The sequence below is a fragment of the Streptacidiphilus alkalitolerans genome (assembly GCF_042511045.1).
Lineage (GTDB): Bacteria > Actinomycetota > Actinomycetes > Streptomycetales > Streptomycetaceae > Streptacidiphilus > Streptacidiphilus alkalitolerans.
The window spans coordinates 1-55779 of sequence record NZ_JBHEZX010000021.1 but is presented as its reverse complement, the minus strand read 5'-3'; the positions used below and the strand labels follow the sequence as shown (position 1 = coordinate 55779).

Genomic DNA, 55779 nt, shown 5'->3' with positions numbered 1-55779 from the left:
CCTGCCGAGGGACCTACTGGCAGCCGCCCGGATCGACGGCTGCACCGAATGGCAGATCTTCACCCGCATCGCCCTGCCACTGGCCCGGCCCGTCATCGGGCTCGTCGGCTTCTTCAGCTTCGTCGGCAACTGGAACAACTACTTCCTGCCCCTGGTCATGCTGGCCAAGAGCCAGTCCTACCCGCTCCAGCTGGGCCTGCAGGAACTGCTGTCCTCCACCCCCGCTTTCAACCCGGCCCAGGGCGGCGCCGCACTGAACATCCAGCGCCCCGAACTCGCCCTGGCCATCGTCATCTCCATCCTCCCGGTCCTGCTGATCTTCCTGTTCTCCCAGCGCACCCTCGTGTCCGGCCTGCTGGCCGGCTCGACCAAGGAATGACCACGGAATGACCACGGACAACGGGCCCAGCCACCGCGGCCGCGGAGAGGTGTGACGTGATCAGCCGGGGGCGGTGACGGGCTGGCCGGTGATGGCGGTGAGCCGGAGCCTGGTCTCGTCGTCGCCGCCGGGTGCGGCGGTCATGATCACGATCTTGAGGTCGAAGTCGCCGTCGGTCAGGACGTCGCAGTCCACCGTGACGGGCCCCACCGCGGGATGGTCGATCGTCTTCTGGTTCTCGCGGTGTGCGGCTACGGCTCCGGTCGCCCACAGTTCGGCGAACCTCGTGTTGGCGCTCAGTTCACGGATCAGCGTGGCAAGGCGCTTGTCCCGGGGGTAGCGGCCGGTGGCGCGGCGCAGGTCGGAGACCACGGCGGCGTCGGTGGCCTCCCGGTCCGCTTCGGTCACGGGCCACAGGGCGAGACGGGCGGGCCCGTCGTCCAGGGGGAACCTGTCGCGGGCGAAGTTGCGCAGCCGCGCCGGTGCGGCGGAGGGGTCGCCGACGAGGCCGGCCCAGCCGCGGTTCCACCACACCAGCTGCCAGTCCGCCGCGAAGACGGCGACCGCGACGTCCCCGAGCCGGGCGAGTACCCGTTGCACGCCGGGCGTGAGGTGGTCGGAGATCGCACCGTCCGCCGGAGGGGCGAGGCTCGCCAGCCGGTACAGGTGCTCGCGTTCGGCTGCGGACAACTGCAGGGCGCGTGCCAGGGATGCCACCACCGGCGCCGAGGGGGTGGTCGCCCTCCCCTGCTCCAGGCGTACGACGTAGTCGACCGACATCCCGGCGAGGTCGGCCAGTTCCTCGCGCCGCAGCCCGGTGGCGCGGCGTCCATGGGCCGCCGGCAGCCCGGCGGCCGACGGAGGAAGCCGGTCGCGCCAGGTGCGGATCATCGCGCCCAGGCCTGTATCGGATTCCGTCGTCATGACTGCCATTCTTCCAGCATTCCCGCCCGCCCGTTCGGTACCAGGGTGGTACAGCTCTTCCTACCGTCGGAGCTTCCCTGGTTCGCATATCCCCGGCCGTGCCACCATCGGGGACGGACATGACCGGATCCGGCCTTTATCGGATTTCCCGGCCGGAGCAGCAATTCACCTACAGGGAGAACTCAATGACCAATTCCGAGATCGCACTGTCGCGGCTGCTGGACGAAGCATCAGTACGGGACACCGTCGCTCGCTTCGCCGACGCCGCCACCCGGGGCGACACCGACCGCTTCCGCGCGACCTGGGCCGAGGACGCGGAGTGGACGATCGGTGATCACGTGCACGCCGTCGGCGTGGACGACATCGTTTCCACGTTCCGGAAGCTGCGGGACGAACGGGACTTCTTCGTGCAGTTCGCGGTGCAGGGCCCGATCGAGATCTCCGGGGACGAGGCGACCACCGGCATCATCTGCAACGAGGCCGCGCGCGGACCGGGCGAGACGTACTACCGGAACCACGCCGTCACCGCCGATCGCCTGAGGCGCTCGGAGAACGGCTGGGTATTCACCAGCCGCTCGTTCCAGTACCTCTGGCTCGACACGTCCCCATTCACCGGAAACGCCTTCAAGCTGCCCGCCGGTTTCTGATTCCGGTCGGCCGTCCGCCGTTCGAAGGGCGGAACTCGCGGTGTCTGCGAAATGTGCGGGGCACCGCGCGGGCGGGGGTGAGCGCGTGGGCGGGTCAGTGGCCGCCGGCGTAGAACAGGAGCATGACGAAGGCGGCGAAGACGTGGAATCCGATGACGTAAATTGCCGCCCGGATCCAGACGCCCTTGTTGGCGCGGCCTCCGCCGCCCTCGCTGCCGTCGTCGCCCTGCTGGGCCGCAGCCGCGGTGTCGGCGGCAGCGATCATCGCCAGGACCGCGGCGGCATCCGCTGACGCCAAGTCACGTCGGGTACTGCCGGGCGGGCCGGTGACGGCCGGCTCGTGGGCCGCTCCGGTCGTGCCGGTGGGTTCGGTCATGGTCGCGGGTCTCCTTGCAACGCCGGCTCGGCTGCCCGCGGCACGGGCTCGGTCAGGACTCCGGCGCCCTCCAGGTGGGCGCGGGCGTAGGCGATGGCCTCGGGGGTGGAGCGGAAGATCCGTTCCTGGGCGTGCAGCGGATCCAGGACTCCCAGTGCGTCCAGGCGGTTCTGGTGGTCCTCCCTTATCCCGGAGACCAGGACCAGTGTGCCCCGGTGGGTGAGCCGTTCGATCGCGTCGCCCAGCACCCTCGCCCCCGAGGCATCCAGCGCCGAGACCCGGGACATCCGGATGATCACGACCTTGACCTCGGCGATCTGGGTGAGTTCGAGCAGGAAGCGGTGGGCTGCGGCGAACAGCAGCGGGCCGTCGATGCGGTAGGCGACGATGTGCTCCGCCAGCAGCTTCCGCTCTTCCTCGTGGTGGTCGGCGGCCGGCAGGTCCTGGTGCAGCGGGACCTGGTCCAGCCGGGCGGCCCGGGCCACCTGCCCGAGGGCCAGGACGCCGGCGACCAGGAGTCCGACGATGACCGCGTTGACCAGGGTGGAGACCAGGGTCACCACCGCGGTCAGCCCCATCACCAGGGCCTCGCCGCGCCCGGAGCGGGCCAGCGCGGTCAGGGAACCGACCTCGACCATCCTGACGGCGGTGGCGATCAGGACCCCGGCCAGCGCCGCCAGCGGGATGCGGGCGACCAACGGGGCCGCGGCGAAGACGATGACGGCCAGCACCGCGGCGTGGACCAGCGCTGACAGCCGGGAGGCGGCGCCGGAACGGACGTTGACCGCGGTCCGGGCGATCGCGCCGGTCGCGGCGACACCGCCGAACAGCGGGGCGGCCAGGTTCGCCAGCCCCTGCCCGAACAGCTCCCGGTCCGAGTCGTGCCGCTCCGCCACGCTCATCGCGTCCGCGGCCGAGGCCGACATCAGCGACTCCAGCGCCGCCAGCGCCGCGACCGCCAACACCGAGGGCAGCAGCGCCGCCACATGCCCGGTCTCGAAGAACCCGAGGGAGGGGGCGGGGATGCCCGCGGGCAGACCGCCGATCGTGCCCACGTGCAGGTGGAGCGTCCAGGCGGCGACGGTGGCCAGGGCCACCGCGAGCAGGGAGAACGGGATGCCCGGCCGCAGCCTCGCGCCGACCGGCATCACCGCGACGACCAGGGCTGCCAGGGCGACAGCGGTCCAGTCGGGATGGGAGGCGAAGTCGGCGACCGCCTTCGCCGCGACCACCGCCGGGTTCGCGCCGGACGGGGCTTGGACCCCCAGGGCGGCGGGGACCTGCTGCAGGCCGATGACGGCAGCGATGCCCAGGGTGAAGCCCTCCACCACCGGCACCGGCACATAGGCCATCCACCGCCCGGCCCGCAGCAGCGCCAGCACGACCAGGAGGACGCCGGCCAGCAGACCCACCGTCAGGACGCCGTGCAGGCCGTACCGGTGCACGATCGGCACCAGCACCACGGTCATCGCCCCGGTGGGGCCGGTGACCTGGAGGTCGGAGCCGCCGCACACCGCCGCGACCGCGCCGGCGATCACGGCGGTGACCAGTCCCGCCTGCGCACCCGCGCCGGAGGAGATCCCGAAGCCCAGCGCCAGCGGCAGGGCGACGACGGCCACCGTCAGCCCGGCCAGCAGGTCCCTGCGCGGGAAGCGGCCCATGCTGCCCACGGTGTGCCGGGTGGGCAGCACTCCCAGCAGGCGGTCGCGCGCCGCCGCGGCGACCGTCCTGACCGTCCTTCCGGTCACGCGACGACCTTGTCCTCGGCGGCGTCGGCCTCCCGCAGCTCGACCAGCAGGTCCTGCTGGTCGGCCAGCAGTTCGGTCAGGATCCGCCGCGCGGCCCGCATCAGGTCCGCGACATCGGTCCCCGCCAGCGCGTAGACCACGGTGTCCGCCTCACGGGTCGCGGTCACGATGCCCGACCGCCGCAGCACGGCCAGCTGCTGGGACAGGTTGGAGCGCTCGACCTCGATGCTCGCCAGCAGGTCACGCACCGGCATCGGACCGTCCTGCAGCAGCTCCAGCACCCGGATCCGCACCGGGTGACCCAGCATCCGGAAGAACTCCGCCTTGGCCTGGTACAACGGCACCGGCACAACCCTCAACCCCTCATCGCTTCATCGCTTCGTCGTCTCCCCCGACCGGAGGCACCTCGACACCACCGTCGCGAGCACAGCGCAACGCGTCCTCCAACTCGTCCAGGGTCTCCTGGACCGCGAAGGAGTCCGGCGACCCCGCGGCCTCCCCCAGAGCACGACGGGCCGCCCGGATACGGGCGATGACCTGCTCGGCGAACTCGTCCACCACACTCCCCTGCCTGATCAGGATCGGGGCACAGGCCGGAACCGGGCACCCGCAGCAGGAGCCCTCGGGCCGAAGGGCCTGCGTGCAGGAACACCATGACACCAATTGAAGAAATCTTCAATTCAGCAATCCGCCGAAGAGTCGGCGATGGCCGCGCGGGTCGCCTACCGGTGCGCTCGAAGTCCGTCGAGGATGAGCGCGAGCATGCGGGGCGCCCGGTCCTCAGGAGTGGATGGGGCACGCCACAGTGCGCCGCTGAGTTGGAGGAAGTCGCCCGGGTCCGCGTCCTCGCGGATGCTTGCGTCCTTCTTGCCGGCGTCGAGGAGTTGTGTGATCGCGGCGACGACCGGCCCGTAGCTCTGTTCGTTGATCGCCTGGTGCGCCCCCGGGCCGAGGGCGTCGCCGAGACCGTGCTTCCTCCGCATGGCCTCGACCAGGTCGGTGGTCCAGTGGCGGAGCGCTTCCAGCGGCGGCATCCGGCCCAGCAGGTCGGGGACGGTACCGATGATGCGCGCCACCTCGTCCTGGTAGACGGCCAGGAGCAGCGCTTCGCGGGTGGGGAAGTTGCGGTACAGGGTGCCCGGGCCGACTCCGGCGCGCTGCGCGATCTGGTTCATCGAGGTGCTGCCGTCCGCAGCGAGGGCTTCGCGTGCGGCGTCGAGGATGCGCGCCCTGTTCTCGCGGGCGTCCGAACGGACCACGGTTGACCTCACCTTGCTAAGTGGAGAACTCTCCACTACCTTAAACGGAGAGCTCTCCGCCTACTCTAAGGAACGTCATGCATTACATCAAGCTCGGCACGACCGGCCTCGACGTGTCCCCGATCGCGATCGGCGCGATGACCTACGGCGAACCCGACCGCGGGCACCCCGTCTGGTCCAAGGGCGAACAGGACGCCCGTCCGCTCATCAAGCACGCGGTGGAGGCGGGGATCAACTTCTTCGACACCGCGAACATGTACTCCAACGGCTCCAGCGAGGAGATCCTGGGCCGGGCGCTCAAGGACTTCGCCGACCGCGACGCCGTGGTGATCGCCACCAAGCTGCGCCACCCGATGCGGCTGGGCCCCAACGGACGGGGACTGTCCCGCAAGGCGATCATGGCCGAGGTCGACCACTCGCTGCGCCGCCTGGGAACCGACTACATCGACCTCTACCAGATCCACCGCAACGACCACGCGACCCCCTGGGAGGAGACCCTGGAGGCGCTGAACGATCTCGTGAAGGCCGGCAAGGTCCGCTACCTCGGCGCCTCGTCCATGCACGCGTGGGAGTTCGCCAAGGCGCTGCACCTGCAGAAGCAGCACGGCTGGGCGCGGTTCGCCTCGATGCAGGACCACTACAACCTGCTCGCCCGCGAGGAGGAGCGCGAGATGATCCCGCTGTGCCTGGACGAGGGCGTCGGCACGGTCATCTGGTCGCCGCTGGCCCGCGGCCGGCTCACCCGCGCCTGGGACGACGCCCGCTCGACGGAGCGCTCCCGGACCGACGGCGCGTACGCGGACCTGCTCTACGCACCCGAGCAGGAGGCGTCCAACCGCGCGATCATCGACGCGGTCGGGCAGGCGGCACAGGCCCACGGCGTCAGCCGCGCGCAGATCGCGCTCGCCTGGCTGCGGCGCCAGCCGGTCGTCACCGCGCCGCTGGTCGGCGCGGGCTCGATCAGCCAGATCGACGAGGCGGTGGCCTCCCTCGATGTCGAGCTGACCGACGATCAGGTGCGCGACCTCCAAGCCCCGTACACGCCGCGGCACGACTGGCAGGGTGTGTCGGACGAGGCCGAGATGGAGGCCATCCGCAGGCGCGTCCCCGGCATGTCTCTCGCATGAACCCCCTCGTACCCGGGCCGCCGCAGACCGCGTGGGTCACCGGGCGTTGACGAGGTCGAACTCATTGCCCTCCGGGTCGGCGAAGGTGGTCCAACGGATGCGGCCGTCCTCGGTGGTGTCGCTGAGCCGTGTCGCCCCGAGGGCGAGCAGCCGCTGGGTCTCGGCATCCAGGTCAGCGGTGCTCAGGTCGAGGTGGAGCCGGTTCTTGACGGTTTTGCCCTCGGGGACCCTGTGGAACATCAGGAACGGCCCGGAGGTGGCGGGGTCGGTGGCGGCGATGGCCGCGAAGTCGGCCGATGCCCCGTCGCTGAGCTTCCGCCCCAGGGCCTGGGCCCAGAACTCGGCGACGGTCGCGGGCTGTGCGGCGTCGTAGCTGACACCGATGACGGAGATGCTCATGTCTGACTTCCTCAGGCGGGTGGAGGTGGGTGGAGGCGGGTGGAGGTGCGGATGTTGCGGCGGGTACGTGGGCCAGGTCCCGGCGCGGGGGCGGGACCTGGCCCGGACGGGGGGTCACACCGCGGTCCGGCCGCCGTCGACGGCGATGACTGCCCCGGTGATGTAGGCGGCCTTCGGCGAGGCCAGGAACGCGATGGTGTCGCCGATCTCCTCGGCCCTGGCCCCGCGGTTCATCAGGGTGGTCGTGGCGAGCTGCTCGATGCGGTCCGAGTCGGCGCCGTCGCTGAACGTCGGCCCGGGGGCGACCGCGTTGACCCGGACCCCGGCGGGGCTGAACTCCGCCGCCCAGGCCCGCGTCATCGCCTCCAGGGCGACCTTGGAGGCACTGTAGGCCGCGCCTCCGCCCAGGCCGACCCTGCCCGCCATGCTGCTCAGGCTGATAATGCTGCCGCCGCCCCGCTTGGCCATGGCCGGGGCGAGCGCGGCGACCAGGTAGTAGGCGGCGCGGACGTTCGTGGCGAACATGGCGTCGAACGTCGTCGGATCCAGGTCGGGCGTCGCCCCGAACCACGAAATCCCGCCGTTGTTCACCAGCACGTCCACCTCGCCGACCTGCGCCGCGAGCTGCTGTACCCCCTGAACGTCGGTCAGGTCCGCGGCAACGAACCGGCCGTGGCCGCCGGCGCGTTCGATCGCCTCGACGGTGGCCGCTCCACGGCCCGCGTCACGGCCGTGCACGAACACGTAGAAGCCGTCCGCGGCCAGCGCCAGCGCCGCCGCCCGTCCGATGCCGGACGTGGCACCCGTCACGAGAGCGGTCTGCCGCGCGTTGCTGTCTGCCTCAACCATGATCCGTCTCCATGCCTTGTTGCTGGACCCGATGTCCAGCCCTGGTAGAAAACTAGACTGCACAGTCTGATCGTGTCAATCGGTGCGAGATGGCGCATCCCCCATCTGCAGCACCGGTCATCCTCGGTCAGCACTCACGCGGGGGTACACATGGACCAACGAGGCCCGGACCACGAATGAGGAACATTTGCGCAGGCCAAAGGCATCATTGCGAGAAGGGTGCGACCTGCCGAAAGTGCCGTGGCCGCTGGCCGGCCCCAGGGGATGCCACCTCGGCGGTCGGGGTACTTGACCAATCAGAATAGACTGACCAGTCTAGCGAACCCTCCTTTCCTTCTCCTAGACTGACCAGTCTGGTATGGTGCGGTCATGGCAGAGGAGAAGAAGAGCAGGGGATCGGCGCGGGAACGCCTGCTGGCCGCAGCCAACGAGTTGTTCTACGCCGAGGGCGTCAACTCGGTCAGCATCGACCGGGTGATCGAACACGCGGGCGTGGCCAAGGCCTCCCTCTACAACACCTACGGCAGCAAGGAAGAGCTGGTACGCGCCTACCTCAAGGACCGCCACGCCCGCACCCGCGAACGCATGGCCCGCGAACTCCAGACCCGCTACCGCACGCCCCGTGAACGGCTGGTCGGGGTCTTCGAGATCCAGGGCCTGGCCTTCACCGAACCGGACTTCCGCGGGTGCGCGTTCGTGACCGCCAGCGCCGAGTCGGAGGCCGGCAAAGCCGTGCAGCAGGCCACCGAGGAGTACCGGATCTGGGTGCGCTCGCTGTTCCTCGACCTCGCCTACGCCGCCCAGGCACCGCAGCCCGAAGCACTGGCCAAACGGCTCGTCCTGCTCTACGACGGGGCCGGCATCTCCTCCTGGATGGACCACGACCCCAGCGTCGCCGACGCCTCCCGCGACGTGGCACAGGGGCTCGTCGACGCAGCCTTCGCCCAGTAACCCCCTGCGGCCCCCGCGCCCGCGCTCGGCTATCGTCATTGGGTGCGCGGGAGTGCGATGGCAGGCCGGCAGATGCTGCGCGGCGGGGTTCAGTGGCGTCAGTGCCCGTTGGCGGTGCGTGACGGTGCTCTGGCGGTGCTGCTCGGAGCGCTGGCGTTCGCCCCGGGTATCGCCGGGGACGGCATGGCGTTGGGCGAGTTGCCGGTGCGTCAGCTGGACCTCCTGGGTATGGTGGTGGGCCTCGGGCAGTGCCTGCCGCTGTTCCTGCGCCGGTTGCGACCCGGGGTCTGCCTGGCGGTGATCGGCCTGTGCTTCTGCGTGGGCCAAGTACGCGGCTACGCACCGAACTTCGGAAGCGAAGGTCTGCTCGCCGCCCTCTACGGCGCGGGTGCCCACCTGCGTACGCGGCGGCTGGTGGCGGCAGCTCTGGCAGTGGCCGGCTACGCCGCTCTTGCCGCAGTGCTGCGCGTCCTGGGGTCTCCGGAGCGCACCGTCGACTACATAACCTTCGCCCTGGTGCTCGCTGGTTGCTGGTGGGCCGGGGAGTGGGTGCGTGCGCGGCACACCGCCGCCGAGCGGCAGCGCGCGTTCGAGGTTCAGTCCGCCGCCGCCGCCGAGCGTGACCGGATCGCCCGGGACCTGCACGACGTGGTGACCCACCACGTCACGGCCATGGTCGTGCAGGCGGACGCCGCACAGTTCCTGCTGCCGCAGGCCGGCGGTCGGGCTGCCGAGAGCTTGGAGACGATCAGCGAGACCGGGCGGCGGGCCCTGGCCGAACTGCGTTTCCTCCTGGGCGCGCTGAACGGGCCCTGCGACGCGCAGACCGTCACGCGGGGCACCGCAACCGACACACGCATCGCCGACCTCGTCGAGCAGGTCCGCCGGACCGGCCAGCCGGTGGAATACCTCGAGGAGGGCGAGCAGCGGGCGACCGGCGGAGGTCCGGAGGTGACCGCGTACCGGATCGTTCAGGAGGCGCTGACCAATGCGCTCAAGCACGCGCCCGGGCAGCGCACCGCGGTGAAGGTCGGCTACACCCCTGCGGAGGTCGTTCTCGCGGTGACGACCGACGGCGCACCCTCCAACTCGGCGGTGTACGTGGCAGCCACCCGCGCCGGGACCCGCCCCGCCGCAGTGGAGCCGCCCAGGGCCGGCGCTCCTGTCGCTCGGGACGGTGGCCTGGGGTTGGCCGGACTGCGCCAGCGGGTCGCCGTGTTCGGCGGCGAGTTCAGTGCAGGTCCGCTGCCGGGCGGCGGTTTCCAGGTCGTGGCCCGGTTGCCCTTGGAGGCAGCGCTGTGAGTTCCGCCGGATCCCTCGCTCCCGAGGTTGCCCCGATCAGGGTTCTGGTCTGCGACGACCAGGCGCTGATCCGGGCCGGGTACGCCACCGTGTTCTCCGCGCAGCCGGACATGCAGGTGGTGGGAGAGTGCTCGGACGGACGCCAGGCGGTGCGCGACACGGTGCGCCTGCGGCCGGACGTGGTCGTGATGGACGTACGCATGCCGGTGCTGGACGGGATCGCCGCGACCCTGGAACTGGCCGGCCCTGCCGTCACCGATCCGGCGAAGGTGCTGGTGGTGACCACGTTCAACCTCGACGAGTACGTGTACGAGGCCCTGCGTGCCGGAGCGAGCGGCTTCCTGCTCAAGGACGCGCGGCCGGCCGAGTTGGTCCAGGCCGTACGCACCGTCGCCGCGGGCGAGGCGCTGCTCGCACCTGCGGTGACCCGCAGCCTCGTCGGCCGCTTCGCCGCCCGCGTCCGGCCCGCACCCCCTCGGCAGCCCGATGAACCCGGCCACGCGGCAACGGCCCTGACGCCCAGGGAGCAACAGGTGCTGGTCCTGCTGGCAGCAGGGAAATCCAACGCGGAAATCGCAGCAGACCTGCACATCAGCCACGAGACGGTGAAGACCTACGTCTCACGGATCCTTGCCAAACTCGGGCTGCGCGACCGGGTCCACGCGGTCATCCACGCCTACCGCACCGGCCTCGCCGACGTAGGCGACTGATCTCGGCGGCCCTCGTGGTGCGCCCAGTTCCCGCAGCGGCGGTCCCCCGAGCGAGCTACTCCCGATCGTCCACTGCGGAGTGACGACCGGCCCCGTGGCCCGCTCATAGCCTCTGGGCAGTCGGCGCGCACAGGCTTGCGTCGACCGAGGGCGAACGGGAGAAATGCGATGGACCGCACGACATCAGTAAGCGCGCCGACAGCTCGCGATGCGGTGGCCGAGCCGAGTCCGCACGTGCGCCGGTGGGCCTGGGCGGTTCTGCTCACGCACATTGTCTTCACTGCGAGCTGGCTACTGGCTGCGGCCTGGCAGGGCCCGCGCTACAACGTTTTCAGTCAGACGATCAGCGACATGTACGCCGACGGCGCACCCGGCGCCTGGTTCCTGATCATCGTGTTCACCCTGAGCGGGCTCGCCCTGGTGGTGTTCGCACGCGCTTCGCTCTGGCCCCGGCTGCGGCAGGGCGGGACGCCGGCGAAAGCAGCGGTGCTGCTGCTGGCTCTTTCGATCTTCGGCCTCGGCGACCTGCTCAGCCCCTTCGAGCGCGAAGGCTGCCCGATCGCCGCCCGGGGCTGCACATCCGACCTCCAGACGGCGACCTTCGGCGGGGCCCTGGACACGGTCCTGAGCACCCTGGGCGTGGTCGCGCTCATAGCTGCAGGCTTCTGCCTGGCATCGGCCACCAAGCGCGTCCCCGGATGGTCCGACTACACCCGGGCAACGCGCAGGGCCACGATCGCGATGATCGTCCTGTTCGTCCTGGACGGCGCGACCCAGTCCATCGGACTGAGCGGAATGTTCGAACGGCTGATCGCCCTGGCCGGTGCGGTGGCGATCATCACGCTCGCCCGGATCGTCCTGCGCACCACCGCGCCCAGGGGCGCAGAGGAGTCCAACGGGTCCAGCGGCCTCCGCAGCTGACCGCGCACCGATGTGCCCGATTGCCCGTCGGCGCCGGCTTGCAGGGGGACGCCGAGCGAGGTCAGATCTCAGCGTCCTCGGCGTGCGCAAACGCCTCGAACTGCACCGACGCGCCCACCTCGCCTTCGCCCGCGTGCCGCCCGTGTCCGGGTTCGCACTGACCGACCTCGTGCAGGGCCTCGGCCGGCACGCCCGCGGCAGTCGCAGCCGCGAGGGCAGCATCAAGGGCCCGCCTGGTGCGCGCGTGCTCGACGACGGCTTCCTGGACCTGCCGCAGGGCATCAGCCTGCTCGTGCGGGTAAGCGGTGGAGAGTTCGATGTTCATACGGCTCGCCTGCCCGGGACCACCGGAAGGTATGCCCCGCCACTCCACTCCACTCACGTCCACACCGCCGCGCCTGTCCGCGATCGAGCACGGCAAAGGGGGCGGCACCTTTCGGTGCCGCCCCCTGGTGAGAATCCGTCAGCCGGTCACCATCGGTACCAGCGGCCGCTGCCCGAGCCCCGGAACACGAAGCCCAGCGCCCACACCACCAGCACGATGATGGCGATCCACCACAGAATATGAACCGCGAAGCCCGCGCCGCCCAGGATCAGGGCCAGCAGCAGAACCAGAAGCAAAGCACCCATTGTCATCATCCTCCTTGACCAGCGGATGCCCCCGAAACGGCGGAGCATTCCAAAGAGTTGTGCGCCACTTCGCATACAGCGGCTAGCGTCCGGCTGTGGTGGCGGCGGACGTCGGTCGCGGACGGCACGTGGCGATCCAGACGGCGGCAGCCAGAGTGAGCGCCCCTGTCAGACCCATCGCCGTACCGGTGGAGAGGCCTGCGGCCGTGGCCGTCGCGGCCAGTACGACCGGGGCCACACCCTGCAACGTCATGATGCCCGAGCCGAGCAGGCCGAAGGCCTGACCGTGCAGCTCCGGCGGCAGTGACTCCAGGAACGGTCGCTGCAGGCCGAGTTGGTAGGCAAAGCCGCAGCCGGCCAGCAGCAGCAGTACCGTCGCCGGGGCCCTCCCGGGTTCCAGCGCGAAGCCCAGGACGGCCAGTCCCATCAGGGTGATCAGCGGCAGCACCAGCTGTTCCCGTGTGCGCGGGGCCAGCAGCCTGCCCACCACCAGGTCGCCCGCCAGCATGCCCACCGGCAGTGCGGCCATCAGCACGGCGTAGGTCCCGGCCGGGAAGTGGCGCTGGCCGGCGTAGGCGACGATCAGTCCCTCGGCTCCCCCGGTGAAGGAGGACGGAAGCCACTGGGCCAGCAGCAGGAGTCGTACCGGCCGCAGCCGGAGGAGCCGCAGGTTCCCCGCGAGGCTGGCCCTGACCACAGCGGTGTCGGCGGGTGCCACGGGCGGCGCTGGCAGCCGTGGCAGTCCGAGCCGGACGACGGCGGCAGCTGAGAGGTAGAGGACCGCTGCTGCCACCAGCGCCTGACGCGTGCCCAGCACCGCCACGGTCGTCCCGCCCAGGGCCAGGCCCGCCAGCTGGGCGGCGGAGCCCGCGATGTTGTTCAGCGAACGGCCCAGCACATAGGCGTCGCCCTCAAGGAACTGCGCCACCAGACGGCCCGAGGCGCCGTTGAACACCGGGCCGGGCAGGGCCACCACCACGACCACCAGCAGACCGGTGCCCACCGGAAGGTGGACCAGTGCGATCAGCAGCGCCCCTGAGGCGCCCAGCAGGTAGCCGCCCGCCAGCAGAGCGCGCGGCGGCAGCCGGTCCGCCAGCGACCCGAGCAGCATCGAGCCGGGCAGATGGGGCAGGAAGCCGGCCGCGAACGCGACCGCGGACCACAGCGGTGACCCGGTCGCGGCGTAGACCAGGACGGAGAAGGTCGTGACGCGCAGCGACTCGGCGACAACGAAGAGGGTGTGGCTGACGAACATCACCCGGAACCGGGGCTCGCCGAGGACCTCGCCGTACCGGACCCGACGGCGTATCACGGGGTCGGCGTCGATGCGGCCCCGGCGGCGGACCCCGGCTTCGGCGTCAGCCTCGGTGCCAGCCTCGGCCTCGGCTCCGGTACCGCTGTCCGGTGTGGAATCGGTCATGCACGCAGCTTGGGGCCGCACCGGCCCCGAGCCCCACTTCTACGTCCAGGGACGTAAGGCCCCGGGGCTCGCCGGGGGCGTAACCTCGCGGCATGCTCCGATTCGAGGTGGCCGCGGACGACCTGGCCCGCAGCCGGTTCGCGATCTCCCCTGCGTTCGACCTGTGCTGCCTGCTGCGCGCCCTGGCCTACGGAGAAAGCACCCTGCCAACGGCCTGGGCACCACCGATGAGGGACCGCTTCCAGCGGCTGCGCCGCACCACCGCGCTGGACGCCGTACTCGCCCTGCACGTTCCCGGCATGGGCGTGGACTTCACCGTTCCGCCGCCCAGCGGCCCGACCCAGACCTGGGCCCAGGACCTGGCCGGTATCCGCGCCACCCCCGCCACCGTCGCCCGCCACGAGATCAACGCGCTGACCGCGGCCCACCCGGTGCGCGACCCGCGCATCCTCGCCGTGCTGGACACCGACCAGGCGGTGCCCCTGCTCGCCGACGCGCTCGACCACGCCTGGCACGAACTGCTCGCCCCCCACTGGCCGCGGGTACGCGCGGTCTGCGAACGCGACATCCAGTACCGGCTCGCCGTGTTCGGCACCGACGGCTGGGCCGCCGCGGTCGATGGCCTCCAGCCGGGCAGCGCCTGGCGCCGAGGCGGCCTCGAACTCGCCGGCGTACCCGGAGAGTCCGAGCCGGTGCAGCTGCACGGCGATGGCCTGCTGCTGATCCCCTCCGTCTTCGTCGGACCACGCGGCGCAGCCCAGCACGAACCGCCCTGGCCCAAGACAGTCGTCTACCCGGCCCGCGGAACCGCCGCCCTGCTCGACTCCGGCGGCACCCAGGCCGCGGCCCAACGCCTCACGGCCCTGCTGGGACGATCCCGCGCCCGCCTGTTGCTGGAACTCGCCACCCCCGCCAGCACCACCCAACTCGCCCGCAGCCTCGGCCTCGCCCCGGGCGCGGTGGGCGACCACCTCACCATCCTGCGCCACGCCGGACTCCTGGACCGCACGCGCACCGGGCCCTCGGTCCTCTACCGCCGAACCCCCCTCGGCGACGCCCTGACGACGGAGTGCGTCAGCATCCCAGCGGGTGGACCACGACGGGATCGCCCTGCGGTGACCCTAGGGCTGCGGTCCCGGGGGCAATGACGTGATGTGCTCGCCGGCGGCACCTGAGGCGGCGCTCGGAGCGCCTTGGCGCAGACACAGGGTGCCCCAGTGGAATCCGGCGCCGATGGCGGACATGACGTAGATGTCCCCCGGGCTCAGTTCGCCGGCCGAGGCCCGCTGGTGCAGGGCCGTGAAGAGGCCGGCCGCGCCAGTGTTGCCGAGCCGGTCCAGGGTGATCGGGACCCGTTCGGCGGTGATGCCGAGGCGGTGGCGGGCCGCGTCCAGGATGTTGATGTTGGCCTGGTGGAGGAAGAAGTGGTCGACGTCCTGCGGCGTGAGACCGGCGTGGCGGGTGGCGTTGGTGATGCTCTCGGGCAGGCGGGTGGTCGCGGTGTCCCAGACGGCGGGGCCGTCCATGCTGACGTAGTGACTTCCGGCGGCGAGGGTTTCCGGGCTGGTGGGGAACCGGGAGCCGCCCGCGGGGATCTGTACGGCGTGGGAGAGCCAGGAGCCGATGTCGTAGGAGAGCAGCCCGGCCCCCGGCGTCCGGGAGCGGGTCAGGACGGCGGCGGCTGCCGCGTCGCCGAAGAACACACCGGCGGTGCGGTCCCCGGGCCGGATGATCCGCGAGGCGCAGTCGGCGCCGATGACCAGGACGGTGGTGATGGAACGATTCTGCAGGAGGTGGGCGGCCAGCAGCACCGCGTGGACGCCGGAGGCGCAGGCGGCGTTCGCCACGTCCAGGGCAATGGCCCGGTTCGCGCCCAGGGCGTCCTTGACGATCAGTGAGGTGGAGGGCATGGGCTGGTCCTGCGTGTAGCTGGCCACGACGACGGCGTCCAGGTCGGACGGACGGACACCGGCCGCCTCCATGGCGGGACGGGCCGCGGAGACGCACATGTCGGAGGTGGCCAGGTCGGGTGCGAGCCGGCGGCGTTCGCGGATGCCGGTGCGTGCGGTGATCCAGTCACCGCTCCGGTGGGTGGTTCGGGTAAGTTCTTCGTTCGTCACCACCTCGGGCGGGAGGTGGAGGCCGGTGCCGGTGATCGCGAAGGGCACAGCCAGGCCGTCGCCGGTGTGGGAGGCGGCGGCCTGCTCGTGGGCGACTGCGGTCATGCCAGGGTGCTCCGGTCGGCTGAGGTGAGGGCTTCGAGGTCGGCGTAGAACCGGCCCGAGGGCCGGGGCAGCCCGAGCAGGATGCGGCGGGCGGCCTCCGCGGTGAGTGCGCCGCCCAGGGCGACTCCGGAGGCCAGCTGGGGCCAACTGCTGAGGCTGGCGCCGATCCTGGGGATGGCGGCGGCCATCGCGGGGCTGATCGTGTCCCGGCCGACCATGGCCAGGATGGTGTCCACCGTCTCCTGGTGGGTGAGGTCGGCCAGGTCGCGTGCGGTGGTCCGGCCGAGGAGCCCGTGCAGGAGCGGACGGTCGGGTTCGAGGTCGAAGCGCTCGACGTCCAGCAGGCCCCGGTCGTTGGCGTCCATGACCACCGGGATGCGCAGTGCGCGGGCGCGCTCGCGGGCGGCGAACTTCACGTAGGGGGTGTCGCACTCCTCGACCAGGAGGTCGATCGGCCCCGCGCCGCCGGTGAAGAACTCCTCCATCAGGTCGTCGGTCAGCCCGCCGCGGTAGATCTCGATGTCCAGCCAGGGGTCAATCTCCGCCATCTGCCGGGCGGCGATCACGCACTTGTTCAGCCCCAGGTGGTGGACCCCGGCCCGGAGCCGGTTCAGGTTGGAGACACTGAGGGTGTCGAAATCGGCCAGTTTGAACGCCCCGGCGATACCTTCCATGGCGAACGTCAGAGCCGCGCTGCTGCCGACCGACAGGCCGATGATGCCGACCCGGCGCTCCAGCAGCCGCCGCTGCTGCGGACGCTCGATCCGGCCGCGGTTGCGATCGGTGCGCACCAGGCGGAACTCCTCACGGGGCAGCAGGTGCACGACCCGGCCCGACCACGGGTACCAGACCCAGGCCCCGTACTCCTGCGGTCCGCCTCCGGCCAGCTGCTCCGCGACGGCCTGCTCGACGGCCTCCGCGGAGCGCCGCAGCCCCGGGTCCCGGCTGGTGACGAGCTCCTCCAGCTGGTCCTCGATGGTGTCCAGCACCTCGCGGACCTGTCCCGATCCCAGCAGCGCCGCGAAGTCCCGCGCGTCCTGCTCGCACCCGAGGTCGAACAGCACCGGTTGCCAGCAGTCGGCCCCTTCGGGGCGCACCTCGCCGGTCCGGGCGACAAGCAGCGGTGCCCCGCTCCCGCGCGTCGTGCGCGCGGCACCGGTCCGCACCTGCTCGGCCGAGGTGACGAAGGAGGGGAACCGCTCCTGCAGGTGTTCCACCAGCGCGCTGTACTCCCCGGCCGGGTCCGCCGCCCGGTAGAGCATGGCGACCACGTCCTCCGTGTACTGCGCGACATAGCGGCGTGTTCCCGGGACGGGGCGGAACCCGAAGCGCTCGTGGAACAGGTCCTGGCCGTCGGCCGTGCCGGAGGTCCCGATCATCGCCTTGCCGCCCAGGTACCGTGCGGCCGCGATGGCGACCGCGTTCAGGTGCACTCCCAGGCCCAGCTTGCGGGCATGGTGCTCGACGACGAGACGACTGTGCTCAAACGTTTCCGCAGCGCTCAGACCGTGCTCGCGCAACGCCTCCTCGAAGCGTTCCGACCCCAGGTAGGCCCTGCTCTGGAACAGTTCGCTCGTCTGCGGCGTCGAGAGCCGCACGTACCCCAGGGGGCAGTCCCCCGACCGGCGCGCGGCGAAGAAGTGCCAGGCGCCGAAGTCCAGATCCTGGTCATCCGTATACACACCGCTGGCTGTACGGAAGTCGGGCCTGCGCCCGCGGTCGTACAGGATGCGGGCCCTCAGCTCCCGGATCTCCTGCACTGACGTGTCGTCGGCCGGCGAGGCCTGGGCGATGTGGAGCGCGGAGACGAACCAGGTGCCGTCAGTTGACACGGGTTCAGCCGGCTCGACCGTGGCACCCGCGGCATCCGTCGGACCCGGGTTCGGGCCGGTGTGCGTCATCGCACCGCTGCCGGCGCTCATCGGGCCGCTGCCGACGCCGCGCGCTTGGCGTCGAGCGCCAGGGTGAGCTCGCCGACCGTCGCGTCCCCGGCGGTCTCGTGCTCCTCGACCTGGAAGCCGAGTTCCTCCTGGAGGACCAGGGCAAGCTCGGCCAGCGAGAGCGAGTCCAGACCCAGGCTCTCCAGGCTGGCGTCGGGCACGACACGGGATTCCGGGACCTCGAACGTGGCGGTCAGTGCCCGGTGCAGGGCGGCGTGGACAGGAGACATGGCAGAGCCCTCTCGGAGGTGGAAACGACCGTTCACAGTGAACGGACGGCGGGTGCGCCGGTGTCGTGCACCGGCAGGACAGGGGCCAGTTCGGGCCACAGCACTGCGGCGGAGCCCCAGGTGAGTCCGGCTCCGAAGGCGGTGAGCAGCACCTTGTGCCCGGATCGCAGGTCCTGGTGGGCCGCGGCGTCGGCCAGTGCGAGCGGGATGGAGGCGGCCCCGGTGTTGCCGACACTCCCGATATGGCTCACGCACCGGTCGGCGGGGATCTCCAGGCGTCCGCCCACGGCGCTCAGGATGCGGGCGTTGGCCTGGTGCGCGACCAGCCGGTCCACGTCGCCCGCGGTCCAGCCGACGTTCTTCAGCAGCAGGCGCGAGGACGCGGTCATCCGGGTCACGGCGTGCTGGAAGACTTCGCGGCCCTGCATCCGGAAGTAGCGGTCGGCCGGTCCGTAGCGCTCCGGAGCGGCCCGCTCCAACGCTCCGCCGCCGGGCACCTCGATCAGGCGGTGGCCGGTCCCGTCGCTGCCGAGGTCGAAACCCAGCACACTGCCGGGCTCCCCGGCCAGGCCACGGCGCAGCACCACGGCCCCGGCCCCGTCGGCGAACACCGCCCCCGCACTGCGGTCCTCGGGGTCGATCAGTGTGGAGTACACCTCGGCGGCCACCAGCAGGACCGTTTCGGCAATGCCGGCGCAGATCAGCCCCGCGGCGTTGGCCAGCCCGTAGACGAACCCGCTGCACGCCGCCGAGACGTCCCAGGCCGCCACCGCGTCCAGCCCCAGCCGGGCCGCGAGCTGCGGCGCCATGGCAGGCATCGGGCGGTCCGGGCTCGAGGTGGCCACGATGACCGCGTCCACCCGGGGCGTGCGAACGTTCGCCATCGCCCGCCGCGCGGCCTGCTCGGCCACGTCCCCGGTGGAGGTCCCGGCGTCCACCCAGTGCCGGGTGGCGATACCGGTGCGCCGCCGCACCCAGGCGTCGTCGACGCCCCAGGAGGCGGGTAACTCCCCGTTGGCCACCACCCGCGGCGGCACCCATCCGCCCAGCCCAGCCAACACCGCTGTCGCGGAGCCGAGTTCGGTCGACACTCGTACACCTCGCCAAGATCAAGCCCGAAGGGAACGGGCATGACTGTAGGCAAAGAAGGATCTTGAATCACATCGAACGGGCGCCGGGAAACCGCGTCCACACCAGGCAGTTGAAGAGGTTTGCGCAGATCAGAGCGACGGCGACCAGAGAACCCCACAGCTGCCGCGAAATCCCATGATCACCCCCATGGGTGAACGGACGGCCTCGGGGGCGTTCAGCCCAGCCGCCCCAGCGCGCCGTAGCAGGACACGTCGGCGACGGCCGGACGCGGACCCGGCAGGTGGCCGGCCTGCCGGCGCGAGACGTCGACCGCCCCGGGCTGCCCGGCGCCGATAGGGAGCCCCGACCCGGCCCAGGGAGGGGGCGCCGGGGCAGGGAGCGGAACGGGATATCTGTACCCATTCGACCCGATTGTTCCGCGCGTCCGTGGGTAGCGGAGAGAAATGACCGCTTCCACAGTTCCCACCGTCACCCTCAACAACGGCGTCGAGATCCCCCAGCTGGGATTCGGCGTCTTCCAGATCAAGCCGGCCGACACCGTCGCCGCCACCCTGGCCGCGCTGGAGGTCGGCTACCGGCACATCGACACCGCGCAGATGTACGGCAATGAGAAGGAGGTCGGCCAAGCAGTGCGCGAGTCCGGCCTCGACCGTTCGGACGTCTTCGTCACCAGCAAGCTCAACAACGGTTTCCACGCCCACGACGACGCCCTGAAGGCGTTCGACCGGAGCCTCCAGGACCTGGGCCTGGACTACCTCGACCTGTTCCTGATCCACTGGCCGCTGCCCGCCGTCGGGGACTTCGTGGAGACCTGGAAGGCGCTGGAGGAGATCTACGGCTCCGGCCGGGCCAAGGCCATCGGCGTCTCCAACTTCCAGCCGCACCACCTGCGCCGGCTGCTGCAGCAGACCACGGTCACCCCGGCGGTGAACCAGATCGAGGCACACCCCTACCTCACCCAGGACGAGCTGCGCGCCTTCGACGCCGAGCACGGCATCGCCACCGAGGCCTGGTCCCCGATCGCCCAGGGCAAGGTCCTGGACGACCCGGTGATCACCAGGATCGCCAAGCGCCTGGGCCGCTCCACCGCCCAGGTCACCCTGCGCTGGCACCTGCAGCGCGGCGACATCGTCTTCCCCAAGTCGGTCACCCGGGCCCGGGTCGAGGAGAACTTCGCACTCTTCGACTTCGAGCTCAGCAGCGACGACATGCTCTCGATCGGCGGGCTCAACCGGGACGAGCGGACCGGTCCCGACCCCGACACGTTCAACTACGTACCCTGAGCCTGGCCTGCGGCCCCGCAGGCACGGCGAGGCCGCAGCGGGGTGCCGGCTTCGGTGCCACCGCGTCCTGATCGGCCAGATGGCCGGCCACGGTGATGTTCAGGTCGGACATGAACGCCTCGACCTGCTCCAGGAACTGGGGCGGGTAGTGCGACATCGCGGCATCGAGGCGGTGGGCCAGCGGGCCGAAGAACTCGTCCGCCCGTTCCTGGATGTGCCCGCCGCTGCGCAGCGTGACGATCCGCCGGTCGGAGTGCTCGCGGGCGCGGCTGATGTGCCCCACCGCCTCGAGACGGTTCAGCAGCGCGGTGGTGGCACCCGTGGACAGGGAGATCCGTTCGCTCAGCCGCGCCGGCGACAGGGGGGTGCCCCGCTCCTCGGCGGCGGCGATCTCCAGGACCGCGGTCGCGTCGGTGGAGTGCAGTCCCAGCCAGGCGGCGAAGCGCCGACTGAGCTCGGCGTAGTGGCCTCCGTAGATCCTCAGCGACTCCATCAGCCGCTCCCGCTGCTCCGCGACACCGTCGCGCACGGCTTCCTCCATACCGACCCTCCGTCCCTCTCGCCCGCCGCACAGTCCGCCCAACCACTGCTTTGACAATCTACCGCCCTCATTTTACCTTCATGGTGGAATTACTTCACCATGGAGGTATTTGACGTGTATGACCTGTCCCCCGCCGTCGGCGGGACGACCGAGCCGTACCGGTGGCGATGGCTGATCCTGGCCGTGATGCTCGTCGCGGAGATCATGGATCTCCTGGACGCCTCGATCGTCAACGTCGCCGGGCCGGACCTGGGGAAGTCCCTCGGAGCCGGCTCCGTCGGCCTGCAATGGGTGATCGGCGGCTACGCCCTCACCCTGGGCGCAGGTCTGGTGCTGGGCGGGCGGCTGGGCGACCGCTACGGTCGGCGCCGAATGTTCCTGATCGGCCTGGTGGCCTTCACCGCGAGCTCCCTGCTGTGCGCGACCGCGCCGACCATCGAGGTGCTGATCGCGTTCCGCCTGCTGCAGGGCGCCGCCGGAGCGATGCTGCTGCCCCAGGGCCTGGGCCTGCTGCGGGAGAACTTCTCCGGCCCCGAGCTCACCAAGGTCTTCGCGGTCTTCGGACCGGTCCTCGGCCTGGGCGGCATCATCGGCCCGGTCCTGGGCGGCTTCCTCATCGAGGGCGACTTCTTCGGTCTGGGCTGGCGGTCGGTGTTCCTGGTCAACCTGCCGATCGGAATAGCGGCGCTGCTCGTCGCCGCGACGTTCGTGCCCGAGAAGGCGGGCGACCGCACGGTGCGGGTCGACCGCACAGGTGCCGCCCTGGTGGCGGCGTCCTGCGCGCTGCTGGTGCTGCCGCTCAATCAGGGCCAGCAGGCCGGCTGGCCGCTGTGGACCTGGCTGTCCATGGCTGCCTCGGTGATCGGTTTCGCCCTGTTCGCCCTCCAGCAGCGCCGAACGGACGCCGCGGGCCGCGAGCCGCTGGTGAAGCCGGGACTGCTGCGCAAGCCGGCCTTCACCCTCGGACTCGCCGGCATCGCCCTGTTCTTCGGCGGCCTGATCGGCACTCAGCTCGTTCTGACCCTGTTCCTCCAGATCGGCCGACACTTCACCGCCGGTGACGCAGGGCTGGGCAACCTGCCCCTCGCCGTGGGGACAGCGATCGGCGGCGCGGTCAGCGGCGCGTTCCTCGCGGACCGGATCGGCCGCAAGGTGCTCCAGGTCGGACCGGTGGTCCAGCTGGCCGGCGCGGCCCTGCTGTGGTTCGAACTCAACGGCCTCGATGCCGGCTCGGTCTCCCTCTGGGACATCGCTCCCGGCGTGGCGGTGGCGGGCATCGGCGCCGGCCTGGTGATCGCCGCCCTGTTCAGCTTCGTCCTGGCCGCGGTCGGCGACGACGAGATCGGATCCGCTTCCGGCGTCCTGTCGGCAGTGCAGGCGGTCGGCGGCTCCATCGGCGTCGCAGCCTTCGGATCGGTGTTCTTCGCCCGGGCCAGGACCGGTGACTTCACCGGCGGCTTCCACCGCGCGCTCATCGTCCAGGCGTGTCTGCTGCTGGTGTTCCTCGCGATCACCTTCCTGCTCCCCGGGAGAGGCCGCCCCGAGCAGGAGCAGCACGGCCTCACTCCCCCGGACCGGGAGCCGTGCGCGACGACCGCTCCCCGACCGGGGGTTTGACGCCTCGTGGTGGCGAGGTGCGGTACGGTGCCGCCGCCGCGTTGGAGCGTCAGAGCTTGCGCCAGCGGGCGGAGGCGAAGGAGAAGGCGCCGAAGAGCAGCAGGCCCAGGGCGATCAGGACGAGCAGCCAGGGGCCGGCCGGGGTGTGGGCGAAGCTGCGCAGCGTGGCGTCCATGCCCTTGGCCTGGTCGGGGTCGAAGCGGATGGCGGCGATCACGACGAAGACCCCGGCTCCGGCGAAGACGGTGCCCCGGGCGGTGTTGCCGCCGATGCCCAGGGCGGTGACGACCTTGCGGGCCCGCGCGCTCATCGCGGCGGTGTCCAGCTTCTTGAGGAACTTCCGCCGGATCGCGCTGACCGCGACGCCCACCCCGACCCCGCACAGCACGACGCCCGCGATCGCCACCAGCACCTGGCCGCCGGGCAGTTTGAGCGCCGAGGCGGTCCAGTCCTGCGACTTGGCGTTGCTGCCCGACTGACCCCCGCTGCCGGCCGCGTAGGCGGCGGTCCCCCAGCACACCGAGGCGTAGAACACCGCGCGCCCCGCGCTGAGTATGCGACTGCCGGTCTTCTTCTGTCCGCCCTCGCCGAACACCGCGAGCGAAGCGCGCCACAGGGTCATGCAGGCGAAGCCGACCACCAGGATCCACAGCATCACCAGGCCGAAGGGCTGGGCCGCGACCTGGCGCAGGGCCCCCTGGCGGTCCGCCTCCGCCCCGCCCTTGCCGAACGCGATCTCGATGGCGAGGACACCGATCAGGACGTAGACCACCCCGCGCGCCACAAAGCCCGCCCGGCCCGCGGTCCGCACCGCACCCTTCTCGCTGGGCCGGGGAACCGAGGACGATTCCGAGCGACCCCCCGTCCCGGTCCCTCCCGTGTGAGCGTGCGACGACGCCATGATGTGACTCTCCCTCAGAGAACGGGTGCGCCGCGCGCACCGCTGCGCCCTCACCTGCCCGGGGTTCCGCAGAGCACGCCTTCCGCAGAGCACGCCCTCCCTCACCGGCGGCGTGTTCGCACCGGATGGGGGTACCCGGCGTTCATGGGACGACTGCAGAACCTCGACGTGCACCTGTTCGACCGCGTGGCCGCCGCGCAACCCCGGGGCCTGGACCCCGTCCTGCCGCGGCTGGGGCGCAGCGCCAACCACGGAGTGCTGTGGCTGACCGCGGGTGCCGCGCTCGGGCTCTCCCGCAACCGCAGCGCCCGCCGCGCCGCCATGCGCGGCATCGGCTCCCTCGCGCTGGCGTCCACCGCCGCCAATGTCGTTGCCAAGCAGCTGATCGGCCGCCGACGCCCCGTCACCACCGGTGTGCCCGTCGCCCGTCAGCTGCTGCACCCCCCGATCACCACGTCCTTCCCCTCCGGGCACGCGGCCTCCGCCGCCGCGTTCGCCACCGCCGTCACCATGGAGTCGCCCTGGCTGGGGGCAGCCGCCATCCCGCTGGCCGCGGCGGTGGCGGGCTCGCGTGTCTACACCGGGGCCCACTACCCCAGCGACGTCCTGGCCGGGGCGGCCCTGGGGGCCGGGATCGCGGCGCTCACGCTGCGCTGGTGGCCGCTGCGCGACGATGCCCCCGCGCAGGCCGCCCGGGCCCGGGTCCGAGTCCCGGCGCTGCCCGGGGGCCGGGGCCTGATCGTGGTGATGAACAGCTCCTCCGGAAGCGCGGACAGCATGGAGGCGGAACTGCGCGCCGAGCTGCCGCACGCGGACCTGCGCGTGCGCGAGGGCGACCAGGACCTGCTCGCCCTGCTCGCCCAGGCCGTGGCCGACGTCGAGTCCAGCAACGGGGACAGCGCTCTGGGAGTGGTCGGCGGAGACGGCACGGTCAACGCCGCCGCCCTGCTGGCCGCCGAGCACCGGCTCCCGCTGGCCGTCTTCCCCGGCGGCACCCTGAACCACTTCGCCGCCGACCTCGGCATCTTCACCCTGCAGGACACCGTGGCCGCCGTACAGGCGGGCCACGGCGGCTCGGTGGACCTGGGCCGGGTCACCTCCAAGGGCGCCACGAGCGGCGGGGAGGAGGGCGAGCCGGAGCCGGCGTACTTCCTCAACACGTTCAGCATCGGGGTCTACCCCGAACTGGTCCGCGCCCGCGAGTCGCTGCAGAAGTACCTCGGCAAGTGGCCCGCCCTCGGGGTGGGCCTGGTCCGGGTCCTGGCAACGGGCCGGCCCACCCGCGCGGTCATCGACGGCCGGGAGCGCAGCCTGTGGCTGCTGTTCGCCGGCAACGGACGCTACGACCCGCCCGGGTTCGCCCCCAGCTTCCGCCAGAGCCTGGACGACGGCACCCTGGACATCCGCGCCGTCGACGGCAGTCACCCCCTGGCCCGCACCCGCCTGATCGCCGCGTTCCTCACCGGCACCCTGGCCCGCTCCCGGGTCTACCAGGCCGCCTCGGTGTCCCGGCTGCGCATCGACGGCATCCAGGACACCGCGCACTACGCCCGCGACGGCGAGATAAGCCCGGCGGGCAGCACCCTCGTCCTGGACAAGGCGCTCCACGCGCTCAACGTCTACCTGCCGCACCGGGACTGATGCGGCGCCGTGACCTGGTAGGTCTTGTCCGAGCGTCAGAGTGGCCTCCACCGCCGGACGGTGGAGGCCACTTGCAGGCAGACACGTTCGACGATCCTTCGGCGGGGGCAACGGTCCGCAGTCGGACGGTCAGGCGTACCCGAACGGCCCCCGCTCCAAGGCTCTGGGCAGGCGCGTCACGGGGTCCGCTCAACGTCGGGCGATGCGTGGGAAGACAGCGTCCTCCAGGATCAGTCCTATCGCCACTGCGACGGGGATGGCGAGCAGGGCCCCGATGATGCCCTCCAGGCTGCCGCCCACGATCACGCCCAGGATGGTCACCAGGGGATGGACCTCGACCGCGTACTTCATGGCACGCGGCATGATCAGGTAGTCCTCGGCCAGGCGGAAGACGATGTAGAAGGCGGCGGTGGCGATCGCCACCGGCCAGGACACCACCAGGGCGACCAGGGACACCACGATGCCGCCGATGGTCGAGCCCACCAGCGGCACCATGTCCAGGGCCGCGACGAACACACCGAGTGCGGCCGGGTAGGGCACCCCGAAGGCTTCCAGCCAGATGAACGTGGCCACGCCGGCGATGACGGAGGTGGCGAGGTTGGCCAGCATGTAGCGGCCGGTGCGCAGCAGGATCTCGTCGGTGAGCTCGGCTGCGTGGGTGCGGCGGGTGGCCGGGACGAAGCGCAGGCCGAACTTCTTGAGCGAGGGCAGGCCGGCCAGGAAGTACATGGTCAAGGTGATGACCAGGACCAGTCCGGTGAGCGTGGTGGCGACGAGCTGGCCCGCCCCCATCAGGCCGCCGACCACGCTGGAGCTGTCGGAGCCGAACTGGGCCTTGGCCTTCTCGATGATCTGGTACTTGTCCTCGAGGCGGCCCAGGGCGGAGTGGTGGTCGTGCAGTTGCTGCAGCCAGACGGGAATGTTGCGGATCAGCGCGGTGGTCTCGTCGGTGATCGGGGCGATGAACAGCGAGGCCAGACCGCCGAGCAGGAGGAACAGGCCGACGATGGTGATCACTACGGCCCAGGTGCGCTTCAGATGGTGGCGTGCCAGCCATTCGACCAGCGGCTCGGCGCTGACCGCGATCACCAGTGACAGGGCCACCAGGAGCAGGGTGCTCTCCAGGTGCTCGACGGCTTGGACCAGCCAGTACGCCAACAGCGCGCCCAGCCCCAGACGCAGCCCGATGGAGAACCAGGACTGCGAGCGGGGCCGGCCGCCGGGCACGGCCGGGGCAGCTGCCTGGGCCGGCAGAGCCGGGGTGGCCAAAGCCGGGGTGGAAAGGGCGCTGTGGGCGCCGTTGCCGGTCTCCGCGTCGGTGGCGGGAACGTGGACCGGTTCAGGGTCTCGGGGGTCGGAACTCACCGCAGGCACAGCGCTCGGTCTCCCCGGTACTGGTGGGCGACGCCCTGGCCGGTGCGGGGTTTCGCCCTGTGCTCGGGGCGTGCCTGTTGCTGGGTGGGGGTGTCCACGCGGTTCCTCCGGGCCGGGCCTCCGTCACGAGGAGTCTCGTGACGGACTGCGGGACGCTGCCCGCGTGCGTCCCGCATACCCGCCCGCCGCGGAAGCACGCCGCACTTTCTCACGGCTCCGGGGGCCCGGTTCAGAACCCCGGGAATACCTGGCGCAGTTCGGGGACCACCTCGTGGCCCGGCAGCTCCGCCGAGGTCCTTGTCGCGTCCAGCCGTCCGTAGACGAGCCGCAGCAGTTCTTCGGCAGGCAGGACCAACTCCACCGGGCCGGTGCCGGAGTCGTGGGTGAGCAGGACGTCGGGGCCGGTCGTCAACGTGAACCGACGACGCGGCTCGACCGTCCCGACCACGAGGGTCCGGGGCTCGGCGGCGCTCCGGCCGGCCCGGGCGGCGGTCGCGGGCAGCACGTCGATCAAGAGGTCGACCGCGTCGGGCGACACCAGGGCCGAGGAGTCGAGTGCCACGGCGATGTCCCAGGTGTGCAGCGCGTGCTCGCCCAACCGCATGGCCAGCAGGCCGGCCAGGTCGAGTTCCCGGCCGAACAGGGAGACGGCGAAACGGGCCCGGTCCTCCTCGGACAGGGCCTCGATCCGGGAGACGAGGGCCTCGTTGGCCTTCACGCTGTCGGACGCCTGAACCGGCGCGGGCCGGCTGTTCCAGGAGTCCCACAGGGGCTGGAACTGCTCGATTCCCGGAGCGGCGGTTCCCTTGAGTCCGGCGTCGAGGGCCAGGCCGAAGATCTCCGCCTGGCTGCCGAGGTGCGAGGCGACGTCGGCGACCGACCAGTCCTCGGCGTACGAGGGATGCCCCACCTGGTCGTCGTCGAGCGGCGACACCAGGGAGGCGAAGCGGTCCTGTGAACTGCGCACCGCCGAGATCCAGGCATCCAGGTCAGGCATGGGTACTCCGATCAGTCGCCGGCTCGATCCGAGCCGGGGGACGTCCGTGCCGGACTGCTGATCACCGGCCCGTTTCACTCTACTGACATCGCCCCGAACAGCGGCGCTCATGCCCCCGCGCCGACCCGGTACTCCCTCGGCGGCTGTCCACCGCCTACGAAGGGGCGGGTTGCCGCAGCGCGGACCAGTCCACCGCGTGCACCAGGTCCGCATGCAGGGTGAAGGCATGGGTGGTCCCGGTGGCGTCCGCGATCCGCAGGAAGGCCGGCGGCAGCGGGGTGAGCAGGCTGATGCCCGGCTGGCGGCGCGCGGCCAGGAGTTGGGCCAGGACGTCGATGTGCAGGTGGGTGACGGCCGAGAGGTCCACCACCAGGGGGCGCCCGCTGCCGCGTGCCTGGTCCATCAGGACCTGGACGAAGTGCTCGGTACGCCAGTCCAGTTCACCCCGCAGGATCACCACGTGCGCCTCGCCCTGGTCGAAGAAGCTGACGCACGCCTCACCGAAGCGCTCCAGCGGCGCTTGCTCGTAGGCGCCGTGGCCGTGCGGGCACGGCAGCTCCGCGGGCTCCCGGGGGCCGCGGCGGCCGGGGGCGACGGGCAGGTCCATGCGTTGCCCCTCCTGAGCACGGCACCCGGACCGGGCCGGCCGCGGGTGGGGCGTTCCCGTCGAGCGTACGCGCCCGGCGGCAGCGCCGGAGCCAGAACTCTCCCGTATCGTTGGCGACCGGCCTGGCGAACCCGCCATCAACGACCTGACCGGCCGAGGGGGGCGCGGTGCCAGCGGTGGACGAGCAGCCAGGGCCGCCGGCCCGCCGCGGCAGCTGGCCCTTGACCGGCCTGGACGGCACGCTCGGACAGGCCCGCGGACACACCCGCCGCTTCCTTGAGGAACCCGGCCCGCCGCCGCCCCTGCCGTCGGTCCAGGACGCACTGGTGCTGGTGGTCGAACTGGTCTCCAACGCGGTCCGCCATGCCCCCGGTCCCTGCGTCCTGGGGCTGTGCCTGGAGGGGCGCCTGCTCCGGATCTCGGTCAGCGACACCAGCAGCAGCCTTCCGGAGCCGCGCACGGCCGACCTGGACGGCGACGGCGGCGGATTCGGCTGGCACCTGCTGCACACCATGGCCGACCGCCTGGAGATCGAGCACCACGGGGGCCGGGGCAAGACGGTGACAGCCGTGCTCACCCTGCGCCCGCACTGACCCGGCGCAGGCATCGGTGGAGAGCAGCGTGGAAGGATACGGAGCATGAACACGCGTACGAGAGGCGGAGCCGATCCGCACCAGGCACCTGATCGGGGCCGTGCGTGGCCCGGCGCCGCGGCTACGGCGTCCATCGCGAGGGGAACGGGGGCCCGGCCGTGCTCCCGTTGACGTTCCGATGCCTGACCACTGGTACCGGCCCCCTCGTCGAGGTCGTCGGAGCGCTGGACTTCGAGACCGCCCAGGACTTCCACGACCTGCTGCCCACCCTTGCGCTGCTCCCAGGCCAGCGCCTGGTTCTGGACCTGGGAGCCGTCGAGTTCTTCGACTCCAGCGGCATCCGCGCCCTGCTCGCCGCCCGCAGGCTGGCCGCCGCCGGCGGCGGCGACCTCGCCCTGGCAGCCGTGCCGGACCACATCGTGCGCGTCCTCGACGCGGTCGGTCTGGCCGACCACTTCACCATCGCGACCGCCCCGCCCCAGTAGGCTGGTCCTGCCCCCGCGCGGGGCTGCCCGGGGTCCGCTGAAGTCGCCTGGAATGAGGCGTCCGTGCCGGGGCAGGAGGACTCCTTGAAAGGGGTGCGTGCCTTTCCCGCGACGTGGGCACGGACTTGCCATATCTGTCGCGCCGCGAGACGGTTGCCTGAGGACAACAGTTGTTGTCCGCCGTCGAGACAGAGAAATGAGTCAGCCCGGCGCCAACAGCGGCTGGGCGCGTGGTCCTCTATGACGTCCTTCCCACCCGCACCCACCCCGCCGACCGTACCCGCTCCCGCCTCCCCGGCCACGGGGCCGGTGATCGGGGCACCGCTGCTGCGCGCCCTGGTGGACGCGGTGGCGCCGGTGATCGTGCTGGCAGCCGATCCGGCGCGGGTGCACCTGCACAACAAGGCCGCAGAGGCGCTCTTCCCCGCCCTCGGCACCACCGACGCGTTCACCTCCGACGTCGTCGCCCCCTGGCTGGTGCAGGCTCAGCAGCAGGGAATAGACGCCCTGGACGGCACCGTGGGCGAACGGGTGTTCCGCGCCACCTCGCAGCCACTGCCGGGCGAGTGCACGGGCTGGCTGCTGACCGACGTCACCGAGGAGCGCGCGTCGCTCAAGCGGCTGAGCGAGGAGCGGGTGCGCACCCAGTTCCTGGTCCGGGCCTCGGCGCGGCTGCTGGCCTCGCTGAACCAGCGCCGCTGCCTGCGGGTGACCGCCGAACTGGCCGCCGAACAGCTCGCGGACGCCGCCGTCCTGCTCACCCCCACCCGAGGGCGCCGGATCGCGATGACCCGGCTGGTGCGCGGGGGTGTGATCGAGGAGACCGCGGTCAGCGTCGAGGTCGACCAGGTCCCCGGTCTGGCCGACGCCCTGGCCGGGTTCCCGCCGGTGCCCTCGCGCTGGATCCAGCCCGACCTCGCACCCGCCTGGCTGGTCCCCGAGGACTTCGGCGACCTCGGTTCCCTGGTCGTCACCCCGCTCCCCGGCAACGGCGTCTCCGCCGGGGCACTGATCCTTCTGCGACGCTCGGACCAGGCAGGATTCAACGAGGAGGAGGAGCTCTTCGCGCGGATCTTCGCCGCCCGCGCGGGTGCCGCCATCTCCGCCGCCGTCCTGTACGCCGAGCGCACCGAGACCACCGGCATCCTGCAGCGCGCACTGATCCCTCCGGCCATCGACCGCCTCGACGGCATCGACCTCGCCAGCACCTACCGCCCGGCCCGGGCCGCGGACCTGATCGGCGGCGACTTCTACGACGTCCATCCGCCCCTGCTCGCCACCGAAGCGCGGAAGGGCGTACCGGGCGAGACACTGCTGATGCTCGGCGACGTCTGCGGCAAGGGCCCCGGCGCCGCGATCCTCACCGGCAAGATCCGCCACACCATCGCCGCCCTGCGCCGGCTGGAACCACGCCACGGACCGCTGCTGGAACTCCTGAACGCCACCCTCCTGGACGACCATGACGCCCGCTTCGTCACCCTGGTCCTGGCCGGGGTGACCCCGGCGGCCAACGGGCGGCTGGACCTGCGGCTGACCTCCGCCGGCCACCCCGCGCCGATGCTGGTCCGCGCGGACGGAACCGTGGAGGAGGCCGCGACCCGCGGCACCCTGATCGGGGCCGTGCCCGACATCACCTCCACCACCTGGACCACCGTCCTGGACCCCGGCGAGATGTGCCTGTTGTACTCCGACGGTGTCACCGAGGCCCGCGGCGGCCCCAGCGGGCGGGAGATGTTCGGCGACCAGCGCCTCAAGGACGCCCTGGCCGAGTGCGCCGGGATGCCGGTGGAGGCGGTGGTGGAGCGGATCGAGCTGGTCACCTCGCAGTGGCTGGGCGGCGGCGAGCACGACGACATCGCCCTGATGGCCATCGGCGCCCCCCTGCGCGGATCCCATCTGATGATGGTGGACGGCCGCGGACGGGGCAGGTACACCGGATGAGGCGCCGCAGCAGGCGGCGCCGCGACGGAAGGCAGGCCCGGTGACCGCCCAACTGCATGCCCCGGACGCCCGGCCCCTGGCCGACTGGTACGAGGCCTTCTTCGCTTCCCTGGCCGACATGGACGAGTACCTGGCCACCGACCTGGTCGACCGCGCCCTGGACAGCGGCCTGACCCCGCAGCAGGTTTTGCTGGAGGTCATCGCCCCCGCCCAGGCCAGGGTCGGCCGGGAATGGGCGGCCGGGCGCTTCACGGTGGCCCGTGAGCACGCCGCCACCGCCATCAGCGAACGCGCCATCGCCGCCCTCTCCCGCCACCGCGCCGACCCCCGCCCGACCGGCGCCCGCGGTCGCGTCACCGTGGCCTGCGTGGACGGCGAATGGCACGCCCTGCCCGCCCGCCTGGTCGCCGAGACCCTCGGACTGCGCGGCTGGCAGGTCGACTTCCTCGGCGCCCACGTCCCCACCCCGCACCTGATCGCCCATCTGCACGCCACCGGCCCCGACGCCGTCGCCCTGTCCTGCTCCCTGGCCACCCGCCTGCCCGCCGCCCACGCCACCATCACCGCCTGCCAGTCCGCGGGCATCCCGGTCCTGGTCGGCGGCGCGGGCTTCGGACCCGACGGCCGCTACGCCCGACTGCTCGGCGCCGACGGCTGGGCCCCGGACGCGGAGAGCGCCGTCGCGCACCTGGAGCAGCAGTCGCTGCTGACCACCACGGCCCACCCCGAGCTCGGGGACCCCTACACGGCCCTTCCACACCTGGCCGACCAGGAGTACACCCTGCTCAGCCGCAGCCGGCGGCAGCTCGCCGCGCAGGCCATGGCCGGGCTGGAGCAACGCCTACCGGCCATGAGCGGCTACACCGACCGGCAGCGCGAGCACACCCGCGAGGACATCGACCACATCCTCGACTTCCTCGTCGCCACCGTGTACCTCGACCAGGCGCAGATCCTGTCCGACTTCCTGCTCTGGACCGCGGACATCCTGGACGCCCGCAACGTCCCTCCCCGCTCACTGCTCACCGTGCTGGATGTCATCGCCGACCAACTGCGCGACTTCCCCCGCACGCTCGCCGTCATCGACGCCGGCCGAACCGCGGTGAACACCGCCTCAAGCCCGCTGCACAGCCGCCCGACCGAGGAAACCGCATGAACACCACCGAACCGCTGACGATCACCGTCCAGCACAGCGAACCCGGACGCGCCGTCCTGGCCCTGAGCGGTCCGTGCGACTTCGAGACCGTCGAAGACCTGCGCCAGGCCGCCGACGCGGCCCTGGCCGCAGTGCCGGCACCGCAGTGCCTGACGCTCGACTTCACCGGAGTGGAATCCTGCGACTCCTCCGGACTGTCCGCCCTGATCTGGATCAAGCGCTGCACCGACGCCGACGGCGTGCGCCTGCACCTGGTCGGACTCGACGCCCACCAGCAGCAGGTCATGCACGTCACCGGCCTGGACGTCTACCTCGACGACGCCCTCAACACCCCCTGCCAGGAACAGCAGCAGGACCAGGAACTCGGTGAGGACGCCGCCACGGCCACCTGACCGGGCGGGGGTCTCACCGGGCGGTCCCGCTCTCGTTGCGGCCGGTCCAGTCCAGGCAGACCACCAGCGCGTCGTCGGCTGCGTCCGCAGCGCGGTAGTCGGCCAGTTCACGCAGGATCGCACCGGGTACGTCGGCGGCGGGCACCAGGGCGCTGGCCACGATGGCCCTGGCGAGGGCGCGCTCGCCGTAGCGCTCGCCCGCCGGTGAGGAGGTGTCGTAGACCCCGTCGCTGACGCAGACCAGCCGGTCTCCGGGAAGGACCCGGAAGCTCTGGGCGGCGTAGGCGGTCTCCTCGAACATGCCGAGCGGGAGCTGTGCGTCGAATTCGATGCGCTCCGCGGCCTTGTCCCGCAGGCGCCACAGTTGCGGAGAGCCCGCGTCGACGGCCGTCACCTGTCCGGTGGCCAGTTCGAAGCACATCAGCAGACTGGCGACGTGCACCTTGCCCCGGTGCTGTGCGTAGAGCGCCTGGTCGGCCAGGGCGGCCTGGTCCGCGATCCCGATCCCGGCGCGGCGCGCGTTGCGCAGCGCGTTGACGGCCAGGTTGGTCAGCAGCGAGGCGCTGATGCCCTCGCCCATGCCGTTGGTGATGGTCAGGGTGAGCGTCTCGGCGGTGGTGGCCCAGTCGAAGTTGTCGCCGTAGATGGCGTAGGCCGGATCCAGTTGGGCGCCGATCGCGTACTCGGCGCGTGCGCAGGACCGGCCCGGCAGGAGCTGCCACTGCATCTCGGCGGCCAGCGTCAGCCGCGCCACCCGGCGTGCCTGCAGGTAGACATCCGTGTCCCGCTCGGCCACCACGATCTCATGCCCCAGCAGCGAAGCCACCTGTCCCAGCTCCGCCACCAGTGGCGCGGCGGCACTGTCCGCGGGCAGCTCCACGCTGAGCACGCCCAGCCGGTCCCCGCGCACCGTCACCGGAAGGTGCGCCACCACCCGGTCGGGCCCGCCGTCCCTCCCCGGCACTGCCTCCAGCTGGGGCTGCTGACTCCCGAAAGCCCGCCCCGGGACGCTGGCGTGCACTGCCAGCCCCTGGCCCGTGTGAGGCAGTGCGGTCACCGGCTGCAGGACACGTAGGCTGTAGTCGGCCATCAGCAGGTCCACCGCCAGTGCGCCGTAGAACTGCACCAACGTGTTGCGCACCGCCTCCAGCAGGGCGTGGGGGGCGGCGCTGCGAAGCGCCCGCTCGACTGCGAGGTAATTCGTCACGGTAGGGGTAGGGCCTTCTGTAGGAGCCGACGAACCTTCAAGGATATGCGTGTGCTGACAGAACCCGGTTCCCAATGGCACAGTGGAGCGGTGCCCCCTCCCGCCGACGCCCCCCACCTGCTTGAGGCGGCGCGTGCCGCCGCGCACGTGACCGAGCTGCTGGAGGCGGCGTGGGGCCGGGCCCAGGAGACGGTCACCGGCAGCCTTCCCTCCCCGTCCCAGCTGCGCGCCCTGCTGGTCATCGAGGAACACCAGGTCACCAATCTGCGCAATCTGGGCGACGCACTGGATTCCAAGGCGCCGTCCGTCAGCCGCCTGTGCGACCGCATGGAGGCCGCCGGGCTGATCGAGCGCTCCCTGAGCGGGACCAGCCGACGAGAGCTCGAACTGCGCCTCACCGGTCGCGGGCAGAGCCTGCTGGACGAACTGCGCGAGAACCGCGCCCGGGAGCTGGGCGCCGTCATGGCGGCGATGGCACCGGCCGACGTGCGGGCCCTGACCCGAGGACTTCAGGCCTTCCACCAGGCCGTCACCCGCGAAACCGGCCGCACGTCCGGCGGGGGAACCGCGCGCACCGCATGAGCAGCCCTTCACCAGCCTGCCCACGACTCCCCGACACAACGTCACCAGCACGACACCGCCAGGCACCCACGGCACCTGCCTGAAGAATGCGACACCCGGCAATACTTGTCAAGCAGCAACAGTTCTCCCCGCAGTCCGGGGAACTGAACGGGTGCCGGATGCTGTCTGCACCGGTGACCGGTCACAGGGATCGTACGCAGACGAGAGTGGGGCAGCACCGTGGAACGAGCCGAGAAGGCCATCGCCGCAGCAGCGCTGGCGGGCGCGCTGGCGCTGACGCTGAGCGGATGCGGCGGCAGTGGAACTCCCTCCGCCGCCGGATCGCCCGCGGGCGGGGCGAGCGCCGGCTCGGCATCGGCGTCGGCGTCGGCCCGGCCGTCGGCCTCACCGACGCCCAAGGGGCCCGCGATGCTCCTCGACACCATAGAGCCGCAGAGCGGGACCACGGTCGGGGTGGCGATGCCGATATCCGTGGTCTTCAGCAAGCCGGTGGCCGCCTCGGCGCGGGCGGCCGTCGAGCAGCACCTGCGGCTGACCACCTCGGTGCCGTTGACCGGCGCCTGGCACTGGTTCAGCGACCGGCGGGTGGACTTCCGCCCCAAGGCGTACTGGCCGTCAGGGACCAAGGTGACACTCGACGCCGACATGACGGGGGTGGCGGACGGCAACGGCCGCTACGGCGTCCACTCCTACGTGCACACCTTCACCATCGGCTCCGACGACGAGGTGCACGTCTACGCCAACCAGCACCTGATGAAGGTGTACCACGACGGATCGGTGGTCAAGACCTTCCCCATCGACGCCGGCAGCCCCACGTTCCCGTCCTGGAACGGCACCATGGCCGTGATCGGCAAGGCCCGCGAAGTCCTCATGGACTCCTGCAGCGTGCACATCGCCTGCAACAAGAGCGACCCGAACTACTACCACGGCGACTACCCGCTCGCGGTCCAACTGACGGTCTCGGGGACGTACATCCACTTCTCCGACGGCGACCCCTACCCGGGCCACAGCGCCGGCTCGCACGGCTGCGTGCACCTGTCGAAGGCCAACGCCACCTGGTACTACGACTTCGCCCGCCAGGGCGACCCGGTCACCATCTCCGGCTCCACCAGCCCCTCCGCGGCCCCCGACAACGGCTATGCCGACTACGACGTGACCGACTGGAACACCTGGATCGCCCCCGGCGCCAGCGCCCTCGGCCAGCTCACCACCCCGACCGGCGCCTGATTTCGCCTGGTCAGCGCGCAGAGCCGGAACGCGCTGGAGGAGGAACTGCGCGGTTCCGGCGGACGGATCCTGCTCGACCTCGGGGAGTCGCTGTACGCGCTCTCCCCGCCGCACGGCGCGGGAGAGCCGCTGCCCGCGCCCCCCGCTGATGTCCCCCCGTCTGCCCGTGGGCGCCACCGCACGGAACCTGATCAAGGATCTGAACGGCCGGGTGGCCGTCCGGGTCCTGATTGTCAACGGCCCGGGCGACCTGGCGGCCACCACCCACGAGCGGACCAGGACGACCGGGCCGGCCCCTCAGCCTGACCGCGACCGCGGGCGCCCGGATCGGCTCCGGGCCGACGCCGGCCTCCTACCCCGGTCGCAGACGGGATCCGGCAGGCCCAGCAGCGTTCCCTACGACGGCGGCTGTACGTCTTCTACCGGGGCATCACCTCGGGCGGCCACCTCCGCTCCTTCTCTGTGGCAAACCTGTGCAAAGCAGGCCAGAGCGCACGTTCTGCGGATCCGGCCGCTTGTGGTTTGAATGGGGAGGTCGGGGGAGGCGCTCAGAACACACGAGGTCCGAACGGGATGGCATGACACCACCCCGCAGCACATGCCCTGGAAGGCGGATCGCATGACCGACAACCCGGCCACCACGACCGATTCGGGTGCTCCCGTCGAGAGCGACGAGCATTCGCTGACAGTCGGCGCCGACGGCCCGCTGCTGTTGCAGGACGCCTACCTGATCGAGCAGATGGCGCAGTTCAACCGCGAGCGGATCCCCGAGCGCCAGCCCCATGCCAAGGGCAGCGGCGCCTTCGGCCGCTTCGAGGTCACCGGCGACGTGACCGCGCACACCAAGGCAGCGGTGTTCCAGCCGGGAACCCGTACGGAGGTGCTGGCCCGCTTCTCGACGGTGGCCGGCGAGCGCGGATCACCGGACACCTGGCGCGACCCGCGCGGCTTCGCCCTGAAGTTCTACACCGAGCAGGGCAACTACGACATGGTCGGCAACGACACCCCGGTCTTCTTCGTGAAGGACCCGATGAAGTTCCAGCACTTCATCCGCTCCCAGAAGCGCCGGGCCGACAACAACCTGCGCGACCACGACATGCAGTGGGATTTCTGGACCCTCTCGCCCGAGACCGCGCACCAGGTGACCTGGCTCATGGGCGATCGCGGGATCCCCCGCACCTGGCGGCACATGAACGGCTACAGCTCCCACACCTACATGTGGGTCAACGAGCAGGACCGGCGCTGCTGGGTGAAGTACCACTTCAAGACCGACCAGGGCATCGAGTGCTTCACGCAGGACGAGGCCGACCAGATGGCCGCCGTCGACACCGATTACCACACAAGGGACCTGTTCGAGCACATCCGCGACGGGGAGCACCCCTCGTGGACCATGTACGTCCAGGTCATGCCGGACGAGGATGCCGCCGGCTACCGCTTCAACCCGTTCGACCTGACCAAGGTGTGGCCGCACAGCGACTACCCGCTGATCGAGGTCGGCCGGCTGACGCTGGACCGCAACCCCACCGACCACCACGCCGAGATCGAGCAGGCGGCGTTCCAGCCCAACAACCTCGTCCCCGGCATCGGCCCCAGCCCCGACCGCATGCTGCTGGCCCGGCTCTTCGCCTACGCGGACTCGCACCGCCACCGGATCGGTGCCAACTACCAGCAGCTGCCGGTCAACGCACCGGTAGTGCCGGTGCACTCGTACTCCAAGGACGGGGCGATGGCCTACCGCAAGAGCACCGACCCGGTGTACGCGCCCAACTCGAAGGGCGGCCCTGCCGCCGACACGGCCCGCTACGGCGCGCCGCCGAGCTGGGAGGCCGCCGGGAGCATCACCCGCACGGCGTACGCCGACCACGCGCAGGACGACGACTGGGGCCAGGCGGGCACCCTGGTCCGGGAGGTCATGGACGACGACGCCCGCACCCGCCTGGTCGACAACGTCGTCGGCCACCTGCTCAACGGGGTCAGCGAACCCGTGCTCCAGCGTGCCTTCGCGTACTGGACGCACATCGACCCGGACATCGGCCGACGCGTCACCGAGGGCGTGCGCGCCAAGGCGGGCGAGAAGGACCCGAAGGCCGAGCAGCAGGCGAACCCAGCCCGCACCTCGATGCAGCACAAGGCCTGACCGGCCCGGTTGCCGCCCCGGCGCGGGGCGGCAACCGGCGCACGGGGAACACCCGGACGGGTGAATGAGCGTTTTGAGCCGGGATGCCGGGTCAAGCGGACACCCGTGAACCGAACAGACCTGGACACCGATCGATGACGACCACCCTCCTCCTCTGCGGACCACTGCTCCTCGCCGCCCTCCTCAGCGCGACGCGCACCCGTGCCGCGAGGCGGCACCGGCACCGCCGGCACGCGGGATCCGGCCCCCGCTGAACCGGGGAGAAGACGATCACCGCCCGCCTCCTCCCGGCCGACTGGTTCAGGGGTTCTTCGGTACGCGGCGGGCCGCCGGTTCGCGACCGGCCGGCTGACGCGGCTCCGGGCGCTCCGGGCGGCGGGGCACGCGGCGCTGCTGGGGTGTGCCCCCGGTCACGGTCAGCGGCTCGCCGTAGTGGCGGATCCGCAGCGCCTCCCCGTCGTCGGCCAGGGAGTACCGCGCCACGGAGTCGGTGAGTTCCACCCGCAGGGCGCGGCCGTGCACCCGGACCGTGAACCGCAGCCGGGTGATGCTCTCGGGCAGCTGCGGCGCGAAGTCGACCCAGCCGTCGGCACTGTGGCGCATGCCGCCGAAACCTGCCACCAGGACCAGCCAGGTGCCGGCCAGCGAGGCGATGTGCAGCCCGTCGCGGGTGTTGTGCTCCAGGTCCTGCAGATCCATCAGGGCAGCCTCGCCCAGATAGTCGTGGGCGAGCCGCAGGTGTCCGATCTCCGCGGCCATGATGGCCTGGGCGCACGCCGAGAGGGAGGAGTCACGGACCGTCAGGGCCTCGTAGTAGGCGAAGTTGCGGGCCTTCTGCTCGTCGGTGAACGCCTCTCCGCACAGGAACATGGCCAGCACCAGGTCGGCCTGCTTGACGACCTGCTTGCGGTAGAGGTCGAAGTAGGGGTAGTTCAGCAGCAGCGGGTACTGCTCGGGTGGGGTCGCCGCGAAGTCCCAGGGCTGGTGCCCGGTGAACCCGGCCGACTGCTCGTGGACCCCGAGGGCGTCGTCGTAGGGCAGGTGCATCGCCTCGGCCGCGTCCCGCCAGCCTGCGGTCTCCTCCTCGTCCACGCCGAGTGCCGCGGCCTCCTCGGGGTGCCGCTCGGCCAGGTCCGCCGCGGCTCGGAGGTTCGCCTGCGCCATCAGGTTGGTGTACATGTTGTCGTCGGCGACGGCGCTGTACTCGTCCGGGCCGGTCACCCCGTCCAGGTGGAACCGGCCGGCCCGGTCGTGGTGGCCGAGCGAACGCCACAGCCGGGCCGTTTCGACCAGCAGTTCCACCGCCGTCTCCCGCTCGAAGCGGTCGTCCCCGCAGACCACCAGGTAGCGGACGACCGCGTCCGCGATGTCGGCGTTGACGTGGAAGGCGGCGGTTCCGGCCGGCCAGTACCCGGAGCACTCGAGGCCGTCGATGGTGCGCCAGGGGAACGCCGCCCCGCGCAGGCCGAGCTGGGCAGCCCGCTCACGCGCGGCCGGCAGCGTCTTCTGCCGCCAGCGCAGCGCCGAGGCCACGGCGTCCGGGGCGGCGGAGGTGAGTACCGGCAGCACGAAGGTCTCAGTGTCCCAGAAGCAGTGGCCGTCGTAACCGGAGCCGGTCAGGCCCTTGGCCGGGATGGCCCGCTCCTCGCTCCGCGCACCTGCCTGCAGGACGTGGAAGAGACCGAAGCGGACCGCCTGCTGGATCTCCGGATCCCCCTCGATCTCGACATCCGCGCCGCCCCAGAACTCGTCCAGATAGGCGCGCTGCTCCTTGAGCAGGCCGTCCCAGCTCGTGGTGCGGGCCGCCGCCAGGGCAGCTTCGACCTGATCGCGGACGGCAGGCAGCGAGCGTTCGCCGGACCAGCCGTAGGCCACCAGCTTCTCCAGCCGCAGCGCCTCGCCGGGTTCCAGCACCCCGGTCGCGGTGAACCGGGCCGTGTCGCCGGCGCTCTCGCTGGACGTCGCCGTCGACGCCGGGCCGAGTACCGCGTGGTCGGCGGCGACGGCCACCCGCAGACCGGTCCCCTGGGTGCGGTGGACCAGGCGCAGCCGCGCGTCCCGGGCGAAGTCCTCCTCGGGCTGCAGCGGCGCGTCCATCACGGCGGCCACCCGGGGGTCGCCGGCAATCCGCGGCATCTGCTCGTTGGCGACCAGTTCGGACTGGATCACCACCCGGACCCTGCGGTCCACGGCCTCCACCTCGTAGGCGACGCAGGCGATGGCCCGCTGGGTGAAGGAGACCATGCGGGTGGAGCGGACCCGGACCGTGCGCCCGGCCGGGGAGGTCCATTCGCAGGTGCGGTGCAGCAGCCCGGTCCGCAGGTCGAGCACCCGCTCGTGCCTGTCGACCCGGCCGTAGCGCAGGTCGAAGGGCTCGTCGTCGACCAGCAGCCGGATCAGTTTGCCGTTGGTGACGTTGACCACGGTCTCGCCGACCTCGGGGTAGCCGTACCCCGCCTCGGCGTAGGGCAGCGGATGCCGTTCGAAGACGCCGCTGAGGTAGCTGCCCGGCAGCCCGTGCGGTTCCCCTTCGTCCAGGTTGCCCCGCCAGCCGATGTGGCCGTTGGAGAGCGCGAAGACCGACTCGCTCTGCGGCAGCAGGTCCAGGTGCAGCGCGGCCTCGCGCACCCGCCAGGGTTCGACGGTGTAGCTCGGGTGAGTGATCACCGGGCATCTCCGGTGCGCTCGCCGCCGCCCGCGGGCCCGGGGCCCAGCAGGTCCGCCAGGTCGGTGACCACGGTGTCCGCGCCGTGGGCGGTCAGCTCCGCCCCCTGGCCGACCCGGTCCACACCGACCACGTAGCCGAAGTGGCCGGACCGGCCCGCGTCCATGCCCGCGAGGGCGTCCTCGTAGACGGCGCAGTGGGCCGCGGCGACGCCCAGGTCCGCGGCGGCGGCCAGGAAGGTGTCCGGCTTGGGCTTGCCCGGGAGGCGCCGTTCGACGGCGACCACGCCGTCGATCCGGACGTCGAACAGGTCCTCGATACCGGCTGAGACCAGCACGTCCCGGCAGTTGGCGCTGGAGGACACCACCGCGGTGCGGAGGCCGGCCGCCCGCACGGCCCGGAGGTAGCGCACCGAGCCCGGGTAGGGCTCGACCCCGTCCCGTTTGATCGCGGCCAGGACCAGGACGTTCTTTCGCTTGCCCAGGCCGTGGACGGTCTGCGCCTCGGGCGGGTCGTCCGGGCCCCCCTCCGGCAGTTCGATGCCGCGCGATTCCAGGAAGGCCCTGACCCCGTCGGCACGCGGACGGCCGTCCACGTAGGTGTCGTAGTCGGACTGCTCGAACGGACGGTAGCGAGCCCCGTCGCGTTCGCTCAGGAACGCGTCGAACATCTGCTTCCATGCCGCCGCGTGTACCACGGCGGTTCTGGTCAGCACCCCGTCGAGATCGAACAAGCAGGCCCGGACCGGCTCCGGGAGGCCCAGTTGCGTCATGGTGCAACGTCTATCCCCTTCGGGCTCCGCTCACGCCGCTCACAGCCGCCGTTCCGCACTTCGGGGGAAGGGGTGGCCCGGCCGTGTCCTCGGCTGAGAATCTGCTGTCGCACCTATGTACACCGGATTTACCCGAAGGTAACTTACTGGCGAGTCAGGTCTGTGACCCACCTCACCACCCTGGGGAATCCATGCCCGCTACGTCCCTCCGCCACCTGTCCGTTGCCGCCCTCGCCGCACTCGGGCTCGCCGCCGCCTCGCTCAGTGCGGCGACCACGGCCGGCGCCGCCACGCCGAGCGCCGCCGCGGACTCGTTCTACAGCTACACCGGCAGCGCGCCCCTCTCCTCCTTCGCCCCGGGCGCCGTGCTCCGGACGCGGACCGTGCCCTACCACATCGTGGGCATCCCCACACCGCTGACGGCGATTCAGATCCTCTACCGCACCACCGACGCGCAGGGCCGCCCCTCCGCCAATGTCACCACCGTGGTGCGCAGCCTGACCGGGGACAGCAGCAAGGCGATCTCCTACCAGTCCTTCTACGACTCGCTCAATCCGCAGGACGGCCCGTCCCGGGCGTTCGCCGGCAATGTCAGCCTGGGCGGGGCCATCGCCGACGTCGAGGCCGGCGCGCTGACAGCCATCCTCGCCCAGGGCTACAACCTGGTCGTCCCCGACACCGAGGGCCAGACGGCGGACTTCGCGGCCGGCCCGGAATACGGCACCGACACCCTGGACTCCATCAGAGCCGCGACCAGCCTCCCCGCGACCGGCATGAACGGCTCCACCCGATTCGGCCTGATGGGCTACTCGGGCGGCGCCATCGCCACCGCCTGGGCCGCCGCACTCGCCCCCGGCTACGCGCCCGAGGTCAACCGCAACCTGGTGGGCTTCACCGAGGGCGGCCTGCTGGTCGACCCGGCGCACAACCTCAAGTACGTCAACGGCGCGCTGGTCTGGTCCGGGGTGATCCCCATGGCGCTGATCGGGGTGGCCCGCGCGTACGGCGTCGACCTCACCCAGTACATGAGCAGCTACGGCAAGCAGCTCAACGGCCAACTGCAGAGCGCCTCGATCGTCGACGCCCTCGGCCACTACCCCGGGCTGACCTGGCAGCAGATAGCCAAGCCGCAGTACTCCGACCCGGACTCCGCCCCCGCGTTCGTCAGCGCCGTCAACCGGGTCAACCTGGGCTCGGCCCCCACCCCGACCATCCCCGGCTACATCGCCCAGGGCGACGGCGGTGTCCAGGAGGGCACCTTCGGCAACCCGGCCGGCATCGGCACGGGTGACGGCGTCATGGTCGTCGGCGATGTGCGGGCCCTGGCGAACCAGTACTGCGCCACCGGCGACCACGGCATCTCCTACGACCAGTACAACCTGCTCAGCCACACCGAGACCGCCGTCCTGTGGGCGCCCGCCGCGATGACCTGGCTCAATGACCGGTTCGCCGGGAAGGCGGCGCCCTCCGACTGCGGACACATCCCGGCCGGCAACTCCCTGGCCCCCGAGCACCCGGCCCCCTGAAGCACCTGAAGCACCGCTGTTCCACGGCCTACCGACGACCGTCGCCGCCGCGCAGCAAGGCGAGCGCGGCGGTGCGGGCGGGGGCGGTGGGACGGAGCGGGATGTCGTCGAGGGTCCAGTCGGGGTCGGGGGGCGGCGGGGCGACCGGGCCGGTGCCGACGTAGTCGAGGTGCAGCGGGCGGGCCAGACCGGTGCCCAGCCCCTTGAGGTAGGCCTCCTTGCGGGCCCAGGCCCGGGCGAACGCCGCAGGCCGGTCGGCGACCGGCAGGGCGGCCAACTCCCGGCGCTCGATCGGGTGCAGGCCCCGCGCGATCGCGGCGACGGTGGCGGGGCCGGGCACCGCCTCGACGTCGACCCCCACCGGGGTGGCTGCGAAGGCCAGCAGCGTCAGCCCCGGGGCGTGGGACAGCGAGAAGTGCGGGCCGTTCCGGTCGGCGAGGCGCGGACGGCCGTGCGGACTGCCGCAGAGCGGACAGTCGTCCCGGGTGAGGCGCACCGACGCCGGGGGTGTGCCCGTGTACGCCCCCAGCAGGCGCCGCAGGGCGGTGTGGGCGGCGGCGTAGGCCGTCCGGGCGGGTCCGGGGCGGGTCCGGGCGGCGCGGTCCCGTTCGGCCGGGTCCAGCAGGGAGAAGTCGGCGTCGTGGTGCTCGCGCAGCAGCCACAGCTCCGCTGCCGCGCCCGGCGGCGGCAGCGGGTCCGGCAGCGGACCGGGGGCGAGCGACCGGACGACGGGGGTGCGGGCCGGGGAAGGGCGCCGATCCAGGTGCGGGGAACCGGTGCCGGCGCCACCCATCCGCTAGACGCCCGCGCGCGACGGGGGAGCTATCGGGGCCGTGTCGGCGGGCAGGAAGGACGCCAGGCCGAAGTAGCCCGGGGCATCGAGCCCGGCGGTCATCACCTCTTCGAACCGGGGCAGTTGGGCCGGGCTCAGCTCGGTGCCCGGTTCGAGTCGGCCGAGCAGCCGCTGCAGGGTGAGGATCAACCAGCCCAGGTCGGCCGGACGGTCCTGCCCGCCGCGGTTGTGCAGCCAGCTGAGCACGCAGCAGGCCGCCGCGTGGTGCACGCAGTGCTCGGCGGCGTCGCGCTGCGCCCGGGTCGAGGCGGGGTCAGGGGGCGAGGTCGCGATCCGGTGGTAGAAGGCGGTGCGGCGGGCGCCGAACGCGGCGACCGTCGCGGCCAGTTCCTCGGCGTCGGCCGGGCGGCCAGGGTCCGGGATGCCGGTGTCGGACCCGGTCAGGCGGGCCAGCTCGGCGACCGCGTCGCCCCAGCCCCGGGTGATCTCGTCCTCGGTGGCGTTGGTGAGCTGCAGCCGGTTGCCGTCCGGGTGCCATTCGGGGGCGTCCCTGATGCGGTCGAACAGGGCGGCCAGGATCTCGGCCCCGCCGGGCCCGGACCGGTCGGCGACCGTCGCGACCTTGGGCAGTTGGGAGGCGATGGCGTGCAGGTTCACATGGGTGGTGCCCTCGAAGATGCTGGCGATCGCGTGGTCGCGCTGCAGCTTCTGGAAGACCCCTGAGGCCACCCCCTCGGCCAGGTAGCCGCGTGCGCCGAGCACCCGGCCCATGTCCAGCACCACCTCCTCGCCGAGCACCGGCACCAGGTACTTGACCACGGAGGACCACAGGCTCATCCGGGACGGTGCGACGGACAGCGCCCGGGCCGCCGGCAGCGCGGTGCACTCGGCGATCAGCAGGTCCAGGTGCGCGCCCGTCAGCAGTTCGCGGATCACCGGCAGTTCCCGGATCGGAGCCCCGTAGAGCACCCGGTCCTGGGCATGCCGCAGGCCGATCCGCAGGGCCGCGTCCATGGTGCCCAGGGAGAGCGCGCCGATCGCGGTGCGGGTGATCTGCAGCGCCTTGAGCACCTCGACGAGCCCAGCCCCGCGCCGGCCGAGCACGGCGTCGGCCGGCACCCGTGCGCCGTGGAAGTCCACGCCGCTCAGGTCGTGGCCGCGCAGGCCGAGCGTCCGCACGAACGGGCGGTTGGTCCAACTCCCCTCGGCCAGCTGGCTCTTGTCGACCAGGATCAGGCTCTGGCCACGGCCGGGCAGTTGCGCGTAGACGGTGACGAAGCGGCCCCGGGTGGCGTTGCCGACCGGCCACTTGCCACCGGTCAGCACCAGCTCGTCGCCGTCGGCGACGGCCGTGGTCTCGTTGGCCTGCAGGTCGCTGCCGTGGTCGGGCTCGGACACCGCGAAGCAGGCCAGCTCGCCGGAGAGCAGCCCGTCGGCGACCCGGCGGCGCTGCTCCTCGCTCCCCCAGAGCCAGACCGGGTTCACCCCGAGCAGCGCCGATCCGAACATCACGGCCACGGTGAGGTTGCGCCGCGCCACGCTGCGGGTGACCGCGAAGACCTCCTCCAGGCTGCCCAGTCGGCCGCCGAGCTCCCTGGGCACCATGTAGGCGTGGAAGCCCCACTCGCGGACCGCGGCGACCGCGCCGGGCGGCAGTTCGCCGCGCTCCTCGTGCTCGACGACCGCGGCGTAGCCGAACGGGCCGTCCGAGGTGAGCGGGTCACCGAGGAAGCGTTCCAGGTCGGCGACGGTCTCGGCGACCGTGGCGACGACCGGGGGTCGGCCGGACGACGGCTGGCTCATGGCTACGGCTCCTGGGGAATCGGATGGTCACTGGGGGAGGAAGTCGGTCCCGGCTCAGCCGAGGGTCTTGAAGACCTCGGGCCGGGCCAGCCGCTCGGCGAGGAAGAGGTCCCGCAGCTTCGGCGTGAGCAGGCCCAACTGCCGCAGCAGATGGATGACCTGCTGGAAGAGCAGCTGCCGGTAGCCGAACATCATCGGGTCGTTGAAGGCGAAGTGGACGCCCTTCTCGACGTCCAGTTCCAGCCGCTCCCACACCTCGCGGATCAGGAAGCGGCGCGACATCAGGTGCACCGCCTCCATCAGGAACGCCTCGCGCTCGTCGAGCTCGGCGGTGGTCATCTGCTGGTACATGCCGCCCAGGGCCACCACGCCGAAGCCGACGTGCCGGGCCTCGTCGCGGGCGATCATACGGGTGATCGAGGTGATGATGGGGTCGCCGAAGCCGCTGCTGGCCAGCCGGGTCGCGGCCAGCGCCAGGCCTTCGACGATCACCTGCATACCGAGGTAGACCACGTCCCAGCGGGACTCGCTGAGCAGGTCCACCAGCAGCGCCCGCAGTCCGGGGTTGACCGGGTAGGTGACCCCGAGCTTGGTGTCGATGTACTGGGCGTACGCCTCCACGTGCCGGGCCTCGTCGGCCACCTGGGAGGCGGCGTAGACCTTGGACTCCATGTCCGGCACGGTCTCCACCAGCCGGGCGGTGGTCACCAGCGCCCCCTGCTCGCCGTGCAGGAACTGGTTGACCATCCAGGCCTGGTACTCCCAGCGGAAGGCGGTCAGCATCGAGGCCGGCACCGGGCTGTCGTTGCCGACCACGAAGGAGGCCACCCCGGCTCCGTTGGCGCCGCTGAACGGCGCGCCGAAGTTCACCTCGTGGGACCAGTCGATATCGGTGGCGGCGTTCCACTGGGCGGTCTTGTTCTTCTCGTAGAGCGACCAGATCCGGTTGTCGCGTTCGCCGTAGTTCCAGTTCAGACAACTCTTGATGGTGGCGTCCACCTCCATCAGGTGCTCCCGGGTACGGTCCAGCGTGAACAGGGGCGAGGTGTTCTCCTGGGCCTGGGCGGCACCGGCGTCCTGGACGGCCATGCGGACGCGCCCCCTTCTTGGGCTTGCCGCAGCTTGCTGCGCGGGCGTATCTGACACGGCCCACCCTCGTGTGCCCGGATCGCCTCTCACCAGGCCGAAGCGGGGCAAGTGAGCGGCAAGAGGGGTTGCCGGTCGCTTGCCTGGGACCGGCCTCCCGCCCTGTGCTGGAATGGCGGCGGCCAGCAGCACTGCTGGTCCCTTCCTCATGCCCCCAGGTGATCCAGTGGTGAGTCAGGACGCGGCCGACGACACTCCCTCCGGCGGCGGGGACGTACCGCCGCCGCCCGGTCCGCCGTCCTTGTGGCGCAACCGGGACTATCTGAACTGGTGGACCAGCGAGACGGTGTCCGCGCTCGGTACCAGCATGTCCGCCATCGCCTTCCCGCTGGTGGTGCTCTACACCACCGGTTCGATCGCGCACGCGGGTCTGATCGCCGCCGCCCAGATGATCGGGGTGCTGCTGACCACACTCTGGGGCGGCGCACTGGCCGACCGGATCAGCCGCAAGGCGCTGATGGTCGCGGGCCCGCTGGTCCAGGCGGTCGCGATGGCCATGGCGGCCCTGCTGATCCACGACCACCACTACGCCGTCGCGCTGCTGGCCGCCACCGCGTTCGTCGCCGGCCTCGCGGCGGGAGTCGGCAAGGGCGCGACCACGCCCGCGCTGCGGCGCATCGTGCCCAAGGAACAGGTGGGCCAGGCCACCGGCCAGGAACTGGGCCGGGACATGGCGGCCGAGCTGGTCGGCGCTCCACTGGGCGGGGTTCTGTTCTCCCTGGCGCGCTGGGTGCCGTTCGCGCTGGACGCGGTCTCCTTCGTGGTGGCGGCGGTGGGCGCGGCGTCGATCCGCACCCCGCTGGGTCCGGACCGGGACGGCTCCGAGGAGAGGACCCGGGTGTGGGACGACATCCGCGAGGGCGTGCGCTTCGTGCGGCGGCAGCCGTTCCTGCGGTTCACCGTCATCTGGGCCTCGCTGTTGAACGCGCTGGCACAGGCGTTCGTGCTGCTCTTCATCGCCCTGGTGCGGCACCGGGGCGGCGGGCCGGTCGCGGTCGGTGTGGTGAACTCGATCGCGCTGGTCGGTGGGGTCGCCGGCTCGGTGGTCGGTCCGCTGCTGCTGGCCAGGGTCAGGGCCACCACGGTGCTGCGGGTCGGCAGTTGGAGCTTCGCGGCGGCGTTCTGCGTGGTCGCGGTGGTGCCCGCGTGGTGGGAGATCGGCGTGGTGCTGGCCTTCGCGATGGTGGCGATGGTGCCGCTGAACGTGGTGATCGAGTCGTATGTGGTGCGGGTGGTGCCGGACGCCCTCAGCGGGCGGGTGTCCGCGGTGAACCGCTTCGGCGCACAGGGGTTGGCCTGGCTCGGCCCGCTGCTGGCCGGCGGCCTGGCCGGGGCGTTCGGCCCGTCCGGCGCGTCCCTGGTGCTGGGGGCGCTGACCGTGCCGCTGGCCGTGGCCCTGCACGTGACCCGGTCGCTCGCCGTCCTCGACAAGCCGGCCGACCAGGCGGAGGAGCTCGCGCTGCCGGAACCGGCCCTGGTGGGCTGAACGCCCTGAACCCCGACCACGACGAAGCCGGCCTCCGAGACCGTGTCTGTCTCGGAGGCCGGCTTTCGGTCGTCGCCGGGGTTCAGGCGTGGCCGGCCGGGGGCCAGGTCTCGCCGTAGCGGGCCCAGATCGCCTCGACCTCGGCGGCCTCGGGCAGGTTGGCCGTCCCGTCGGCGACGTGCTTGCCGACCAGGTCGACGATGTCGCCCACGCACTGCAGCGACATCGCGGTCTCCGGGGTGAGCGTCTCGAAGCGGAACAGGTCCTCCACGGTGAAGCCGAGTTCGGCCAGGGCGATGGAGTGGTAGCCCAGGTCGCCGATGAGGGTCTGCTCCAGGGTCACCGCGCCGTCGGACTGCGGGGCGATCAGGCCGACCAGGGTGACCAGCAGGTCGGGTATCTCGTCGGCGTTGATCAGGGCCTGGGTGCCGGCGTCGGCCATGGGCGGTTCTCCTTCTGATGGGGTGGTGGAACGGGTACGGCCGGGGTTCAGCTCGCTGAGGGCCGGTAACCGGGGTCGAGGGTGACCGAGATCGGGAGGCGGGAGAGTCCGCTGAGGAAGTTGGAGTAGACGCGCTGCGAGGGCCCCGCGAACTCCATGCTGCGGGCCATCGCCCGCACTCCCTCCAGCACCGCGCCGATCTCGGCGCGGGCCAGGTAGGCGCCCAGGCAGAAGTGCGCGCCGTAGGCGAAGCTCAGGTGCCGGTTGCCGGTCCGGCCCAGGTCGAAGACCTCCGGGCGTTCGAAGACCGTCTCGTCGCGGTTCGCGGAGGCGGTCCAGACCGTGACCACATCGCCCTCCTCGATGAACTCGCCCTCCAGCAGCAGGTCCTCGGTGGCGGTGCGGCCGGAGTGCAGGGCCGGGGTGGTCCAGCGCAGCACCTCCTCGGTGGCCGACTCGATGCTCACCGCCCCGGACCTGAGCGCCGCCCACTGCCCGGGGTGCTCGATCAGCGCCTGCACCGCGCCGATCATCGACAGCCGGGTGGTCTCGTCCCCGCCCAGCAGCAGGCTGTAGCAGTTGAAGACCACCTCGTCGCGGTGCAGCTGCCGGTCCCCGAAGTCGTCCGAGACCAGCAGGCTGACCACGTCGTCCAGCGGTTTCTCGCGCCGGTCCCGGGCCAGTTCGGCGAAGTACAGCAGGATCTCGTTCTTGGCGCTCCAGGTGTCCGCCTCGGTCGGCATACCGTGGTCGGAGCCGAGCGCGGCCGAGGTCAGGCCGAGGATGTGGCCCCGGTCGGAGGCCGGCACCCCGAGCAGGTCGCAGATCGCGGCGATCGGGATGTTCGCCGCCACGTCGGCGGCGAAGTCGCAGTCGCCCCGGCCGAGCGCGTCCTGCAGCAGCGACTGGGTGCTGCGCCGCACGCTGTCGATGACGGGTGCCAGCGCACGCGGGGTGAACGCCTTGAGCAGCACGGTGCGCACGTCCCGGTGCGGTGCGCCGTCGGTGACCGCCAGCATCCGGCCGGCCGCCGAGTCGCCGCCGGTCAGCAGGGTGTCCAGGACGTTGCCCCGCTCGGAGGTGAAGCGGGCGCTGTCGCGGTAGACCGCGGAGACGTCGGCGTGCCGGGAGAGCACCCAGAAGCCGGGGGCGTCTCCGTTCTCCGGGTGACGGTAGACCGGTTGTTCGGTGCGCAGGCGGTGCCACACGGCGGTGAGGTCGTGCTCGGCGTGCACCCCGGGATCCGCGAGGTCGATGGTCTCCAGCGCGTCGGGGTCGAGCAGGGGGCGGGCAGCAGCGGTGGTGGCCATGGGGAAGAGGTGCTCCTGCGTCAGGTCCGGGGCGGCGTCGGCTTGTCGGGCAGGGCGAGGAACGCGGTGGTGGCGCCGGCGGTCTCGCCGCCGTCGACCACGAACTCCTGGCCGGTGATGAACCGCGCCTGGTCAGAGGCGAGGAAGTGGAACATCGCCGCGATCTCGGCGGGGTCGGCGTGCCGCCGCATCGGGATGCAGGCGTTGACCTCGGCCAGCATCTCGTCGGTGTACTCGGCGCGCTGCATCGGAGTGAGCACCGCGCCCGGGGTCACGCAGGCGGTGCGGATCCAGGGGGCGAGTTCGAGCCCGAAGGTCTGGCAGAGCGAGGCGACCCCCGCCTTGGAGGCGTTGTAGTCGGCGTAGAGCGGGTAGCCGCGGGTGCCGTTGACGGAGGCGGTGGCCAGCAGCACGCCCTTGCGGCGCGGCAGCATCCGCTCGGCCGCGGCGCGCCACAGTGCGAGCACGCCGAGCAGGTTGACCTCCAGGGTCCGCCGCGCCTGCGCCTCGGTGATGTCCAGCACGCCGTGGCGCAGGCTGATCCCGGCGTTGGCGATCACCACGTCGAGGCGACCGTGCTCGTCGTGGACGGCGGCGACGGCCCGTTCCACGTCGGACCAGTCGGCGACATCCACCTCGATCCACTGGCCCGGCGCGTCCGCGGCGGGCGGTCGTACGTCGAGGTTGACCACGTGGTCCCCGCCGGCGGCGAAGTGACGGGCGGTGGCCTCGCCGATGCCGCTGGAGGCGCCGGAGACGATGACGATACGGGACGGGTCGTCCAGGTCGGTGGCCATCAGGCGATCACCCTTCCGGTGCCGCCGGCGGGGGCGAGCCCGCGGCGCAGGTCACGGCTGGCAGTGATCTTCTTCAGCCAGCGGTCGGTGCCGTCGTACCGGGCCGTGAAGGCCCGCCGGCCGTGCACGGCGAGGTAGTTGTCCAGTACCACGAGCGTCCCCGGGCCGAGCACGACGTCGCGCTGCACCCGCTCCAGTTCGGCCATCAGCCGGTCCAGGGCCGCCTCGGCGGCCGTGTCGCCGGGCGCGCAGTACATGAACGGCCGGTCCACCCGGAGGTAGGGCGACTCCGCCCGGCCGAACAGCACTGCGGTCGGTTCGGGTTCGTTGAGCATCCGGTACACGTCGGCGAGGGCCGGGTGGTCGGGGTCCTTCGCCTCAAGCTGCCGGATGTGCTCGCTGTCCGGCACGATGTGGAACCGGGGCTGGGCCAGGATCGCGCGGTCCTCGTCGGAGAGCAGCGCGTCGCGGACCGAGGACACGATGGTCGGCACCCGGTCCTGGTTGCGCATGCCCAGCAGCAGCAGGTAGTCGCAGCGGCGCGGGTGGAAGCCGTCCTCGGTGTGGAACTCCAGCAGCGTCTGGCTGCCGTGGCCGCTCTGCCGCTCCTCGTCGCCGGGGATCGGCAGGATGTTCTGGATCATCCGGCCGGCCTGGAGCGTCTCCCAGGCGAACGGCTCGCCCAACACCATCGCGCACAGCCCCAGGTAGAGCTCCTGCTCGGCGCTGGCCTTGGCAGCGGCCGCGGCGTCCCAGTGGGACGGGGTCGGGCCGATCGCCCGGTCGTCCACCGGGAAACCGTGGATCAGGCAGGCGGCGGCGGGCTCGGTGCGGCGGAAGGTCTCCAGGAAGTACCGCAGTGCGAAGGGGACGTCGGCGGCGGCCTGCCAGGCCCGGTCGTAGAACTCCGGGGTCGCGGGGTCCGGGAAGCGGTCCCGCAGGCCGTCGGCGAGCACCTTCAACTGCTCGGCGTCGTCCGCGCTGAGCGTGAGTTCCATCGGGGGTTCGGTTGGCGGTTCGGTCGTGGACATCGGTGGGGCCTCCGTGAACGGGACGCTGGTGACCCGCGGCCGGGCGGGCCGTGGCGGCCCCTCGCAGGCCGCGGTGCCGGGCGGGAGCGCGCTGCCCTCCGCGAGCAGCACGTCGACCAGGTCGACGAGATCGGCGACGAACAGCAGTTCGCGGACCGGCTCGGGCGGCAGGTGGGGCAGCGACAGCAGTCGGGCGACGGCGTCGGCGAGCCGCTGCAGCGAGGCGGGCTCGTAGCCGAGGTCGGTGCGCAGCCGGCACTCCTCGGTGAGGTCGGCGACGGCGCGCGGCGCGGTGGCGCGGATCGCGTCGTGGAGCGCGGCGGTCAGCGCGGGGAAGTCCACCGAGGCCAGCTCGACGGGTCGGTGCCGCTGCCGGGCGGCGGGGCGGGGCTCGGTCGTCATCGTCGCCCCCGCTCAGGCCGGGACGGGCACGGGCTGCAGGGGCGCGGTGCTGAGCCGGCCGGCACCGAAGTCCTGCCACATCACCCGGCGCCTCGGCTTGCCGCTGGAAGTGACCGCGATGCCGCCGCGCGGCAGTACCGCGGCCAGCAGCCCGGCGTCGTCCAGCTGCTCGCGCAGCACCTCGGCGGCGAGGGCGGCCCAGCCCGGGCCGGGCGCCTCCATGGCGACCACGCCGGTGGCCCGGCCCTCGTGCACCCCGAGCAGCACCGCGACCCGCCGTTCCGGGATGCCGCGCCGCACCAGCTCCTCCTCCAGGCTCTCGGCGAAGACCATGCCGCCGCGCACCTTGAGTCCGTCGCCGATCCGGCCGATCACGAACAGCTGCCCGTCCCGCAGGAAGCCGGCGTCGCCGGAGCGCAGCAGGTCCCCGGCCAGGGCGGTGCCGGAGGCGGAGCCCGGGTCGCCGGTGTAGCCGGAGGCAAGGGCGGCGCTGCGCACCTGGATCTCGCCGACCCGGCCGTCCGGCAGCGGGGTTCCGTCCTCGTCGACGATCAGCACCTCGACGCCGTCCAGGGGACGGCCGCAGCCGGTGACCTCCGCGTCGCCGCCGCCGTCCGACGGACCGTCACCATCGGTGTCGGGCGCGGCGGCGGTCCAGCCCTCGCGCAGCGGCAGGCCGGTGACCGCCAGGGTGGCCTCCGCACCGCCGTACGCGGGCAGCAGCGCGCGGTGGTCGAACCCGTACGGGCCCAGCAGGGTGTGGAAGTCACGCAGCACCTGCGGGTCGATCCGTTCCGCTCCCAGGATGACCGAGCGCAGCGAGTCGAAGCGCAGCCCCTCCAACTCGGTGCGGCGGACCCGGCGCAGGATGTACGCGAGGCCGAAGTTGGGCATGGCGGCCAGGCCGACCTGCTGGTCGCTGATGCAGCGCAGGTACCGCAGCGGCGAGCGGATGAAGTCCTCGGGCTGCAGCATCCAACCGTCGCAGCCGGTCACCACGATGTTGGCCAGGCAGCCGATCAGGCCCATGTCGTGGTGCACCGGCAGCCAGCTGATGCCGGGCAGCTCGGGTGACCACTCCAGCCAGCGGCGCATCGCGGTCACATTGGCCTGCAGCGAGGTTGCCGGGATCAGCACGCCGCGCGGGGCGCCGCTGGAGCCGGAGGTGAACTGCAGCAGCCCGCCCGGCTCGCGTTCCGGCACGGGGACCGGGTCCACCCCGGCGATCAGTTCCTCGAACAGCACCGGCGCGGGCACGCCCACCGCTTCGGCGGCCCGCCGCACGCTGGCGGCGGAGTCGGCGTCGCAGACCACCAGCGCGGGACGGGCGGCCCGCAGCATCTCCCCCAGCCGCCGCTCGTACTCGTCGGCGCGCCGGAAGGCGAACGAGGGGGCGATCGAACACGCCGTCAGACCGGCCGCGAAGGTGCCGAAGAGGGAGGCGACGAAGCCCGGACTGGAGGGCAGGATCACCGCGACCACGTCCGGCCCGCGCAGCCCCCGGTCACGCAGGGCTCCGGCGGTGCGCAGCGCCAGCTCGGCCAGCCGCTGGTAGGACCAGTCGGTCCAGCCGTCACGAGGTGCGGCGAAGTGCAGGCCGCGGTCGGCCGGGGGCTCGACCAGCCACTGCACCATCGTCCTGTCGTCGATGTCCGTCATGGCGAGCAGTCACTCCCCGTGGGTCTCCGGTGGGCCGATTCGCCACACATCGTCGCGATCCGCCGGTGCGCCGAGCCAGGAAACTCTCCGGCAGTTCGCCCGGAACGAGCCGGAAGCTCCGTGCTTGCCGGTCGATTGCCTGGGAACCCGGCTGCGGGGGCGAAACAGTGAGCAACTGCCCCGGCATGCGCGTCGAGAAGGACGGTAGTGACCATGAGCGTCCCCGCTGGATCCGGCGGATCCTTCCCCCTGACCACCGCACAGCTGGGGGTCTGCCTGGCGCACCACCTCGGTCCCGACGGGTCCACGTACAACCTGGCCAAGTACGTCGAGATCCTCGGTCCGGTGGATCCCGCCGCCTTCGAGGCCGCGTTGCTGCAGGCCGGACGGGAGTGCGGGGCCTTCGACATCCGGCTGGTGCTCGCCGAGGACGGCCGCACCCCGGCGCAGGAGGTCCGGCCGACGTCGCAGACGCCACGATTCGTCGACCTGACCGGCGAGGCGGATCCGGAGAGCGCCGCCCAGGACTGGATGGACGCGGACTGGCGGGCCCCGGTCGACCTGATGGACGGCAGCCTCTTCACCGACGTGCTGTTCCGGGTCGAGGGCGAGCGGTACTTCTGGTACAGCCGCTGCCACCACGTGCTGGTGGACGGCTACGGCGACGAACTGCTCACCCGGCGGATCGCCGCGCTGTACACGGCGGCGGTGCTCGGCGACTCCGACACACTGACCGACAGCGCATTCCAGGGCGGGCCGCGCGAGCTGGTCGCCGACGAGGAGGCGTACCGCGCCTCGCCCCGCTACGCGGAGGACCGGGCCTACTGGGTCTCCCGGTTCGCCGACCTGCCGCCGGTGCCCCACCTCGGCGCCACCGCACCGGAGCAGGTCACCGGCACCGGCCTGCGCCGGCGCAGCCGACTGTCGGCGCGGGACCTCGACCGGCTCCGCGCCGCCGCCCGGGAGGGCCGCACCACCTGGACGGTGCTCCTCGCCGCCGCCGTCGCGGCGTACCTGCGGACGGCCACCGGCCTCGACGAGGTCACCGTCGGCATCCCGGTGACCGGACGCCGCCCCGCGACCCTGCGCACACCCGGCATGCTGGCCAACGAGTTGCCGCTGCGGGTGGACGTCAGCCCCTGGCAGACCAAGCGGGAGCTGCTGCGCCAGGTCGCCGGCGGCCTGTCCGACCTGCTCCGGCGCCAGCACTACCCCTACGACGACCTGCGGCGTGAACTCGGCGTGGAGGAACCGCTGTTCGGGCCCACGCTGAACATCTTCAGCTTCGAGGAGAAGCTCACCTTCGGCGGGCTGCCGACCGTGCAGCACCGGCTGGCCAACGGCCCGGTGCGGGACCTCAACATCACCGTGTCGGTCGGTGCGGCCTCCGGCATCGGGGACGGGCTGCTGATCGACTTCGACGCCAACCCGACGGTCTACGGGCCCGCGGAGGTCGAGGCGCACCAGCGGCACTTCCTGGCGCTGCTGAACAGCCTGGTCGAGGCCGGACCTGAGGTGCCGGTGGGCCGGATCGGCGTCCTCGGCGCTGCCGAGCGGGCCGAGGTACTCGCGCGCAGCACCGGCGCACCGGTCACGGGCGCGCCGGCCTCGGTGCTGGACATGTTCACCGCCCAGGTCGAGCGGACGCCGGACGCCCCGGCGGTGATCGCCGACGACCAGGACCTGACCTACCGGCAACTGGACGAGCAGGCAGGCCAGTTGGCCGCCGCCATCCGGCCCCGCCTGCACGGCGTCGAGCCCAGGGTGGCCATCCTGCTCGAACGCTCGTCACGTACGGTCATCACCGCGCTGGCGGTCCTCAAGGCCGGCGGGGTGTATGTGCCGCTGGACCACCACGCCCCGCACGAACGGCACACCACCGTGCTGGCCCAGGCCGACGCCCAACTGCTGATCACCGACCGGCCCCACCCCACCGACCTCCCCGTCCTGGACCCGGACGCCCGTGCTAACGCAGCTGAGGCTGACCCTGTCCACCCGGACGCGCTGGCGTGCCTGTTGTTCACCTCCGGGTCCACCGGTGTCCCCAAGGGGGTGGCACTGACCCACCGGGGCATCACCGACCTGGTCCGGGACCACGGCTTCAGCGGCGCGGCGAACCGCATCCTGCTGCACGCCTCCC

The 55779-nt window shown here is 71.9% G+C and carries 53 protein-coding genes (1 of these 53 only partly in view); 22 read left to right on the top strand and 31 right to left on the bottom strand.

The annotated features are described in order from the left end of the window. Window positions 1–379, top strand: partial view of a carbohydrate ABC transporter permease gene (locus tag ACEZDG_RS33020; protein ID WP_380517251.1) — the final stretch only. 464 nt of this gene lie to the left of the window's left edge; the window shows 379 of its 843 coding nt (coding positions 465–843); its start codon lies off the left edge, out of view; it ends in the stop codon at window positions 377–379. 60 nt (window positions 380–439) lie between these two features. On the opposite strand, the gene ACEZDG_RS33015 is transcribed toward ACEZDG_RS33020, so the two are convergent. Further along, a complete protein-coding gene (locus ACEZDG_RS33015; protein ID WP_380517077.1) occupies window positions 440–1303 on the bottom strand; it encodes a helix-turn-helix transcriptional regulator in 864 nt (287 codons plus the stop codon). A 119-nt stretch (window positions 1304–1422) separates the two neighbouring features. Here ACEZDG_RS33015 and ACEZDG_RS33010 point away from each other — a divergent pair, with 119 nt between their 5' ends. Beyond that, the gene (locus ACEZDG_RS33010) at window positions 1423–1950 is read left to right on the top strand and encodes a nuclear transport factor 2 family protein (RefSeq protein WP_380517073.1); all 528 of its coding nucleotides are present in this window, start codon (window positions 1423–1425) and stop codon (window positions 1948–1950) included. Window positions 1951–2044: 94 nt separating this feature from the next. On the opposite strand, the gene ACEZDG_RS33005 is transcribed toward ACEZDG_RS33010, so the two are convergent. From ACEZDG_RS33005 to ACEZDG_RS32985, 5 genes are all read right to left on the bottom strand, one after another. Continuing rightward, entirely contained in the window at window positions 2045–2326 is a 282-nt protein-coding gene (locus ACEZDG_RS33005; RefSeq protein ID WP_380517071.1) for a DUF6126 family protein, read from the bottom strand. Beyond that, entirely contained in the window at window positions 2323–3987 is a 1665-nt protein-coding gene (locus tag ACEZDG_RS33000; protein ID WP_380517249.1) for a SulP family inorganic anion transporter, read from the bottom strand. The genes ACEZDG_RS33005 and ACEZDG_RS33000 overlap by 4 nt, the downstream gene beginning before the upstream one ends. An 83-nt stretch (window positions 3988–4070) precedes the next feature. Further along, window positions 4071–4424: an ArsR/SmtB family transcription factor gene (locus ACEZDG_RS32995; RefSeq protein ID WP_380517068.1), complete on the bottom strand. Its 354-nt coding sequence runs from the start codon at window positions 4422–4424 to the stop codon at window positions 4071–4073. A gap of 13 nt (window positions 4425–4437) precedes the next feature. After that, window positions 4438–4632 carry a hypothetical protein gene (locus tag ACEZDG_RS32990; protein WP_380517065.1) on the bottom strand — a complete coding sequence of 65 codons (195 nt, stop codon included), beginning with the start codon at window positions 4630–4632 and terminating at the stop codon, window positions 4438–4440. 164 nt (window positions 4633–4796) lie between these two features. Then, window positions 4797–5333 carry a TetR/AcrR family transcriptional regulator gene (locus tag ACEZDG_RS32985; protein ID WP_380517062.1) on the bottom strand — a complete coding sequence of 179 codons (537 nt, stop codon included), beginning with the start codon at window positions 5331–5333 and terminating at the stop codon, window positions 4797–4799. A gap of 77 nt (window positions 5334–5410) precedes the next feature. On the opposite strand from ACEZDG_RS32985, the gene ACEZDG_RS32980 reads away from it, so the two are divergent. Continuing rightward, the gene (locus tag ACEZDG_RS32980) at window positions 5411–6460 is read left to right on the top strand and encodes an aldo/keto reductase (protein WP_380517059.1); all 1050 of its coding nucleotides are present in this window, start codon (window positions 5411–5413) and stop codon (window positions 6458–6460) included. A 36-nt stretch (window positions 6461–6496) separates the two neighbouring features. On the opposite strand, the gene ACEZDG_RS32975 is transcribed toward ACEZDG_RS32980, so the two are convergent. Both ACEZDG_RS32975 and ACEZDG_RS32970 read right to left on the bottom strand, forming a co-directional pair. Continuing rightward, a complete protein-coding gene (locus tag ACEZDG_RS32975) occupies window positions 6497–6859 on the bottom strand; it encodes a VOC family protein (protein ID WP_380517056.1) in 363 nt (120 codons plus the stop codon). Between the two features lie 114 nt (window positions 6860–6973). Beyond that, on the bottom strand, window positions 6974–7708 hold the full coding sequence (locus tag ACEZDG_RS32970) for an SDR family NAD(P)-dependent oxidoreductase (protein WP_380517053.1): 735 nt from the start codon (window positions 7706–7708) through the stop codon (window positions 6974–6976). Between the two features lie 369 nt (window positions 7709–8077). Here ACEZDG_RS32970 and ACEZDG_RS32965 point away from each other — a divergent pair, with 369 nt between their 5' ends. From ACEZDG_RS32965 to ACEZDG_RS32950, 4 genes are all read left to right on the top strand, one after another. Then, a complete protein-coding gene (locus ACEZDG_RS32965) occupies window positions 8078–8659 on the top strand; it encodes a TetR/AcrR family transcriptional regulator (protein ID WP_380517051.1) in 582 nt (193 codons plus the stop codon). Window positions 8660–8716: 57 nt separating this feature from the next. Next, window positions 8717–9961, top strand: a complete 1245-nt coding sequence (locus ACEZDG_RS32960; protein ID WP_380517048.1) for a sensor histidine kinase — start codon at window positions 8717–8719, stop codon at window positions 9959–9961. Beyond that, a complete protein-coding gene (locus tag ACEZDG_RS32955) occupies window positions 9958–10671 on the top strand; it encodes a response regulator (protein WP_380517045.1) in 714 nt (237 codons plus the stop codon). The genes ACEZDG_RS32960 and ACEZDG_RS32955 overlap by 4 nt, the downstream gene beginning before the upstream one ends. Window positions 10672–10839: 168 nt before the next feature. Then, window positions 10840–11592: a DUF998 domain-containing protein gene (locus ACEZDG_RS32950; RefSeq protein WP_380517042.1), complete on the top strand. Its 753-nt coding sequence runs from the start codon at window positions 10840–10842 to the stop codon at window positions 11590–11592. A 61-nt stretch (window positions 11593–11653) separates the two neighbouring features. Here ACEZDG_RS32950 and ACEZDG_RS32945 read toward each other — a convergent pair whose 3' ends face one another. From ACEZDG_RS32945 to ACEZDG_RS32935, 3 genes are all read right to left on the bottom strand, one after another. Further along, on the bottom strand, window positions 11654–11917 hold the full coding sequence (locus ACEZDG_RS32945) for a hypothetical protein (RefSeq protein WP_380517041.1): 264 nt from the start codon (window positions 11915–11917) through the stop codon (window positions 11654–11656). A 146-nt stretch (window positions 11918–12063) separates the two neighbouring features. Next, window positions 12064–12222, bottom strand: coding sequence for a hydrophobic protein (locus ACEZDG_RS32940; RefSeq protein ID WP_380517038.1), 159 nt, complete (start codon window positions 12220–12222; stop codon window positions 12064–12066). Between the two features lie 82 nt (window positions 12223–12304). Then, entirely contained in the window at window positions 12305–13477 is a 1173-nt protein-coding gene (locus ACEZDG_RS32935) for an MFS transporter (protein WP_380517246.1), read from the bottom strand. Between the two features lie 257 nt (window positions 13478–13734). Here ACEZDG_RS32935 and ACEZDG_RS32930 point away from each other — a divergent pair, with 257 nt between their 5' ends. Then, entirely contained in the window at window positions 13735–14790 is a 1056-nt protein-coding gene (locus tag ACEZDG_RS32930; protein ID WP_380517036.1) for an ArsR/SmtB family transcription factor, read from the top strand. Here the strand turns inward: ACEZDG_RS32930 and ACEZDG_RS32925 are convergent. The 4 genes from ACEZDG_RS32925 to ACEZDG_RS32910 form a co-directional block, all read right to left on the bottom strand. Next, window positions 14764–15867 carry a 3-oxoacyl-ACP synthase III family protein gene (locus ACEZDG_RS32925; RefSeq protein WP_380517035.1) on the bottom strand — a complete coding sequence of 368 codons (1104 nt, stop codon included), beginning with the start codon at window positions 15865–15867 and terminating at the stop codon, window positions 14764–14766. The genes ACEZDG_RS32930 and ACEZDG_RS32925 overlap by 27 nt on opposite strands. Continuing rightward, the gene (locus ACEZDG_RS32920) at window positions 15864–17699 is read right to left on the bottom strand and encodes a ThiF family adenylyltransferase (protein ID WP_380517033.1); all 1836 of its coding nucleotides are present in this window, start codon (window positions 17697–17699) and stop codon (window positions 15864–15866) included. Before ACEZDG_RS32920 ends, ACEZDG_RS32925 begins: the two co-directional genes overlap by 4 nt. Before the next feature lie 86 nt (window positions 17700–17785). Beyond that, a complete protein-coding gene (locus ACEZDG_RS32915; protein WP_380517030.1) occupies window positions 17786–18037 on the bottom strand; it encodes an acyl carrier protein in 252 nt (83 codons plus the stop codon). Window positions 18038–18069: 32 nt separating this feature from the next. Beyond that, window positions 18070–19128, bottom strand: coding sequence for a beta-ketoacyl-ACP synthase 3 (locus tag ACEZDG_RS32910; RefSeq protein ID WP_380517027.1), 1059 nt, complete (start codon window positions 19126–19128; stop codon window positions 18070–18072). Between the two features lie 444 nt (window positions 19129–19572). Between ACEZDG_RS32910 and ACEZDG_RS32905 the strand changes: the two genes are divergently transcribed. After that, the gene (locus ACEZDG_RS32905) at window positions 19573–20412 is read left to right on the top strand and encodes an aldo/keto reductase (protein ID WP_380517024.1); all 840 of its coding nucleotides are present in this window, start codon (window positions 19573–19575) and stop codon (window positions 20410–20412) included. Here the strand turns inward: ACEZDG_RS32905 and ACEZDG_RS32900 are convergent. Then, window positions 20396–20953, bottom strand: a complete 558-nt coding sequence (locus tag ACEZDG_RS32900; RefSeq protein WP_380517021.1) for a MarR family winged helix-turn-helix transcriptional regulator — start codon at window positions 20951–20953, stop codon at window positions 20396–20398. The two genes, ACEZDG_RS32905 and ACEZDG_RS32900, sit on opposite strands and share 17 nt — an antisense overlap. 99 nt (window positions 20954–21052) lie before the next feature. Between ACEZDG_RS32900 and ACEZDG_RS32895 the strand changes: the two genes are divergently transcribed. Further along, window positions 21053–22570 (top strand): MFS transporter, encoded by a 1518-nt coding sequence (locus tag ACEZDG_RS32895; protein WP_380517018.1) that lies wholly within the window; start codon window positions 21053–21055, stop codon window positions 22568–22570. 49 nt (window positions 22571–22619) lie between these two features. On the opposite strand, the gene ACEZDG_RS32890 is transcribed toward ACEZDG_RS32895, so the two are convergent. After that, the gene (locus ACEZDG_RS32890) at window positions 22620–23381 is read right to left on the bottom strand and encodes a DUF1206 domain-containing protein (protein WP_380517016.1); all 762 of its coding nucleotides are present in this window, start codon (window positions 23379–23381) and stop codon (window positions 22620–22622) included. 234 nt (window positions 23382–23615) lie between these two features. Here ACEZDG_RS32890 and ACEZDG_RS32885 point away from each other — a divergent pair, with 234 nt between their 5' ends. Beyond that, window positions 23616–25112: a bifunctional phosphatase PAP2/diacylglycerol kinase family protein gene (locus ACEZDG_RS32885; protein WP_380517013.1), complete on the top strand. Its 1497-nt coding sequence runs from the start codon at window positions 23616–23618 to the stop codon at window positions 25110–25112. A 189-nt stretch (window positions 25113–25301) separates the two neighbouring features. On the opposite strand, the gene ACEZDG_RS32880 is transcribed toward ACEZDG_RS32885, so the two are convergent. The 3 genes from ACEZDG_RS32880 to ACEZDG_RS32870 form a co-directional block, all read right to left on the bottom strand. Continuing rightward, window positions 25302–26381 (bottom strand): AI-2E family transporter, encoded by a 1080-nt coding sequence (locus tag ACEZDG_RS32880; protein ID WP_380517010.1) that lies wholly within the window; start codon window positions 26379–26381, stop codon window positions 25302–25304. A 334-nt stretch (window positions 26382–26715) separates the two neighbouring features. Continuing rightward, complete coding sequence (locus ACEZDG_RS32875) at window positions 26716–27483, bottom strand: maleylpyruvate isomerase family mycothiol-dependent enzyme (RefSeq protein WP_380517007.1); 768 nt, start codon at window positions 27481–27483, stop codon at window positions 26716–26718. Between the two features lie 154 nt (window positions 27484–27637). Further along, window positions 27638–28090: an STAS domain-containing protein gene (locus ACEZDG_RS32870; RefSeq protein WP_380517004.1), complete on the bottom strand. Its 453-nt coding sequence runs from the start codon at window positions 28088–28090 to the stop codon at window positions 27638–27640. Window positions 28091–28266: 176 nt separating this feature from the next. On the opposite strand from ACEZDG_RS32870, the gene ACEZDG_RS32865 reads away from it, so the two are divergent. The 5 genes from ACEZDG_RS32865 to ACEZDG_RS32845 all read left to right on the top strand — a co-directional run bounded on the left by ACEZDG_RS32865 (window position 28267) and on the right by ACEZDG_RS32845 (window position 32654). After that, complete coding sequence (locus ACEZDG_RS32865) at window positions 28267–28683, top strand: ATP-binding protein (RefSeq protein WP_380517001.1); 417 nt, start codon at window positions 28267–28269, stop codon at window positions 28681–28683. 158 nt (window positions 28684–28841) lie between these two features. Then, a complete protein-coding gene (locus ACEZDG_RS32860) occupies window positions 28842–29168 on the top strand; it encodes an STAS domain-containing protein (protein ID WP_380516998.1) in 327 nt (108 codons plus the stop codon). 240 nt (window positions 29169–29408) lie between these two features. Continuing rightward, window positions 29409–31109 carry a PP2C family protein-serine/threonine phosphatase gene (locus ACEZDG_RS32855; protein WP_380516995.1) on the top strand — a complete coding sequence of 567 codons (1701 nt, stop codon included), beginning with the start codon at window positions 29409–29411 and terminating at the stop codon, window positions 31107–31109. Window positions 31110–31185: 76 nt separating this feature from the next. After that, complete coding sequence (locus tag ACEZDG_RS32850) at window positions 31186–32262, top strand: cobalamin B12-binding domain-containing protein (protein ID WP_380517244.1); 1077 nt, start codon at window positions 31186–31188, stop codon at window positions 32260–32262. Beyond that, entirely contained in the window at window positions 32259–32654 is a 396-nt protein-coding gene (locus tag ACEZDG_RS32845) for an STAS domain-containing protein (protein ID WP_380516992.1), read from the top strand. The genes ACEZDG_RS32850 and ACEZDG_RS32845 overlap by 4 nt, the downstream gene beginning before the upstream one ends. 13 nt (window positions 32655–32667) lie before the next feature. Here ACEZDG_RS32845 and ACEZDG_RS32840 read toward each other — a convergent pair whose 3' ends face one another. Continuing rightward, window positions 32668–33861, bottom strand: coding sequence for a PP2C family protein-serine/threonine phosphatase (locus ACEZDG_RS32840; RefSeq protein WP_380516990.1), 1194 nt, complete (start codon window positions 33859–33861; stop codon window positions 32668–32670). Window positions 33862–33951: 90 nt separating this feature from the next. Here ACEZDG_RS32840 and ACEZDG_RS32835 point away from each other — a divergent pair, with 90 nt between their 5' ends. The 3 genes from ACEZDG_RS32835 to ACEZDG_RS32825 all read left to right on the top strand — a co-directional run bounded on the left by ACEZDG_RS32835 (window position 33952) and on the right by ACEZDG_RS32825 (window position 37807). Continuing rightward, window positions 33952–34443: a MarR family winged helix-turn-helix transcriptional regulator gene (locus ACEZDG_RS32835; protein WP_380516987.1), complete on the top strand. Its 492-nt coding sequence runs from the start codon at window positions 33952–33954 to the stop codon at window positions 34441–34443. A gap of 219 nt (window positions 34444–34662) precedes the next feature. Next, window positions 34663–35670: a L,D-transpeptidase gene (locus tag ACEZDG_RS32830; RefSeq protein WP_380516985.1), complete on the top strand. Its 1008-nt coding sequence runs from the start codon at window positions 34663–34665 to the stop codon at window positions 35668–35670. A gap of 619 nt (window positions 35671–36289) precedes the next feature. Further along, window positions 36290–37807 carry a catalase gene (locus tag ACEZDG_RS32825; RefSeq protein WP_380516982.1) on the top strand — a complete coding sequence of 506 codons (1518 nt, stop codon included), beginning with the start codon at window positions 36290–36292 and terminating at the stop codon, window positions 37805–37807. Between the two features lie 300 nt (window positions 37808–38107). On the opposite strand, the gene ACEZDG_RS32820 is transcribed toward ACEZDG_RS32825, so the two are convergent. Then, window positions 38108–40474: a glycoside hydrolase family 65 protein gene (locus tag ACEZDG_RS32820; protein ID WP_380516980.1), complete on the bottom strand. Its 2367-nt coding sequence runs from the start codon at window positions 40472–40474 to the stop codon at window positions 38108–38110. Then, entirely contained in the window at window positions 40471–41244 is a 774-nt protein-coding gene (locus tag ACEZDG_RS32815; protein ID WP_380516977.1) for a beta-phosphoglucomutase family hydrolase, read from the bottom strand. Before ACEZDG_RS32815 ends, ACEZDG_RS32820 begins: the two co-directional genes overlap by 4 nt. Window positions 41245–41435: 191 nt before the next feature. Here ACEZDG_RS32815 and ACEZDG_RS32810 point away from each other — a divergent pair, with 191 nt between their 5' ends. Beyond that, window positions 41436–42770: a lipase family protein gene (locus ACEZDG_RS32810; protein WP_380516974.1), complete on the top strand. Its 1335-nt coding sequence runs from the start codon at window positions 41436–41438 to the stop codon at window positions 42768–42770. Between the two features lie 28 nt (window positions 42771–42798). Here the strand turns inward: ACEZDG_RS32810 and ACEZDG_RS32805 are convergent, their stop codons facing one another. The 3 genes from ACEZDG_RS32805 to ACEZDG_RS32795 are packed head-to-tail and all read right to left on the bottom strand — an operon-like array spanning window position 42799 to window position 46455. Continuing rightward, a complete protein-coding gene (locus tag ACEZDG_RS32805; protein WP_380516971.1) occupies window positions 42799–43563 on the bottom strand; it encodes a 4'-phosphopantetheinyl transferase family protein in 765 nt (254 codons plus the stop codon). Window positions 43564–43566: 3 nt separating this feature from the next. Beyond that, window positions 43567–45366: an acyl-CoA dehydrogenase family protein gene (locus tag ACEZDG_RS32800; protein WP_380516969.1), complete on the bottom strand. Its 1800-nt coding sequence runs from the start codon at window positions 45364–45366 to the stop codon at window positions 43567–43569. Between the two features lie 54 nt (window positions 45367–45420). Then, window positions 45421–46455 (bottom strand): ferritin-like domain-containing protein, encoded by a 1035-nt coding sequence (locus tag ACEZDG_RS32795; RefSeq protein ID WP_380516966.1) that lies wholly within the window; start codon window positions 46453–46455, stop codon window positions 45421–45423. A gap of 226 nt (window positions 46456–46681) precedes the next feature. On the opposite strand from ACEZDG_RS32795, the gene ACEZDG_RS32790 reads away from it, so the two are divergent. Then, window positions 46682–47998 carry an MFS transporter gene (locus ACEZDG_RS32790; protein WP_380516963.1) on the top strand — a complete coding sequence of 439 codons (1317 nt, stop codon included), beginning with the start codon at window positions 46682–46684 and terminating at the stop codon, window positions 47996–47998. Window positions 47999–48080: 82 nt separating this feature from the next. On the opposite strand, the gene ACEZDG_RS32785 is transcribed toward ACEZDG_RS32790, so the two are convergent. The 5 genes from ACEZDG_RS32785 to ACEZDG_RS32765 are packed head-to-tail and all read right to left on the bottom strand — an operon-like array spanning window position 48081 to window position 53639. After that, window positions 48081–48440: an acyl carrier protein gene (locus ACEZDG_RS32785; protein WP_380516960.1), complete on the bottom strand. Its 360-nt coding sequence runs from the start codon at window positions 48438–48440 to the stop codon at window positions 48081–48083. Between the two features lie 47 nt (window positions 48441–48487). Continuing rightward, window positions 48488–49750 (bottom strand): cytochrome P450, encoded by a 1263-nt coding sequence (locus tag ACEZDG_RS32780; RefSeq protein WP_380516957.1) that lies wholly within the window; start codon window positions 49748–49750, stop codon window positions 48488–48490. Between the two features lie 20 nt (window positions 49751–49770). Next, window positions 49771–50547, bottom strand: a complete 777-nt coding sequence (locus ACEZDG_RS32775) for an SDR family NAD(P)-dependent oxidoreductase (protein WP_380516954.1) — start codon at window positions 50545–50547, stop codon at window positions 49771–49773. Next, window positions 50547–51980 carry a guanitoxin biosynthesis L-enduracididine beta-hydroxylase GntD gene (gene gntD / locus ACEZDG_RS32770; RefSeq protein ID WP_380516951.1) on the bottom strand — a complete coding sequence of 478 codons (1434 nt, stop codon included), beginning with the start codon at window positions 51978–51980 and terminating at the stop codon, window positions 50547–50549. The genes ACEZDG_RS32775 and gntD overlap by 1 nt, the downstream gene beginning before the upstream one ends. Window positions 51981–51992: 12 nt before the next feature. Then, window positions 51993–53639: an AMP-binding protein gene (locus ACEZDG_RS32765; RefSeq protein WP_380516948.1), complete on the bottom strand. Its 1647-nt coding sequence runs from the start codon at window positions 53637–53639 to the stop codon at window positions 51993–51995. A gap of 213 nt (window positions 53640–53852) precedes the next feature. On the opposite strand from ACEZDG_RS32765, the gene ACEZDG_RS32760 reads away from it, so the two are divergent. Next, window positions 53853–55779, top strand: a 1927-nt coding sequence (locus ACEZDG_RS32760) for a condensation domain-containing protein (protein WP_380516946.1), incomplete at its 3' end; no start/stop codon positions are given.

Excerpts from the sequence above, each read along its gene's own strand:
- ACEZDG_RS32825 (WP_380516982.1), top strand. The coding sequence starts at position 36,290 with ATGACCGACAACCCGGCCACCACGACCGATTCGGGTGCTCCCGTCGAG.
- ACEZDG_RS32895 (WP_380517018.1), top strand. The coding sequence starts at position 21,053 with ATGGAGGTATTTGACGTGTATGACCTGTCCCCCGCCGTCGGCGGGACG.
- ACEZDG_RS32915 (WP_380517030.1), bottom strand. The coding sequence starts at position 18,037 with ATGTCTCCTGTCCACGCCGCCCTGCACCGGGCACTGACCGCCACGTTC.
- ACEZDG_RS32950 (WP_380517042.1), top strand. The coding sequence starts at position 10,840 with ATGGACCGCACGACATCAGTAAGCGCGCCGACAGCTCGCGATGCGGTG.
- ACEZDG_RS32805 (WP_380516971.1), bottom strand. The coding sequence starts at position 43,563 with ATGGGTGGCGCCGGCACCGGTTCCCCGCACCTGGATCGGCGCCCTTCC.
- ACEZDG_RS32775 (WP_380516954.1), bottom strand. The coding sequence starts at position 50,547 with ATGGCCACCGACCTGGACGACCCGTCCCGTATCGTCATCGTCTCCGGC.
- ACEZDG_RS32800 (WP_380516969.1), bottom strand. The coding sequence starts at position 45,366 with ATGAGCCAGCCGTCGTCCGGCCGACCCCCGGTCGTCGCCACGGTCGCC.
- ACEZDG_RS33005 (WP_380517071.1), bottom strand. The coding sequence starts at position 2,326 with ATGACCGAACCCACCGGCACGACCGGAGCGGCCCACGAGCCGGCCGTC.
- ACEZDG_RS32780 (WP_380516957.1), bottom strand. The coding sequence starts at position 49,750 with ATGGCCACCACCGCTGCTGCCCGCCCCCTGCTCGACCCCGACGCGCTG.
- ACEZDG_RS32935 (WP_380517246.1), bottom strand. The coding sequence starts at position 13,477 with ATGTTCGTCAGCCACACCCTCTTCGTTGTCGCCGAGTCGCTGCGCGTC.
- ACEZDG_RS32885 (WP_380517013.1), top strand. The coding sequence starts at position 23,616 with ATGGGACGACTGCAGAACCTCGACGTGCACCTGTTCGACCGCGTGGCC.
- ACEZDG_RS32925 (WP_380517035.1), bottom strand. The coding sequence starts at position 15,867 with ATGACCGCAGTCGCCCACGAGCAGGCCGCCGCCTCCCACACCGGCGAC.
- ACEZDG_RS32980 (WP_380517059.1), top strand. The coding sequence starts at position 5,411 with ATGCATTACATCAAGCTCGGCACGACCGGCCTCGACGTGTCCCCGATC.
- ACEZDG_RS32975 (WP_380517056.1), bottom strand. The coding sequence starts at position 6,859 with ATGAGCATCTCCGTCATCGGTGTCAGCTACGACGCCGCACAGCCCGCG.
- ACEZDG_RS32795 (WP_380516966.1), bottom strand. The coding sequence starts at position 46,455 with ATGGCCGTCCAGGACGCCGGTGCCGCCCAGGCCCAGGAGAACACCTCG.
- ACEZDG_RS32870 (WP_380517004.1), bottom strand. The coding sequence starts at position 28,090 with ATGGACCTGCCCGTCGCCCCCGGCCGCCGCGGCCCCCGGGAGCCCGCG.
- ACEZDG_RS33010 (WP_380517073.1), top strand. The coding sequence starts at position 1,423 with ATGACCGGATCCGGCCTTTATCGGATTTCCCGGCCGGAGCAGCAATTC.
- ACEZDG_RS33000 (WP_380517249.1), bottom strand. The coding sequence starts at position 3,987 with ATGGGCCGCTTCCCGCGCAGGGACCTGCTGGCCGGGCTGACGGTGGCC.
- ACEZDG_RS33015 (WP_380517077.1), bottom strand. The coding sequence starts at position 1,303 with ATGACGACGGAATCCGATACAGGCCTGGGCGCGATGATCCGCACCTGG.
- ACEZDG_RS32810 (WP_380516974.1), top strand. The coding sequence starts at position 41,436 with ATGCCCGCTACGTCCCTCCGCCACCTGTCCGTTGCCGCCCTCGCCGCA.
- ACEZDG_RS32930 (WP_380517036.1), top strand. The coding sequence starts at position 13,735 with ATGCTCCGATTCGAGGTGGCCGCGGACGACCTGGCCCGCAGCCGGTTC.
- ACEZDG_RS32785 (WP_380516960.1), bottom strand. The coding sequence starts at position 48,440 with ATGGCCGACGCCGGCACCCAGGCCCTGATCAACGCCGACGAGATACCC.
- gntD (WP_380516951.1), bottom strand. The coding sequence starts at position 51,980 with ATGACGACCGAGCCCCGCCCCGCCGCCCGGCAGCGGCACCGACCCGTC.
- ACEZDG_RS32965 (WP_380517051.1), top strand. The coding sequence starts at position 8,078 with ATGGCAGAGGAGAAGAAGAGCAGGGGATCGGCGCGGGAACGCCTGCTG.
- ACEZDG_RS32970 (WP_380517053.1), bottom strand. The coding sequence starts at position 7,708 with ATGGTTGAGGCAGACAGCAACGCGCGGCAGACCGCTCTCGTGACGGGT.
- ACEZDG_RS32875 (WP_380517007.1), bottom strand. The coding sequence starts at position 27,483 with ATGCCTGACCTGGATGCCTGGATCTCGGCGGTGCGCAGTTCACAGGAC.
- ACEZDG_RS32845 (WP_380516992.1), top strand. The coding sequence starts at position 32,259 with ATGAACACCACCGAACCGCTGACGATCACCGTCCAGCACAGCGAACCC.
- ACEZDG_RS32855 (WP_380516995.1), top strand. The coding sequence starts at position 29,409 with ATGACGTCCTTCCCACCCGCACCCACCCCGCCGACCGTACCCGCTCCC.
- ACEZDG_RS32945 (WP_380517041.1), bottom strand. The coding sequence starts at position 11,917 with ATGAACATCGAACTCTCCACCGCTTACCCGCACGAGCAGGCTGATGCC.
- ACEZDG_RS32765 (WP_380516948.1), bottom strand. The coding sequence starts at position 53,639 with ATGACGGACATCGACGACAGGACGATGGTGCAGTGGCTGGTCGAGCCC.
- ACEZDG_RS32940 (WP_380517038.1), bottom strand. The coding sequence starts at position 12,222 with ATGGGTGCTTTGCTTCTGGTTCTGCTGCTGGCCCTGATCCTGGGCGGC.
- ACEZDG_RS32960 (WP_380517048.1), top strand. The coding sequence starts at position 8,717 with ATGGCAGGCCGGCAGATGCTGCGCGGCGGGGTTCAGTGGCGTCAGTGC.
- ACEZDG_RS32905 (WP_380517024.1), top strand. The coding sequence starts at position 19,573 with ATGACCGCTTCCACAGTTCCCACCGTCACCCTCAACAACGGCGTCGAG.
- ACEZDG_RS32815 (WP_380516977.1), bottom strand. The coding sequence starts at position 41,244 with ATGACGCAACTGGGCCTCCCGGAGCCGGTCCGGGCCTGCTTGTTCGAT.
- ACEZDG_RS32900 (WP_380517021.1), bottom strand. The coding sequence starts at position 20,953 with ATGGAGGAAGCCGTGCGCGACGGTGTCGCGGAGCAGCGGGAGCGGCTG.